Below are 57,671 nucleotides of genomic sequence, written 5' to 3' on the forward strand. Positions count from 1 at the left end.
TACATAAGCTAGTGGATGAGTCTTTCCTGCCAGTGGTTGGTAAGGATGGCCTTTTCCAAGGAATTATCACGCGGAAGTCAATCCTCAAGGCTGTCAATGCCCTCCTGCATGACTTTAGTAAGGAATATGAGATTCGAAGCAAATGAGAGAATGGATTTCAGTATTTTTAGAAGAAAAACAACATCTAACGAGTAATTCTAAACAGTCTTATAAGTATGACTTGGAGCAGTTTTTAGATCTTATTGGAGCACGAATTTCTGAGACAAGTTTAAAAATCTACCAAGCTCAACTATCAAATTTTAAAATTAGTGCCCAAAAGCGTAAAGTTTCTGCATGCAATCAATTTCTTTACTTTTTATACCAGAAAGGAAAGATTGGCACCTTTTATCGTTTGGAATTGCCGAAACAGGCTGAGAAAAAACAAGTCAAGTCAGAGCTTTTAGATTTGAGTTCTTTCTGGCAAGAAAGTTCTTTTCCAGAAGGGCGCTTGATAGCCTTGCTGATAGTAGAGTTGGGCCTTTTGCCTAGTGAAATTCTAGCTTTAAAAACAAGTGATGTGAACCTGGATTTCCAAGTATTGAGAATCAATAAAGCTTCTCAACAAAGAATCTTGAGTCTTCCTACAAAATTACTTGCGGAGTTAGAACCCTTGATGGGACAGACCTACCTCTTTGAAAAAACTGGTAAGCCATATTCTCGTCAATGGGCCTTTCGTCAGTTAGAAGCCTTTCTAAAGGAAAAAGGCTTTGCAGATTTATCGGCTCAAGGATTAAGGGAACAGTTTATACTAAGACAAATCGAAGAAAAGGTTGACTTGTACGAAATTGCTAAAAAATTAGGATTAAAAACAGTCATGACCTTAGAAAAATATAGATAATGGATATTAAATTAAAAGATTTTGAAGGGCCTTTAGACTTGCTCTTGCACTTGGTTTCCAAGTACCAGGTGGATATCTATGATGTGCCTATTACAGAGGTTATTGAGCAGTATCTAGCCTATGTATCAACCTTACAAGCTATGCGTTTAGAAGTGGCAGGGGAATATATGGTGATGGCTAGCCAACTGATGCTTATCAAAAGTCGTAAGCTCTTGCCCAAGGTTGCAGAAGTGACGGATTTGGAGGATGATCTGGAACAGGATCTCCTTTCTCAAATCGAAGAATACCGCAAGTTTAAACTCTTGGGGGAGCAGTTGGAAGTTAAGCACCAAGAACGAGCTCAGTATTATTCTAAAGCACCTACTGAGTTGATTTATGAGGATGCTGAACTTGTGCACGATAAGACAACCATCGATCTTTTCTTAGCCTTTTCAACCTTACTGACCAAGAAAAAGGAAGAATTCTCAAAAAATCATACAACTATTTTACGAGATGAGTATAAGATTGAGGATATGATGGTCATCGTCCGAGAAGCCTTGGTTGAAGGTCAACAATTGTGCTTGCAGGATTTGTTTAAAGAAACAAAAGATTTACAAGAGGTCATTACACTCTTTTTAGCAACCTTGGAGTTGATTAAAACCCAAGAAATTCTCTTGATTCAAAAAGAGAGTTTTGGAGATATCTATCTCATAAAAAAGAATGAGGAAAATCAAGTAGAGCAAAGTCAGGCTTGATAGAGAGGAAGTATGAGTACTTTAGCAAAAATAGAAGCACTCCTGTTTGTGTCGGGTGAAGATGGGATTAGGGCTCGTCAGTTGGCAGAACTCTTAGCGCTACCACCAACAGGGGTTCAGCAGAGTCTTGAAAAATTAGCCAAAAAGTATGAAAAAGACCAGGATTCTAGTCTGGCTCTGATTGAGACAGGAGGTGCCTACAGATTGGTGACCAAGCCTCAATTTGCGGATATTTTGAAAGAATATTCTAAGGCGCCAATCAACCAGAGTTTATCTCGGGCTGCACTTGAAACCTTGTCCATCATTGCCTACAAGCAGCCTATCACAAGAATTGAGATTGATGCTATTCGTGGGGTTAATTCAAGCGGTGCTCTAGCTAAGTTACAGGCTTTCGATTTGATAAGAGAAGATGGAAAGAAAGAAGTTCTTGGACGACCTAATCTCTATGTAACTACGGATTATTTTCTAGATTACATGGGTATTAACCATTTGGAAGAATTGCCTGTGATTGATGAGCTTGAAATTCAAGCACAAGAAAGCCAATTATTTGGTGAAAGGATAGAAGAAGATGAGAATCAATAAATATATTGCCCACGCAGGAGTGGCCAGTAGGAGAAAAGCAGAGGAGTTGATCAAGCAAGGCTTGGTGACTGTCAACGGTCAGGTGGTGCGTGAACTAGCGACAACCATTAAGTCTGGCGATAAGGTAGAGGTTGAAGGTCAACCTATCTATAACGAAGAAAAGGTCTACTATCTTCTCAATAAACCCCGCGGAGTGATTTCCAGTGTAACAGATGATAAGGGACGTAAGACGGTTGTTGATCTTTTGCCTAATGTGAAAGAGCGTATCTACCCTGTGGGACGTTTGGACTGGGACACATCAGGTGTCTTGATTTTGACCAATGATGGGGATTTTACAGACGAGATGATTCACCCACGTAATGAAATCGATAAGGTTTATGTGGCGCGTGTAAAAGGGATTGCTAACAAAGAAAATCTCCGTCCCTTGACTCGAGGGGTTGAGATTGATGGCAAGAAGACTAAGCCAGCAGTTTATGAGATTCTGAAAGTAGATCCAGTCAAAAACCGATCTGTAGTACAGCTGACCATTCATGAAGGACGTAACCACCAGGTTAAAAAGATGTTTGAAGCGGTTGGGCTACCAGTGGATAAGTTGTCTCGGACACGTTTTGGACACCTAGATTTGACAGGACTTCGTCCAGGAGAATCACGTCGTCTCAATAAAAAGGAAATTAGCCAACTACATACCATGGCTGTAACCAAGAAATCATGAAAAGAATTTTAATTGCGCCTGTGCGCTTTTACCAACGGTTTATATCCCCGGCTTTTCCGCCTTCTTGTAGATTTGAACCCAGCTGTTCAAACTACATGATTCAGGCTATCGAAAAGCATGGATTTAAGGGGGTTCTGATGGGATTGGCAAGGATTTTACGATGTCATCCTTGGTCTGAAATAGGTAAGGACCCCGTACCAGATCACTTTTCTTTAAAGAGAAATTCAAAATAAAAAGAGGCTGGGACAAAAGTCCTGGCCTCTCAATTGTCTTTGGATTGTCGAGCAAGACGCAGTGGTTGAGTGGGCTCTACTAGGCTGATTTCATCAGCTTTTACAGCCCTACTCAACTGTGCGGAGGTGGGACGACGAAATCGAATTCTAACGAATGACCGATTTCTGTCCCACTCTCTTTTTTGTTTCAAGGAGTAATTTGCTTGGTGAAATATCGATTTCTACTACCTTTCTCCTATAAAAAGTGGTAAAATGGTGGAAAGAAAGAAGGAACTGAAATGACAACATTATTTTCTAAAATCAAAGAAGTAACAGAACTTTCTGCTATCTCAGGTCATGAAGCACCTGTACGCGCTTATCTTCGTGAGAAGATAACTCCTCACGTGGATGAAGTAGTGACTGATGGCCTAGGAGGTATTTTTGGTATCAAACACTCAGAAGCAGTCAACGCACCTCGTGTTTTGGTAGCATCTCACATGGATGAAGTTGGTTTTATGGTAAGTGAAATCAAACCAGATGGAACCTTCCGAGTAGTTGAAATCGGTGGCTGGAACCCGATGGTTGTCAGTAGCCAACGTTTTAAACTCTTTACGCGCCAAGGACGTGAAATTCCAGTCATCTCAGGTTCAGTACCTCCACATTTGACTCGTGGAACAGGTGGGCCAACCATGCCAGCTGTTTCAGATATCGTCTTTGATGGTGGTTTTGCGGATAAGGCTGAGGCTGAAAGTTTTGGTATCCGCCCAGGAGATACCATCGTTCCAGATAGTAGCGCAATCCTAACAGCTAACGAAAAAAATATCATCTCAAAAGCATGGGACAACCGTTACGGAGTTCTCATGGTTAGCGAGTTGGCTGAAAACTTGTCAGGCCAAAAACTAGGAAATGAACTTTACCTTGGGGCTAACGTTCAAGAAGAAGTCGGACTTCGTGGTGCTCATACATCAACAACCAAATTTGACCCAGAAGTATTCCTGGCAGTTGACTGTTCACCAGCAGGTGATGTTTATGGTGGTCAAGGTAAGATTGGGGATGGAACCTTGATTCGTTTCTACGATCCAGGTCACTTGCTTCTCCCAGGGATGAAGGATTTCCTTTTGACAACTGCTGAAGAATCTGGAGTCAAGTACCAATACTACTGTGGAAAAGGTGGAACTGATGCCGGGGCAGCTCATCTGAAAAATGGTGGTGTACCATCAACAACAATCGGTGTTTGTGCGCGTTATATCCACTCTCACCAAACACTTTATGCAATGGACGATTTCCTTGAAGCACAAGCTTTCTTACAAGCCTTGGTTAAAAAATTGGATCGCTCTACTGTAGATTTGATTAAAAACTATTAAACAGAAAAGGTGGAGGCAATAGGGATGGAAGAAGCCAACCTAGAAACCTTGATTCGGGATCTTTACAATAATGCCCGTCAGAACCTTAGTGAAGATTTAGTACTTGCACTTGTAGAGACTGCTAAGCAATTACCCAGCACCAATGAACGCTTGCTAGCGGTGCGTTTGTCAGGTCTGGTTACTCTTGAACTACTCAAGAATCCCAAAACACCAGCACCAGAGTTAGTCAATTTGGCCCGCTTTATCAAAAGAGAGGAAGCCAAGTACAGGGGTTCTGCTGCCTCTGCCTTTATGATTGGGGAACTATTTAAAATGCTTTGATTCCATTGTGAATCAAAGCATTTTTTCTATCCATTAGAAAAGAGACTCTCAAGTAAGAAACGAAAAAACCACCTAAGTTAAGGTGGCTTCTTACTTATTAAATTTGTTCTGCTAAAACCTTTTCGGCAAGGTTCATAGCGTGGTCTGATACACGAGTATAGTGTGAAATAATATCGATAAAGTTAACACCTGCTTGAGTAGAACATTCACCATTATTAAGACGTTTAATATGAGTCTTACGGAGGACACGTTCCATCTTGTTGATGTCTTCGTGTCGTTCGATAAGAGCTTGAGCTTTCTCAAGGTCGTTGTTTTCTACACTTTCAAGAGCATCTTTGACAAATTCACTCGTTTTAAGATAAATTTCAGCTAGCTCCTCTAATGCAGCCTCAGAGAATTGAACATTCTTGTGTTGCAAGTAATCGTTAAGATTGATCAAAGCTTCAGCGTGGTCTCCGATACGTTCCAAATCACGTGAAGAGTCAAGGATGTTGGTTAAGACTTCACTCTCTTTTTGGCTTAAGGCTTCACCAGAGAGGCTGATAAGGTAGCGCGTCAATTGCTCATCAATGGTATTGATGGCTTCTTCAGTCTTATGTCCCTTTTCCGCAACTTTTTCATTAGAGTTGATGATATAGTCGTAAGAGAGGTCAAAAGCTTTCGCAGCATAATTACCCAAGTGTAGCAGTTCTTTTTTAGCATTTCCAAGAGCGATAGATGGAGCTTGTTTGATCAGTTGCTCATCAAGGTAAAGTGGCTCGTATTTGACAACTTCATCTTCACCAGGGATGAGTTTAGTTACGATGAAGGCAAGAGCTCCGATGAATGGGAACTGGATAATCGTGTTGGTAATGTTGAAGGTTCCGTGGGCAAAGGCAATGGTCATTTCCGGAGCTAGATTTAAGAAGCTCTCAAACCATTGGATTAAGCCTGTAAATGGAACGAGGAAGATAATACAGATAACAGTCCCGATAACGTTAAAGGCCACATGGGCTGCTGCCACACGTTTGGCTGCAATATTAGCACCCAAAGAAGCGATAATAGCAGTGATGGTTGTTCCAATGTTATCTCCAAAGAGCACTGGTAGGGCACCCTGAAGGTCAATCAGATTGCTAGCGTAGAGATTTTGTAGGATCCCGATGGTCGCTGAGGAGGCTTGAATCAGAAGGGTCAAACCTGTTCCGACAAGAACACCCAAGATTGGGTTCTTACTAAGTTCTACCATGTAGTCTTTAAAGACTTGTAAATCCTTAAGGGGCTCCATAGCACCACTCATAAGATTGAGGGCGAAGAAGATACCGCCAACACCAAAGACAATTCGCCCGATGTTATTGATGGTTCTATTTTTGGTGAAGAAGAGGCAGACAGCTCCGATAAAGAGCATAGGCAAAGCGTAGTCTCCCAATTTAAAACCGATGATAAAGGATGTGACAGTTGTCCCAATATTGGCTCCCATGACAATCCCAATAGCCTGACGTAGGGTCAAGAGTCCGGCACTAACCAGACCAACTGTAATAACCGTAACACCTGAACTCGATTGAATCAGTGCAGTCATCCCAATCCCTACCAGAATACCAAAGAAAGGATTGCTAGTATATTTGTCAATGTAATATCGAAGACGATCTCCAGCTGCTTGTTGCAAACCGTCCCCCATGGTCTTGATACTATATAAGAATAGTCCCAGACCACCTAAAAAGTGAAATGCAATTTCCTGCCAATTAATGGACATTTTATTTTTCCTCCGAAAACTAATCGCGGAATTTCTCCCATTCTATTTTAAAGGATTCTAAACAATCTCACAAGTAGTAAACGCATTTTTTTTAGAAAAACATCATTAAGATTTAGAAAAAAGGCAGATGATTGTCTAATTTATATTATTTATTCACCCATTTATAGATATTTTAGGATGAGTGTTGACTCTACTTATAAATATCGTAAAATAAACATGAACAGTTCTGCTATTTTAGTGGCAGATACTTTTTTAAAACAAAAATAAAGCGCTTACTTTTTGGGAGTAAAAGGAGAAAAAGATGAAGAATCCATTTTTTGAGAAACGTTGTCGCTATAGTATTCGAAAATTATCAGTGGGTGCCTGCTCTTTGATGATTGGCTCGGTTTTATTTGCCAACCAAGCTCTAGCAGAAGAAGTTGCTGTTCCAGCGAATGAAACAACGACTACTGCCGTTGCTACAGAACAAGCATCGCCTGCCACCACAGAAGAACCAACGACAACTTCACCTGAGGTATTAAAACAGTTGGAGGAGACTGAAAACAAGGTGAGTGAACAACCTGTTTCAGAAGAACGACCAAGCTTGGATCAATTGACTGCAACTGATGATAAGGAAGTAGCTGGTCCGGCTGCTGAAACTCCTAAGGCAGCAGAAGCGCCTGCAACTACTGAAACTCCTAAGATAGCAGAAGTGCCTGCAACTGCCGAAAATAAACCAGAAGAGAAAGCTACGGTTTCTGATATTCCTAAGAAGGAAGAGAAAAGTCTTCGACCAAAAGAAATTAAGTTTGACACCTGGGAAGACCTGTTGAAATGGGAACCAGGTGCCCGTGAAGATGACGCTATTAACCGCTCTTCAGTAGAATTGGCTAAGCGTTACCGCGGTCATGTCATCAACGAAAAAGCAAATAAGGATGCCAAAGTCGAAGCCCTTGCTAATACTAACTCTAAGGCTAAAGATCACGCTTCTGTAGGTGGTGAAGAGTTTAAAGCTTACGCTTTTGACTACTGGCAGTACTTGAATTCCATGGTCTTCTGGGAAGGACTCGTTCCAACTCCAGACGTGATTGATGCTGGTCACCGTAATGGTGTTCCTGTGTTGGGTACCCTATTCTTCAACTGGTCAAATAGCATTGCAGACCAAGAAAAATTTGCTGCTGCTCTTCAACAAGATGAAGACGGTACTTTTCCGATCGCTCGTAAGCTAGTTGATTTGGCTAAATATTATGGATTTGATGGTTACTTTATTAACCAAGAAACAACAGGAGATATCGTAACGCCACTTGGTAAGAAAATGCGGGACTTCATGCTCTATACCAAGGAATATGCAGCTCAAGTGAACCATCCAGTCAAATATTCTTGGTACGATGCCATGACCTATGAATATGGTCGTTATCACGAAGACGGACTCGGTGAGTACAATTATCAGTTTATGCAAAAAGAAGGAGATAAGGTTCCTGCGGATCACTTCTTTGCCAACTTTAACTGGACCAAAGAGAAAAATGATTACTCTGTAGCTATGGCAAAATGGCTAGAGCGTAGCCAGTATGATGTTTTTGCAGGTTTGGAATTGCAACAAGGTGGTTCTTATAAGACTAAAGTGAAATGGGATGCCCTTCTAGATGAAAATGGAAAGCTCCGCTTGTCACTTGGACTCTTTGCACCTGATACTATCACTAGTCTTGGTAAGACAGGAGAAGACTATCACAAGAATGAAAATATCTTCTTTACAGGTTACCAAGGAGATCCAACAGGTCAAAAACCAGATGACAAGGACTGGTACGGGATTGCCAACCTTGTAGCTGATCGCACACCAGCAGTGGGACGTACCTTTACAACATCCTTTAACACTGGACATGGGAAGAAATGGTTTGTAGACGGTAAAGTCTCTAAGGATTCTGAATGGAACTATCGTTCTGTATCTGGTATCTTGCCTACATGGCGCTGGTGGCAGACATCATCAGCTGCTAAACTTCAAGTTGACTATGACTTTGAAGATGCCTACAATGGAGGAAACTCCCTTAAATTTGCTGGAGATCTAGCTGAAAATACAAATCAAGATGTTCGTCTCTACTCTACAAAACTGGAAGTAACCGATAAAACGAAACTTCGTGTTGCTCATAAAGGTGGTAAGGGAAGCAAGGTCTATGTAGAGTTTGCAACTCAGAAAAACTATACCTATGGTGGCGAGAATGCTCGTAAAGAGCTGACTCTATCTGACGATTGGACAAAAGATGAATTTGATTTGAGTGCCTTGGCTGGTCAGACTATTTACGGGATCAAACTCACATTTGAAAATACTGCTGCCGTTAAAGGCTATCAATTTAACTTGGGTGAGTTGACTGTGACAGATAATCAAGAGGCTCCTCAAGCGCCAACAGCTCTAACCGTAGCCAAGAAATCTCTGAAAAATGCCCAAGAAGCTGAAGCTATTGTTCAATTTACTGGCAATAAAGACGCTGATTTCTATGAAGTTTATGAGAAGGATGGCGATGCTTGGCGCCTATTGACAGGCTCATCTGCAACTACGATCTACCTACCAAAAGTTAGCCGTTCAGCTAGTGCAACCGGTACGAGTCAAAAGTTGAAGGTTGTCGCAGTTGGTAAGAACGGTCTTCGCTCTGAAGCAGCAACTACAAACTTTGAGTGGGGAATGACTGTCCAAGACACAAGTCTTCCAAGACCTCTAGCAGAAAACATTGTTCCAGGAGCTACTGTTATCGGAAGTACCTTCCCAGATACAGAAGGCGGAGAAGGTATCGAAGGGATGTTGAATGGTACCATCACTAGTCTATCTGATAAATGGTCTTCTGCTCAATTAAGTGGTAGCGTTGATATTCGTTTGACCCAACCACGCCGTGTTGTAAGATGGGTCATGGATCATGCCGGTGCTGGTGGAGAATCTGTCAACGATGGTTTGATGAACACTAAAGATTTCGACCTTTACTACAAGGATGAAGCTGGAGAGTGGAAATTAGCCAAGGCTGTTCGTGGCAATAGAGCACATGTTTCAGATATTACCCTTGATAGTCCAATCACAGCTCAAGACTGGCGCTTGAACGTTATCACATCGGACAATGGTACACCATGGAAAGCCATTCGCATCTACAACTGGAAGATGTATGAAACTCTAGATACGGAGAGCCAAAACATTCCAATGGCTAAAGTGGCAGCGCGTGTTCTGACAGACAATAAGATTCAACTTGGATTCTCAGAAGTTCCTGCGGGTGCAACTATCACAGTCTATGACAAGGCAGATTCAAAAACTCCAATCGCTACCTTAAATACGGTAGTTGGGGGAGATCTGGCAACAGATGCATTAAGTTTTGAAAAACGTCCGAGCCTTCTTTATTACCGTACACAATTGCCAGGAAAAGAAATCAGTAATACTCTTGCTGTAACAATTCCTCAGGATGATAGAAAGATTAAGTCTGTCAGTCTAGAAGCAGCACCTAAAAAGACAACTTACCAAGATGGTGAGGAGTTGAATCTTAAAGGTGGTCTTCTCCGTGTCAAATATGAGGGTGAAGAAGCAGATGAAGTCATCAACTTCAGCCATGCAGGTGTTGTAGTCAACGGCTACGATGCTCACCACCATGGCGAACAAGAGTTAACAGTAACCTATCTTGGTCTTCCAGTTGCAGGAATCTTCAAGGTTCAAGTGACTGGTGAAGAAGCTGGTCCAAAAGAAGTCGCAGGCTTGTATATTAGTAAACAACCTAAAATTGATTACTTTGTAGGCGACAGTCTTGACTTATCAGAAGGACGCTTCAAGGTCTTGTATGATGATGAGACTGAGACAGAACATAGCTTTACAGACCAAGGAGTCGAAATTACAGGTTATGATTCTCAAAAAACAGGCCGTCAAAAACTTGAGTTACATTATCAAGGTCAAACTGTCGAATTTGATGTTCTAGTATCACCTAAGGCAGCGATTAACGACGAATATCTGAAACAAGAAATCACATCTGCTCAAGGACGCAAAGAAACACTAGCTTATACATTTGCTGACGCAGAAAAACAAGCAGCTTTGGTTGAGAAGCTTGCTGCAGCAAAAGCTATCTTGGAAAACCATGATGCTAGTCAAGAAGCAGTCAACCAAGCCTTGAACGATTTGAAACAAGCTGGTGCAGACTTGGATGGAAATCAACGTTATCAAACTGCTAGAGAAGAATTGGAAAGCTTGCTCGAATCCGTTCTTGAAAAAGATCCTCAATCTGAGTTGATTGCGCAAGCTGAAGCTTTGTTATCTTCACAAACGCCAACTCCAGAAGCTTTTGCGGACATGAAAGAAAAGCTGAATCAGAAACTAGCTCCTGCAGAAGAAAGTCACCACGTTGGTAGCTTAGAAGAAGGCGAAACTGCTCCAACAGTTGAAGTTCTACCTGAGTTAGTGGTTGAGGAAGAAGGGGTAGCTTTCACTCGTCAAGAACGTCCATCAGGAGACCTCTTGTTAGGTGAACGCCGTGTGGTTCAAGCTGGTGAGGATGGGCAAACCCGTCGCTTGATTGAAGTGGATGCTAAAGGAAACCGCACCCTTCTTCAAACAGAGGTAGTCAAGGAAGCAGTTCCAGAGATTACTGAAGTTGGTACCAAAGTAGAAAGTCGAGTTCAACCGCTAGACGGCATCAAAGATTTGACCATTAGCAATCCAGCATTGGTTGTCGAGGAAGAAAAGGTTGCATATGGACATGAAGAACGAGTAAATCCTAGCCTTCAGGCAGGAGAACGTCGAATTGTTCAGGACGGTGTAGAAGGTCAGACTCGTCGCTTGATTGAAGTGGATGCAGAAGGCAACCGAACTCTTCTTCAGACAGAAGTAGTCAAGGAAGCAGTTCCAGAGATTACAGAAGTTGGTACCAAGGTAGAAAGCCGTGTAGAGCCACTAGAAGGATCAAAAGTCTTGGAAGTTAAGAAACCAAGCCTGGTAGTTGAAGAAGAAGTTCTTGCATTTGGACATGAAGAAAGAGAAAACTCAAACCTCCTAGTAGGTGAACGTCGTTTAGTTCAAGCTGGAGTGGAAGGGCTTCGTAGAAATCTTGTAGAGGTTGATGTGGAAGGAAACCGCAGTCTCAAGGGAACAGAACTTGTCAAAGAGACGGTAACTGAGATTGTTGAAGTTGGTACTAAGGTAGAAAGTCGCGTACAACCATTAGATGGATCTGGCGACGTCATTCTAGAAAAACCAGAACTAGTGGTTGAGGAAGAAGCCGTAGCCTTCGAACGACAAGAACGTCCATCAGGAGACCTCTTGTTAGGTGAACGTCGCTTGGTTCAAGCTGGTGAGGATGGGCAAGTCCGTCGCTTGATTGAAGTGGATGCAGAAGGCAACCGAACTCTTCTTCAGACAGAAGTAGTCAAGGAAGCAGTTCCAGAGATTACTGAAGTTGGTAGCAAAGTAGAAAGTCGAGTTCAACCGCTAGACGGCGTCAAAGATTTGACTATTAGCAATCCAGCATTGCTTGTCGAGGAAGAAAAGATTGCATATGGACATGAAGAACGAGTAAATCCTAGTCTTCAGGCAGGAGAACGTCGCTTGGTTCAAGCTGGAGTTGAAGGACTTCGTAGAAATCTGGTAGAGGTTGACACTGAAGGCAACAGCAGTCTTAAGGGAACAGAGCTTGTCAAAGAAGCTGTAACTGAGATTGTTGAGATTGGTCCAAAAGTTGATGCCCAAGATGACAAACCTCTGGCCCCTGCTCCAGTAGCACAAGTAGCTAAGCAGGCACCAGTGAAAGCAGAAGCGCAAGCGCAAGCACAAGCTGAAAAACCTGAAGGAAAACAACTTCCAAGTACTGGTGAAGGAGTAGATGCAAATCTTCTTGCCCTTGGATTGGTCGGAGTTCTAGGTGGTTTTGGACTACTCGCTCAAAAGAAAAAAGAAGAGTAATTTAGATACTGTATCTATAATCAATACCATACAATAAAAAGATTTGACTTTTACTGGTAAAATCTTTTTTAGACTGGATAAGGAGAAAAATAGAACTCCCATCCCATGCTTTAAGAGTTATCCTTATTTATTAAAGACCTCTTTCAGGATAAAAGTGTAAGGTTTTGCTATCTCTTTTATTGATTTTGTGATATAATTAACACGTAAAAAAAAGAAGGAGTCATATCTAATGGCAAAATTGACTGTTAAAGACGTTGACTTGAAAGGGAAAAAAGTTCTCGTTCGTGTTGACTTCAACGTTCCTGTAAAAGATGGCGTGATTACTAACGATAACCGTATCACTGCAGCTCTTCCAACTATCAAGTACATCCTTGAACAAGGTGGACGTGCAATCCTCTTCTCTCACCTTGGACGTGTGAAAGAAGAAGCTGATAAAGAAGGTAAATCACTTGCTCCTGTAGCTGCTGACTTGGCTACAAAATTAGGTCAAGAGGTTAAGTTTATCCCAGGTGTTACTCGTGGTGCTGAATTAGAAGCAGCGATCAACGCTCTTGAAGATGGACAAGTTCTTTTGGTTGAAAACACTCGTTTTGAAGATGTTGACGGCAAGAAAGAATCTAAAAACGATCCTGAACTTGGTAAATACTGGGCATCACTTGGAGATGGTATCTTCGTAAACGATGCATTCGGTACAGCTCACCGTGCGCACGCTTCAAACGTTGGTATCTCAGCAAACGTTGAAAAAGCTGTTGCTGGATTCCTTCTTGAAAACGAAATCGCCTACATCCAAGAAGCAGTTGAAGCTCCAGAACGTCCATTCGTGGCTATCCTTGGTGGTTCAAAAGTTTCAGACAAGATCGGTGTTATCGAAAACTTGCTTGAAAAAGCTGATAAAGTCCTTATCGGTGGTGGAATGACTTACACATTCTACAAAGCTCAAGGTATCGAAATCGGTAACTCACTTGTAGAAGAAGACAAATTGGATGTTGCAAAAGCTCTTCTTGAAAAAGCAAACGGCAAATTGATCTTGCCAGTTGACTCAAAAGAAGCGAACGCATTTGCTGACTACACTGAAGTGAAAGACACTGAAGGTGAAGCAGTAGACCCAGGTTTCCTTGGTCTTGATATCGGTCCAAAATCTATCGCTAAATTTGACGAAGCTTTGACTGGTGCGAAAACAGTTGTATGGAACGGACCTATGGGTGTATTTGAAAATCCTGACTTCCAAGCTGGTACAATCGGTGTGATGGACGCTATCGTGAAACAACCAGGCGTGAAATCAATTATCGGTGGTGGTGACTCAGCTGCCGCTGCTATCAACCTTGGCCGTGCAGACAAGTTCTCATGGATTAGTACGGGCGGAGGTGCTTCAATGGAGCTCCTTGAAGGTAAAGTATTGCCAGGTTTGGCTGCACTTACAGAAAAATAATTTCAGCCCGTTAGTCTCTACAAAATCAGGATTTTGTAGAAAAAGGAACAAAACTGAAACGTTAACAAAAAGGTGGCTTTGTCACCTTTTTGTGTTAGTGTAGGTATTTGTGACGCGGTGGTGGAGCTTCAATGGAGCTTCTCGAAGGTAAAGTTCTTCCAGGACTTGCAGCTTTGACTGAAAAATAAGAATATAAAAAAGAGGCTGGGACAAAAGTCCTAGCCTCTTAATTGTTTTTGGATTGTCGAGCAAGACGCAGTGGTTGAGTGGGCTCCACTACGCTGATTTCATCAGCTTTTACAGTCCTACTCAACTGTGCGGAGGTGGGACGACGAAATCGAATTCTAACGAATGACCGATTTCTGTCCCACTCTCTTTTTTTGCGCTCTTTTAAAGTTTGAGAGTACGGAGGGATAATTGGACAGAATCCAAAAAAAACAGTAAAATAGAGGAATACCAATCTAAATGAAATTTGAGTGATGAATGTGGAAAAAAGAGACAATCATACAAAAACAGCTATTTGTGGTATTATCAATGTTACCCCTGATTCTTTTTCTGATGGGGGTCAATTTTTTGCTGTTGAGGAAGCCTTGAAGCAGGCTCGAAAATTGATAGCTGAAGGAGCCACTATCTTAGATATCGGTGGAGAATCCACTCGCCCTGGAAGTAGCTATGTTGAGATCGAAGAGGAAATCCAACGTGTGGTTCCAGTTATTAAGGCTATCCGTCAAGAAAGTGATGTTCTGATTTCAGTCGACACATGGAAAAGTCAGGTGGCAGAAGCAGCTCTAAAGGCTGGTGCCAATCTAGTCAATGACATTACAGGTCTCATGGGTGATGAGAAGATGGCGGAGGTGGTTGCGAAAGCAGAAGCTCAAGTAGTCATCATGTTTAATCCGGTCATGGCACGCCCTCAGCACCCTAGTTCGCTTATATTTCCTCATTTTGGATTTGGAGAGCCTTTTACCAAGGAAGAATTGGCTGACTTTGAACAACTACCAGTAGAAGAATTGATGGCAGTTTTCTTCGACCGTGCTCTAAGGAGAGCTGAGAAAGCAGGGATTTCGAAAGACAAGATCATGCTAGATCCAGGAATTGGCTTTGGCTTGACCAAGAAGGAAAACTTGCTCCTCCTACGTGATATCGATAAGCTGCACGAAATGAGCTATCCTATCTTTTTAGGAGTCTCTCGCAAGCGCTTTGTCATTAACATCCTTGAAGAGAATGGCTTTGAAGTCAATCCGGAAACTGAAGAAGGTTTCCGCAATCGTGATACGGCTTCAGCTCATGTGACTAGTATCGCTGCTAGACAAGGTGTGGAAGTGGTGCGTGTACACGATGTAGCCAGCCACAAGATGGCAGTCGAAATCGCATCAGCCATTCGTCTGGCAGATGATGCGGAAAATTTAAACTTGAAACAGTATAAATAAGATGAATAAAAACGAAACGAATCCGTGGATAGCTAACTATCGGACAGACCAACCGCATTTTGGTTTGGAGAGGATGGTGAAGCTATTAGCCCTACGTGGCAATCCCCATCTGAAACTCAAGGTTATCCATATCGGAGGAACCAATGGTAAGGGGTCTACTATAGCCTTTTTGAAGAATATGTTGGAAAAGATGGGGCTAAGAGTTGGAGTCTTTAGCTCACCCTATCTGATTCATTACACGGACCAGATTGCTATTAACGGGAAATCCATCCCAGAAGCGAGATTAGAGGCCTTGATGGCAGACTATCGCTCACTACTTGAAGGGGAGCATGCTTCTGCCTTACAAGGAACGACAGAATTCGAGATTATTACTGCTATAGCCTATGATTATTTTGCTTCTGAGCAAGTTGATGTTGCTATTATGGAAGTAGGGATGGGTGGTCTTTTGGATAGCACCAATGTTTGTCAGCCTATTTTAACAGGCATCACGACCATTGGGCTGGACCATGTAGCTTTGCTGGGTAATACCCTGGAAGCCATCGCAGAGCAGAAGGCTGGAATTATCAAACAAGGAGTATCTCTTGTGACTGGGAACATTGTCCCAGAAGCCTTGGTGGTTATCGATCAGATTGCGAAAGCGAAACAAGCTCCTAGGCTTGCCTATGGGGATGATTATCAGGTCAGCCGTCAAGAGAGTGTGGTGACTGGAGAGGTCTTTGACTATTCAAGCTCAGCTAGACAGGGCCGCTTTCAGACAGGTCTACTTGGCATTCATCAGATAGAGAATGCTGGGACGGCTATAACCCTGTTGGATACCTATTGCCAAGAGACTGGACGAGAATTGGTAGCGAATGACTTGGTTGCTCAAGCATTAGAAGAAACAAGCTGGCCTGGACGCTTGGAAATTGTTTCTAAAGCCCCTTTAATGATTTTGGACGGGGCCCACAATCCCCATGCTATCAAGGCTTTGGTAGCAACCTTGCAAGAACGCTTTGCCGACTACCAGAAGGAAATCCTCTTTACTTGTATCAAAACCAAGGCTTTAGAGGATATGTTAGACTTATTAAGTGCCTTGCCGAATACTGAACTGACACTCACTCACTTTGACGATAGTCGAGCAACTGACGAAGAGGTGTTAAAAGAAGTAGCCCGTTCTAGAAAACTTAACTATCAAAGTTGGCAGGAATTTCTAGATCAAAAAATAACAGAAAATGAAGAGAAAAAAACAGTTAGGATTGTTACGGGCTCCTTGTACTTCTTGAGCCAAGTGAGAGCCTATCTGATGGAGAGGAAAAACTAGAGAATGGATACACAAAAGATTGAGACAGCTGTTAAAATGATTATCGAAGCTGTTGGTGAGGATATAAACCGCGAAGGCTTGCAGGAAACTCCTGCACGTGTAGCCCGCATGTATCAGGAGATTTTTTCGGGACTTGGTCAAACTGCGGAGGAGCATCTATCAAAATCCTTTGAAATCATTGATGACAATATGGTAGTGGAAAAGGATATCTTTTTCCATACTATGTGTGAACATCACTTCTTGCCCTTTTATGGGAAGGCTCATATCGCCTACATTCCAGATGGTCGTGTTGCAGGTTTGTCTAAGCTTGCTCGTACTGTGGAAGTTTATGCCAAAAAGCCACAGATTCAAGAACGATTGAATATCGAAGTAGCAGATGCTTTGATGGAATATCTAGGGGCTAAGGGAGCCTTCGTTGTGATTGAAGCAGAGCATATGTGTATGAGTATGCGCGGTGTTCGAAAACCAGGAACTGCAACCTTGACAACAGTAGCTCGTGGAGTATTTGAGACAGACAAAGATCTTCGAGATCAAGCATACCGTCTCATGGGGTTATAAAAATCGATTCAAACGATTTTTTCTAGAAAGGACTAGTTATGGATCAATTGCGCATTAAGGATTTGGAAATTTTTGCCTATCATGGTCTTTTCCCGAGTGAGAAGGAACTGGGTCAAAAATTTATCATTGATGCAAGCTTATCCTATGATATGACCAAGGCTGCTACGGACCTAGATTTATTAGCTTCTGTCCATTATGGCGAGCTCTGTCAACAATGGACGACTTGGTTTCAGGAAACCACTGAAGACTTGATTGAAACAGTTGCCTACAAACTAGTAGACCGCACTTTTGAAACCTATCCAATAGTTCAAGAAATTAAACTGGAACTCAAAAAACCATGGGCGCCTATTCATCTACCACTAGACACCTGTTCAGTAACCATCCATCGCCGTAAGCAGCGAGCCTTTATTGCCTTGGGAAGTAATATGGGGGATAAAAGGGGCAATCTCAAACAAGCTATCGCTAACATAAGCGCTCGCGGGATTCGTATTCTCAAAGAGTCCAGTTTGATTACAACTGAGCCATGGGGCGGTGTAGAACAAGATAGTTTTGCCAATCAGGTCATTGAAGTAGAAACATGGTTGCCGGCTCCAATCTTGTTAGAAACCTTGTTGGACATTGAGGCAGAAATGGGTCGGGTTAGAGAAGTGCATTGGGGACCTCGATTGATTGATTTGGATTTGCTTTTTGTCGAGGACCAAGTCATCTACACAGATGAGCTTATCTTGCCGCATCCTTATATCGCTGAGCGTTTATTTGTCCTAGAGTCACTTCAAGAAATAGCCCCCCATTTTATCCATCCAGTCTTGGGACAACCAATTCGTCACTTGCTTAACCAGATGGAGCAAGGAAATGCCTAAATTTTCTGAGACTTATAGCAAGTGGAAGAGTATTGGGGAGGGACTGCTTGCTATTACTTTAGGAATTCTCTTGATTCGTTTTGGACAAGTTGTTCCACGGATGGGGTACCAGTTGCTGATCGGCTACTTTTCTTTGTCAGCGGTTTGGCACTTATTGACTCGCTGGTTTCAGGATAAAAAACGTAGGGAAAACATCCTTGTAACCTTGGCTAAGCTGATGGTTGCGGCTCTCGTGTTTGACTCCATCATCTTGCAAGACCTCACCCTTTATCTCCTAGTTTTTGTCATTGCGAGCTATCAGTTGTTTACGGGTGGCATTAGTCTTGTTACCTGGTTTCTCTATCGAAAAAATGCCATTCACCCTCGACTCCAACATTTCTTCGATGCTGTATGGATGATAGGATTTGGTCTTTATAGCATTTCTCCTTTTCACGATGCGGCGAATTTTGAATTGCTCTTGCTTGGATGTTACTTGCTCATGCTAGGAGCAAGCAGTCTTCGGGATGGTTTCTTTTTTGAGAGGATAGAAAGCAATCCCAAGCTGAAGCGTCGAATGCGAATGACTTTGCCAATCTTTGTGACAGCTCTAATCCCTATTAGCACCTTGCGTAAACTGAATGAGTGGCTGCCAAATCATGAAAGCCAAGAAGGAGAAGTTCATTCAGAAAGAAAAAACGACCAGACGGTTGATCTGGAAATTTTTGTCCATACATCAGAAACCTCATTCTTCCTCGCTATGGGACATGTGGATATTTGTTATCAAGGGAAGGTTATTTCCTATGGCTCGTATGATCCTCGCTCGGAGCGTTTATTCGGCATGGTCGGCGATGGTGTTTTGTTTAAGGCCAATCGGGAAAAATACATTGAACTTTGTAAGAGGGAAAGTCAGAAGACCTTGTTTGCTTATGGTCTGAGTTTGACAGACCAACAGAAAGCTGCTATCCAAGATCGTTTAGCAGAAATAGAAGATTTGTTAATACCTTGGGAGCCGAGCTCCCAGTTGATGAAAAGAAGAGAGGGCGAGGTCAAGCATACCTACTCCTACCAACTGAAGCAGGAAGCAGATGCGACACTTTATAAATTCAGCTCATCTGAGTTCAAGACCTACTTTGTTCTCAGTACCAATTGTGTTTTACTGGCAGACTCTATCGTGGGAAAAGCTGGGACTGATATATTGAGTCCTCAAGGTTTCATTGTGCCAGGGACTTACCAGGATTACCTTGACTTAGAGTATACAAAACCCAATGGTTTGGTTGTTAGTCGCTCCATTTATTAGAAAAAGAAAACTCTAGTCAGGAGACTAGAGTTTTTAAAATAGGTCATTTTCTTCAGGGAGGAGGATTGTTTCCTTGCCATCCATATCCATGACTAGTACCTTGGGTGGATATAATGGGTCAAAGGGGTGATTAAAATCGAAGTCAATTGATGTAGGGAGATGTTGACTTGAAAAACGGAAGGTGATGGAGCCGTCATTATTTAAGAGCTGAAATTCCAATTCATCTTCTAATTCAAAAACATGCTTTAAAAAATGATCAATAATGTACCAGATTGAGTCAATCACATCGTCTGGAAGATTTGTTACCACACCAAAGCTGGCACAACGTCTATGTGAATCCGTAAAAGCCATCTGTGCCTCCTACTTAATTTTTTATTATCATACTCCAAACTGCCCTAAAAATCAAGAAAAGTAAACTATTTTGCAAAAATATGATTAGTGATGCATTTTTTTTAAAGAAAGTTCAGTTATCCCTTGAAAATGCTTACAATTAGTGGTAAACTAGTAGTAGCGTAAACATGAAAACAAAATTTTCAAGATTAGAAAGGAAACGGTATGAACACAGATGATACAGTAACCATTTATGACGTTGCCCGAGAAGCAGGAGTTTCAATGGCAACTGTCAGTCGTGTAGTCAATGGCAACAAGAATGTCAAGGAAAACACTCGTAAGAAAGTTCTAGAGGTGATTGATCGCCTAGACTATCGTCCAAATGCAGTAGCTCGTGGCTTGGCAAGCAAACGAACAACAACTGTTGGGGTTGTCATCCCAGATATCACGAACACTTATTTTGCTGCTCTAGCAAAAGGAATTGATGATATTGCAGAGATGTACAAGTACAACATCGTCCTTGCAAATAGTGATGAGGATGATGAAAAAGAAGTGGCAGTAGTGAATACACTCTTTTCAAAACAAGTTGATGGTATTATCTTTATGGGCTATCACTTAACAGAGAAAATTCGCTCCGAGTTTTCACGTTCACGTACTCCTGTAGTTCTTGCAGGAACAGTGGATGTAGAACACCAGCTTCCAAGTGTTAATATTGATTATAAGAATGCTACTGCGGATGCTGTTCGCCATTTGTTGAAGCATAACAAAAAGATTGCCTTTGTGAGTGGACCTTTGGTAGATGATATTAACGGTAAAATTCGCTTGGTTGGCTACAAAGATGCTTTGAAAGAAGTAGGAGTTAACTACAGTGAAGGACTTGTATTTGAGTCTAAATATCGCTATGATGATGGATATGCTTTGGCGGAACGCTTAGTTTCTTCAAAAGCGACTGCAGCGATTGTGACTGGTGATGAATTGGCAGCAGGACTCTTGAATGGTTTGGCTGATCACGGAATTTCTGTACCAGAGGACTTTGAGATTATTACTAGTGATGATTCTCAAATCGCACGCTATACTCGTCCAAACCTTACAACTATCGCACAACCCTTGTATGATTTAGGTGCGATTAGTATGCGTATGTTGACGAAGATTATGCATAAAGAGGAGTTAGAAGAACGTGAAGTCCTCCTACCTCATGGTTTGACAGAGCGCAAATCAACTCGTAAAAACTAATAAAAAGCCTAGGAAGTCAGATGATTTCCTAGGTCTTTTCTTATCCCTCCATATATGATCGGAGTTGTTGGCCCTTAAGTCCAGCATTGATTGCGATAAGAAGCTTCAGTCGGGCTTTTTGAGCGTTTAGTTCTTTTACAAAATAAACACCGTCATTCTGAAGACAAACACCACCGCCTTCGTAGGCGTAAACAGGTTCTGCAATCCCATTGAAACAACGAGAGACCAGTGCAATCGGAAGCCCTGCTTGACTGAGAGATTTTAATTTTTCAGCTGTTTCTTTTGGTACATTTCCAGCACCAAAAGCCTGAATAATCAATCCATCTAGCTGGTCAACAGGAAGTAAATCGAGCAGTTCGTCGGTCATGCCAGCATAAACTGGGATGATAGGAACCAATCCTTGAATGCTCTCAAGATCAAAACGAACACGAGGTTCCGCAGTCTTGAAGTAGAGTATTTCCTGCTTCATGATAAGCCCCAGTGGACCATGTGTTGGTGTCTGAAAAGTGCTAACATTTGTAGTGTGGGTTTTTGTGACATATTTGGCAGCGTGAATTTCATCGTTCATCACTACGAGTACGCCCTTATCAGCCGCTTTGTCATCGCTGGCAACACGTAGGGCGCTAAGATAGTTATAGACACCATCACTTCCTAACTCGTTGGAACTTCTCATGGCACCTGTCAGAACGATAGGTATATGAGGTACCTCCATGGTGTCGAGGAAATAAGCCGTTTCTTCTAAGGTATCTGTACCGTGTGTAATGACGACCCCATCATAGACCGATGACTCTTGTTTTATTTTTTTGTATAGAGCCAACATATGTTTAGGTTTAATGTGTGGACTTGGTAAATTTAAAAAATCCAAGGAATGGACTTCGATGCCTTCTAGTGGATTAGAAATGTAGTTCATAGGGTTATCAACACTAGTTCTGACAGCTCCAGATTCGTCTGCCTGCATAGAAATAGTGCCACCAGTATGTAAAACAAGGATTTTCTTAGTCATGATTCACTCACTTTTTCTGAAATGTGGTATAATCATTGTATCATAAAAGAAAGGAATGAGATAGGATGGAAGTCAAAGCTGTTTTTTTTGATATTGATGGAACGCTTGTAAATGACAGTAAGAGTGTTTTGAAGTCCACTAAAGAAGCTATCAAGATTGTGAAAGAGCAAGGGGTCCTTGTTGGAGTAGCAACGGGGCGAGGACCTTTTTTTGTTAAGGATTTGATGGATGATCTGGACCTAGATTTTGCAGTGACATACAATGGCCAATATATCTTTAACAAAGACCGTGTTCTTTTTGCTAGCCCTATTGATAAGAAAAGCCTCAGACAAATCATCTCTTATGCCAAGGAAAATCGAAAAGAGATTGCCATGGGAACGAGACAAGACGTTGTCGGTTCTAGGATTATGTCCTTTGGACTCAGTCCTCTTTCACAAGTAGTCAGTCGTTTTGTACCTAAATTTTTGACTCGTACTGTTAGTCATTCCTTTAATCGCATGGTCAGTAAGGCTCTTCCTCAGAAGGAAGATGATTTGTTGGACTTAATCAATCAACCGATCTATCAGGTGCTCATGTTGATGACGCCTGAGGAGACAAACCATGCTGCTGAAGAATTAAACCATCTGAAGTTTACCAGAAGTAATCCTTTCGCGGCCGATATTATCAATCAAGGAAATTCCAAGTTAGAGGGTATCCGTCGTGTCGGGAAAGAGTATGGCTTTGATCTCAATCAAGTCATGGCCTTTGGGGATTCAGATAATGACTTGGAGATGTTGGCTGGTGTTGGTATGTCTGTTGCCATGGGAAATGGTAGTAGCAGTGTAAAAGAAGTTGCTAAGCATATTACTGCCAGCAACCAAGATGATGGGATTCACAAGGCTTTGGAATATTTTGGAGTTTTGGCTTCTGAAAAAGTCTTTGTCAGTCGTGACTATCATTTTAACAAGGTTAAAACCTTCCATCATATGATGGACGAGCGAACTCAAGAAGAACCAATAGCTTGGGATTTGCAAGGGGCCACCCACCGTGCTGGCTTTAAAATTGAAGAGTTAGTTGAATTTGTCCGTGCTGCAAGCAATTCTGAAGAGGAATTTCAACAAGCTGTGCAAGATTTGCACCAGGCACTTGATATATCAGCAGATAAAGTTTCTCAAAAAATTCCGGCTGAAAGTACTTTGGTTGGACAAGTCGATGCCTTGATTGATACTCTCTATTTTACGTATGGTAGTTTTGTACTGATGGGAGTAGACCCAGAGAGAATCTTTGAGATTGTTCATCAAGCTAACATGGGGAAAATATTCCCAGATGGCAAGGCTCATTTTGATCCTGTGACTCACAAGATACTTAAACCAGAAGGCTGGGAAGAGAAATATGCTCCAGAACCAGCTATTAAGAAGGAACTTGAGCGACAGATTAGGGCTTACGAACGCCATAAAGAAAAAGTAAAAGACTAAAACCTTTCTTGGATGCAGACCCAAGGAAGGTTTTTATCGTAACTTGCTAGGAATTCAAGCATCAAAATAGGATAGGGGGACCATTAGTTGTGAAGATTCGGAAGGTAACAATTGAATTTTGAGATCTTTGAGAGGTAAAGGGGAATTAATCCTTTATATGAAAAATGAATCATGGTTTTTAGTAAAATTTGGCATAAATACAAGTCAGTAAAATTTACTAAGAAGGCACGAAATATAGTTTAAGTCAAATTATTTGATATTTAAAATTTAGTGTGCTAGAATCAAACTGAAAGCAAGTAAATATAAATCCATGGATGCTGTATTAACCTCTTCTCTTCTCTTTTAAGGAGTCTAAAGTTAACTTGTTTAATTAGGCCTTTGCAAGTTAATTTTAGACTAGATGAGGCTTACAAGGCTGAATTTGAATTCTATATTGTGCGCGCTATTGCTTTCTAATACAATATGATCTTTACGTTGAAGTCAAAGATTAAAGAGGTTTAAAATGAGTAAAAAGTATACCTGTATCGCAGGTTCTATTTTAACAGCTGTAGCTATGCTTCCAGCATTAGCGACCAGTACAGCTCATGCTGATTACAATAGCTACAATAACTACGGTTACTATCCAACATATACCAATAGTAGCACTGTCCGTACTAGAAGTTATCGTTCACCATACAATAGCTACTATAACGGTTATTACCCAAGTTATAACTACGGTTACAACTATCTAGGTAATTACTATGGTTATAACTACTGGGACAATTACTATGATTATGGAAATGGTTATTACGGTTATAACTATTGGAATAACTATAACAACCTTGCTAATGATAAAAATTATATCTACTGGAATGGTAACCACTACTATCGTATGAATGATGGTAGCTACCGTATCTATCGTGATGGTCAATGGAAACCTTTGACAAACAATAGCAACAATGGTTCATCTACTAATAACTTGGAGAATGACCCACATTACAGTTATGAAAATGGCTATCATTACTATCTATTAGAGAATGGTGATTACTATTATTACCAAAACGGTAAGTGGGTATTTGTGAAGGTTTCTTCGGATTCAACAACACCTGAACAGCCAGAAGTTCCTGCTCCAACTCCATCAGAACCTGAGCAGCCAACACCAACTCCTGAAGAGAGACCAGATGAGACTCCAACTCCAGAGGAGCCAAAACCGGAAGAACCATCTACACCAGGTATTGAATTACCTGAAAATCCTCCAATTAATGGCGCAGAAGGAGAATTCAATCCATTTACTCCAACACCAGAAACACCAGTTGAGCCAACACCAGAAGAACCAACACCTTCTGTACCAGAGACTCCAGGTTTGACAACAACAGAAGAATCAAGTGAAAACCAAATTCCTCCATATGTTGAAAAACCAGCTGAGCATTTGGAACATTTAGCTTGGGCTCCAAATGGACGCACTCCTAAGATTGTTTACCCACCAGGTAAACCTGGAGAGCGTGTACTTCAGAATGATCCAAACTATTACTATGACCGTGAAGGAGACACTCACTATTACTATGTTCCTTCTGACACTGAAAACACAGGATATTCAGCATACTGGAAATGGCTTGGCGAAAAATGGAAACTTCAAGGAATGACAGATCCAAATGATCCAGGTATTAATCCAAAACTTCATGAGAATACTGCTGATGATGAGTATATGTATAGCGATCAAAACTCTAGCGTAAAACTCTACTCAACAAATCTGGTTACAACTGCTAAAGCAGGTCAACCATTGCCATTCAAGAACGTTGAAGAATTCAAAAACTATGTTATTGAAAAAATGAATCCTAAATTCCTTGATAACGCAGGTTGGGATGCTAAAGTTGAGTGGGAAATTGAAGATGCAGATATCTTTGAGAAGACCAAAGAAAATCCGTACGCTAAGGACTATGTCTTGATTGCTAACCTTACAAGTGGTGTTGAAGACAAGAAATATAGTGATGTAGAATTTGGTTATGTTAAGTTTGTTTACCGTGTAGAAGCGACAAACGATACAAACTACGACTATGTTTCAAAAGCAAAAGAAGCATTCGCAAAAATCAATGAAACTCGTAAGGCCAATGGTTTGAAAGAGTTGACTTGGTCAGAAGATATTTATCAAAACCAAGCACTTCCTAAGGTAAACGAAATTTCACGTCAATACGATAGTTCAGGTTTTGTTGGCCGTCGTGACGAAGATCCAGCAACTGTCGTTAATAAATGGGCTACCAGCGGAATCAGAGACTTACTTCTTGATCCAAATGTCACTGAAGGTGCTGTAGCAACAGTTGTTGACGGAAACGGTGTTTACTACTGGGCTTATAGCTATAAATAATTCGATTTTTTCGAATCTATTATCTTAAGATAAAAAGAAGGGCTCTAACTATATTTTTAGAGCCCTTTTTGTAATCTGAATCAAGAAAAAAGGAGCGAACTCGCTCCTTTTATAGATATCTTATTTATAAAGTTTTATCCTTATCTCTAACTACGAGTAAGTCTACACTGGTATGGCGGAGAATATACTCAGAAGATGAGCCAACAAGTAGCCGTTCAAAGGCATTTAGGCCTGTTGCCCCAACTAAAATCAAATCAACGTGTTCTTGGTCAGGGATTGTTTTAGCTAAAAGAGTTTTAGGATTTCCCATTTCGATGACAACTTGAATATCATTCAGACCAGCGTCTCTTGCACGCTTTTCATATTCTGCCATCAACTCTTGGGCCTCAACTTGTAACTCTTCGTAGACTTCCGCATCGAATGTTGAAATGCTTTGAAGAGCACGAGTATCGATTACATGGGCAATGGTTAATCTAGCCTGGTTACGTAATGCTGACTGAACTCCTTTGATAAAAGCCAAATCAGCTTCTTTAGAACCGTCGACTGCTACCATGATGTTTTCGTAACGTTGTGTCATAGCAAAAACCTCCTCATTTCTTATCACCTTCATTGTAATCCTTTTCACTAAAAAAGTAAAGTAAAACATGATAGCAAAAATGTTTTTTGACTTTGATGTTGGGAGTGTTATAATTAAAGGAGAGAAGGCAAGAGGGAATCATATGACAAAAATTGCGGTACTTTCAGATATCCATGGAAATACAAGAGCACTGGAAGCTGTTCTAGCAGATGCGGAGAAGGTAGGAGCTGAGGAATATTGGCTCTTGGGAGATATTCTCATGCCTGGGACAGGACGAAAAAATATTCTCAGACAATTAGAAGATTTGCCAATAACGATTCGAGTTCTGGGGAATTGGGAAGAGAGTTTATGGCGGGCTGCTCATCGAAAATTAGATACCAGTAGGCCTAGCCATCGCTACCTCTTGCGCCAATGCCAGTATATTATGGAAGAAATTAGTCTAGATGATATCGAAGCTCTCCAGGCATTTCCCATGTACACTCACCGCCAGTTTGGAAATCTGAAGGTAGGGATAAGCCATCATTTACCGGATAAAAATTGGGGAAGAGAACTGATCCATCTTGGCAAGCAGGAGGATTTTGACCGTTTGGTAACCAATCCTGACTGTGATATTGCCATTTATGGACATATTCACCAGCAATTTCTTCGCTATGGGAGTGGTGGTCAGCTTATCCTGAATCCAGGCTCAATTGGGCAGCCCTTCTTTTTATCAGACAAGCTCCGAAAGGATTTGCGAGCTCAATATATGATTTTGGACTTTGATGAAAAGGGATTGAAAGATATAGATTTTCGTCGGGTTGATTATGATGTTATGTCAGAATTACAATTGGCTAGGGATTTGAAATTGCCCTACTATGAGGTATACTATGAAAGCTTAGTCAATGGAATCCACCATACCCACAATCAAGACTTGTTGCACGAAATCGCTCAGAGTCAAGGACATGATATTGAATTGGATGACTGGCTTAGTCGTAACTCTTGACATTACAACTCTAGAAGGTATAATAAATATGAGAGAAGAATGAGCTTTGTTGATAATAAAGGAGGACTGCATGCAAATTTCAAGCCGATTTACCATTGCGACACATATGTTAGTAATCATTGCCCTAAAAGGGAAGGAAAACAAAGTAACAAGTGACTTCTTAGCAAGTAGTGTGGGAGTCAATCCTGTTATTATCCGTAAAACCTTGTCCCAACTGAAAAAAGCAGACTTGATTTCCGTTGCGCGTGGAACTGGAGGGGCAGAAATCATCAAAAATCTTGAGGATATCAGTCTTTTGGATATTTATCAAGCGGTAGAATGCCTTGGAAAGACAGGTCAACTCTTTAGTTTCCATGACAATCCTAATCCTGACTGTCCAGTAGGAGTTAATATCCATGGGGTTTTGGATCAAAAACTAGATAAGATTCAGATGGCAATGGAGCAGGAATTGAGTCAAACAACTCTAGCTCAACTAGTGGCAGATGCAGAAGCAAAGATAAATTTATGAGGAATTTCGTTCCTCTTTTTCTTTTTAGTGAATGATGATGAATTGTAATTACATAAAGGAGAAGAAAATCTATCTTATTACAGGAATGATTGTATGAGTATGTTTATTTTCCTTTAGGAAGGATAATAGAAGTTTCTAGAATCCATCTCTATTTTTATGACCTTGTCTTATAAGGGTGTTTACTGGTAATCAAAAAAGCAAGAACATTTGTAAGTTCTTGCTTTTTGTTTGTTTTAATCCTAAGAGAATAATCTACTAAAGATAGTCTATTCTTCTTTTTTAGATTTTATCAGACTTCCTAGTCCAAGTAGTGAAAGGATACTGATCCCTGCAAGTGCAAGAGGTGATTTGTTTTCAGTTCCTGTGTTTGGAAGGACTTTCTGAGAAAGAGATTCCGCAGCAGTTTCTTGAGAGTCAGGATTTGCTGCTAGATTTTGGGCTTGGCCCTGTTCTTGTTCAACTTCCAAGTTAGAAAGATCAAATTCTGGCTTTTCTTCAACAGCTGGGGCAACAATGGCACCACCTTGAGACAAGCGGAGTACAACAGCGGTTAGGGCATTCAATTGCAACCCTTTTTCAGTCCATTCAAGACCTTTCGGATTAGCGATTCCTACTGGTCCTGCTTGGTTTTCGTCTGCCAAAACTTCAGCATTTCTCAAGTGAGCAAAGTCTGTTCCTAGAGTAAATTCACGAGCCTTTTCATCTGCATTTACAAAGACAGCGTAGATATCTCCATTTGGAGCAGTGATTTGGTAGCCGATGACCACATCTTCATTTTTAACTCCATTTTGTCCTGGGACAGTAATGAGGCGGACACGCTCCTTGATATCTTGCAGACTCTTGAGTCGGAAGGCATCTGTAGATTGACGAAGAGCAATCAGTCCTTTCATGTAGTCGCGACTCTTGACATTTTCAGGATAGGCTTTTTTATCTGTTGCCTTGGTCCAGTCAAACTTGTTGACAGCATCGCTAGAGTCATAAGAGTCGTGGATAAAGTAAGGATAGACAAACGGCTTGCCGTCCTTATCACGCAACAAGTGAGATTTGTTTGGAACCTTATCCTCTGAAACAGGAGTTTTGTAGGCTGGGTCCAGGAATTGTTTGGTACGTCCATACTCCTGACCAGAATGGATAAATGGTGTTCCTTGAGCTGTCAAGACCATGAGGTTTCCAAGTCGTAAGCGACGATGGATTTCCGCATAGTTTTCAGCCTTGCTTGGGTCTTTTTTGATAGACTGGGCAATGATGTCAAAGAGGGTCAAGTTGTCGTGGGCTGCGATATACTGGATCACATCTCCTGGGTTGTCCGCTTCAAAGTTGGTTGGTTGAGCAATGAGATTTTTAAAGATGGTATTGATATCACGTTTACCACCTGTGATAAAGGCAGGTTGGCCTTCATTTGGATAACCTGACTTGAGGTTGTTACGGATATCATCTGAAAATACAGCAACTGTATCTGTGTGTTTCATCCAATCCTGGTCAGCAGGTTTAGTAGGAGTATTTTCATCGCCAGTATAAGTTCTCCAACCTTCACCTAACATGATTAGATTTGGATTGAGGGCTCGTGCAGCCTTGTAAGCTTCTTCGATTGAAGCCGCATCGTGGTCTCCCATCATATCGAAACGGAAGCCATCCACTTTGTAAGTTTCAACCAGATACTTGATAGAGTCAACTAGGACTCGTTTAGACATGTAGTGGGTTGTTCCTAAACGACCGCCTCCAAAGCTAGTACGTGGAGTTCCGTCTGCGTCCATAAAGTGGTAGTAGTTTGGCTCAAGGTCTTCAAAGATATCGACGTTGGCAGTATGGTTGTAGACCACGTCCAAGATAGCTCCCATGCCACGTTTATGGATTTCGTTGATGAGATTTTTGAATTCCGCGATACGTTTTTCTGGATCCTTAGGATCACTTGAGTACATACCAGTCAAGGAGAAGTAGTTTTGAGGGTCATATCCCCAGTTGTAGTTGCTGTTGCTTGAAGCATAGGCAGATAATCGCTCTTTGTTTTTCAATTCATTGACATAGTAGTAAGACAAGACTGGGAGAAGTTGGATGTGGGTCACGCCCAAATCTTTGAGATAATCGAGCTTCTCGATAAAGGCTTCAAAGGTACCAAATGGTTTAGTTAAATCTTTTGCGATGGCAGGATCTGAAGTAAAGTCGCGGATATGTGCCTCGTAGATGACAGCATCTTCGCGCGATTTGAAGTTGCGAATCTTACCGTAGGTCAAATCTTGTGGCCCTAGTTTTGCTGGGTCCACAAAGGCAGCTTTAGCAACTTTATGAGCAGGGTCTGTTTTTGCTAGATCACTGTTCCAAGCCGCTAATGATTTGGCATAAGGGTCAAGAACGAGAACGGTTTTACCTTGGCGCTCGATCTGGTAATGGTAGTAGTAGCCAGTATAGTTGCTGATACCGAGTCCAGAATTTGCATCCAGGGTTTGTTTCCAGGTTCCTTTTTCTCCCTTTTTAAGAGCGACTGTTCCGACAACTTTTTCAGGATCTTTCTTGTCGTAGACGACAACTGAAACCTTATCAGCACTTGGAGACCAGAGGGTAAGGTCGACACGCTTGCCATCTTCTTTTAGGGTTGCGCCGAGTGGACCGTCATAACTGTAGGTCTCATCCTTGAGGCGCCAACTTGAACGTGTGGTAAAACGGTCTGAATCGTAGGCAACTGTGTAAGGGTTTTGAGTATCAGAGAAATTACCAATGTAGGTTACTTTTTTACCAGCTTCATCGAGTTCAACATCAGAGATGGTCACCTTGTTTCCTTTATGGTCTGTAATGTTTGAACGTTTGAGGATATCTTCTTTCTTAGCACCGACAAGTGTAGAGAAGCTACTTTCGATTCGAGATGTGGCCACATGTTGGGCACCTGTCATACGGATGTCGTGAACGTAGTAAGGGTTAGTGTAGATTGTTTCGTCATCATCCTTAAGGAAAATTTGACTATGGTTTTTCAGATCAGTGAATTTATAGTCTTCTTTTCTGATTTTCACATCATCTCCTTTCTTGCTTTCGTCTAGTAATAAAAATCCAAATTCTCTTGCGGCTTCATTGAGCGGAATATCGATGTAGCGTCCATATTTTCCAGTTGTGGTAAAGTCTGTTCCGTCAGGCCATTCTCCACTGCTTGGATTCTTGACATCGCCCCAATACCAGAGAGACTTCTTGTCATAATTTCCATCGGTGCGGAAATAGTTGACGCGGATTGTTCCAGCTGGCTGAGGTTGGTAGTTATGGACCTTGAAATCCTCATCTAGCCAAGCTTCATTCATTTTTGGAGAGAGACGCTCTACAGAACGATCTCCAGTAAGATTATCGCCTTTTGTATTGTTGATGAGGAAGCTGACTTTCTTGGCTTGTTCATTTTTGAGTTTGACATCTAGGTAATAGCCATAGTCATCTTGTTTGGCATCTTTAAATGACTGGGCTCCATTTGGCCAATTTTCAGATGGTTTTTCAACATCGTCCCAGGTCCAGAGTCCTTGAGAATCCTTAGTTTCTTCTGGTAGTTTTTTTACATGGATGCGGAAGTAGTTATCTGCGATTGGTGTTTCAGAATTAGTTTCTACTTTTGTTTTTTCATCTGAAACTGGACTTGCAGCTACTTCAGTTTTTTTATCCTCTGAAGGTGTGGCTGGCTCGTCTTTCTTTTCTACTTGATCGCTAGAAGGATTGGTTGTAGCACCCTCAGCTTTAGCACTTTCAGTAGTTAAAGCTACTTCAGATTCTTTAGCCTTTTCTTCAGTTTTAAGGGAATCGTTTTCATTGTTTTGACCAGAAACAGGACTTGGAGTTGGCATAGAATCTGTATCTACAGGGTCAACAGTAACAGCGCTTACATTTTCTCTAGTGCTTGATAAATTCTCATCTGCAGCAACATGAGGTGCTGCAAGGGCAAGTAGAATAAAACTAGCCCCAATAAGTACTGAACCGGTTCCGTTTTTCAAGGAACGGATACTATAAACCATTTTTTTCTCGCGTTGAGGGAATATGTTCTTCATCAACAGTCTCCTATAAATTTATTTTAAAATTAGTATAACACGGGGTAAAAAATTATGCAAGCGTTTTCCTAGATGTTTGTTTTATGGCAACAAGAAACTCTCCTTATTTTTTAAGGAGAGTTTTTATGATAGAAATAGTTGGAAAGAGGTAGACTGAAAAGCTTGATGACTCAAGAAAAAATGAAGTAGAATTGTTTCAGTGCTTGTGTTAAGAAGTGATTATTTTATCGCAGATGTAAGAAATAGTTGAGAAGGTTTATCAAGAAAAAGATGCTCGGAACTATAAAGTATTTGTGTCTGAATATCTGAGAAGCCATGATTCTTTAGAATCTCCTCAAGTTCAGAAATCACAAAACCATGTGTTTCTCCATCTGGTACAGTATAATCAGCGATAAATAGTTGTCCTCCGGGAGACAAATGTTCCTTAAACATCGCTAGACTGGAATCAAGATTAGGCATGTGATGAAGAACACGACTGACGATAATGAGATCGAAAGTTTGCTCTAATGGCTGAAGCAATAAGTCTTGTTGAATCAAGTGTAGATTTTCAAGTTTTTGATTTTTAACCTTGATACGAGCTTGCTCCAGCATTTTTTCTGCGATGTCAACCAAGGTCACTGACTTGGCTTGTTTGGCTAGAGGAAGAGCGATAAGTCCAGTTCCTCCTCCAAAATCTAGGATTGATTTGGTAGATAGATTAGACACTTGTTGATTGATCTCCGCATTTACAAGATCTGCTAGAAATTGATTTTTGGGAGAATCGAATGATTCTGCTCGATGATTAAAATGATGTTCCATGTCAATAGTGTAGCATAAAGAAGAGATGTTTTAAAATTTTGGCTATGTCTTGTTGAAAAGAAATAGAGTTATCGACGAGTGTTAGCTTTTTTTAATGTTGATGAGGACAGGATTTTTTTTGGATTTTGATTGAAAGAGTGAAGAAAATAAAGAGGAGAAAAACTTGAAATCATGTTATAATAAAGGGATAGAATCGTAAGAAAGAGTGGATAAATTTTTGATTATTCCGACTTTTAATTGGAAATTTGCACCTCAAGTTGAGGATGCCGATTTTACAAAGATAGCCAAGAAAGCTGGGCTAGGGCCTGAAGCTGCTCGTTTATTATTTAGCCGTGGTATTAAGGATGAGGATAGTCTGACTCGTTTTTTGGCACCATCTCTAGATGATTTGCATGATCCCTATCTTCTCCACGATATGGATAAGGCAGTGAATCGCATTCGTCGTGCTATAGAGCAGGGTGAATTTATTCTCGTTTATGGAGACTACGATGCAGATGGGATGACATCAGCTTCAATCCTTAAAGAAACATTAGAACAATTAGGAGCCGAGTGTTTAGTCTATCTTCCTAATCGTTTTACAGATGGTTATGGTCCGAATGCCAGTGTCTACAAGTACTTCATTGAGCAACAAGGGATATCCTTGATTGTAACCGTAGATAATGGAGTTGTAGGCCATGAGGCTATTGACTTAGCTCAATCTATGGGTGTGGATGTCGTTGTAACAGACCACCACTCCATGCCAGAGGTTTTACCAGATGCCTATGCAATTGTCCATCCTGAACACCCAGAAGCAGATTATCCTTTTAAACATTTAGCGGGTTGTGGAGTGGCTTTTAAACTAGCTTGTGCCCTCTTGGAGGAAGTACAGGTTGAGTTGCTTGATTTGGTTGCTATTGGGACGATTGCTGATATGGTCAGTCTGACAGATGAAAATCGGATCATGGTTCAGTATGGTCTAGAAGTTTTGCGCAATACCCAACGAATTGGGCTCCAAGAGTTATTTGAAATAGCAGGGATTTCTAGCGGTGATATTACAGAAGAAACGGTTGGTTTTCAGTTAGCGCCTCGATTAAATGCCCTAGGACGCTTGGATGATCCCAATCCAGCCATTGAATTACTGACGGGCTTTGATGATGAAGAGGTGCATGAGATTGCCCTCATGATTCAAGATAAAAATGAAGAACGTAAGGAAATTGTTCAGGCTATCTATGAAGAAGCTAAAAGCTTGGTAGACCCTAACAAAAGTGTCCAAATTTTGGCCAAGGAAGGCTGGAATCCAGGAGTGCTTGGGATTGTAGCTGGTCGCTTGTTGGAAGAATTAGGGCAGACAGTTATTGTTCTGAATATTGAAGATAGTCGCGCCAAGGGAAGTGCTCGAAGTATTGAAGCAGTCGATATCTTTGAAGCCTTGGATCCGCATCGAGAACTTTTTATCGCTTTTGGTGGGCATGCAGGCGCTGCAGGGATGACACTTGAAGCTGAACAGCTAGACGCCTTGTCGGACATTTTAGAGGCCTATGTGAGAGACAAAGGGATAGATGCCAAGGGTAAAAGTACATTATATCTAGATGAAGAATTAGATTTGGAAAGCCTCAGTTTAGAGACGGTTAAAAGTTTTGAACGCTTAGCTCCTTTTGGAATGGATAACCAAAAACCTGTTTTTTATATTCGAGATTTTCAAGTTGAAAATGCTCGTTCCATGGGAGCAGGAGATAGTCATCTGAAATTGAAGATATCCAAAGGAACTGCGAGCTTTGAGGTAGTAGCTTTTGGACTAGGGGCAAAGGCTACAGAATTTTCTCAGACCAAGCAATTGGAATTGGCAGTTACTCTTTCTGTTAACCAATGGAATGGCCAAACAACCCTACAATTAATGATGGTAGATGCTCGTGTGGACGGTGTTCAACTCTTTAATATTCGTGGGAAGAGTGCAGCTCTACCAGAGGGAGTACCTGTACTGGATTTTACAGGAGGATTGCCTGATCTTTCTTCAAGTTCAGCGGTTGTGGTCAAGAATCTTCCAGAGGATATCACTATTCTTAAAGACATTTTCCAGCAGTATGATTTCTCAGCTATTTACTTTAAAAATGATATCGATAAGCCCTACTATTTGACGGGCTATGGCACAAGAGAGCAATTCGCCAAACTCTATAAAACAATCTATCAGTTCCCAGAATTCGATATTCGTTATAAACTAAAGGATTTATCAGCCTATTTGAAGATTGAGCAAATCTTGCTAGTTAAGATGATTCAGATTTTTGAAGAGCTTGGTTTTGTTACAATTGAGAATGGTGTCATGAAAGTAAATAAAGATGCTGCAAAGCGGGACATCGCTGAAAGTCAGATTTATCAAAATCTCAAACAAACTGTTAAAGATCAAGAAATGCTGGCACTAGGTACGGTGCAGGAAATCTATGACTTTTTAATGGAAAAATAGAAGAAAAGAAGCTGAGATGAACAATCTCAGCTTTTTAACCTCCCTTATCTACCTTAATAGTTTATCTTTTCTAAATTTTGTGTATTAAAAATATAACTATTTGTAACATGACTTAAATATAACTCTAAAACAAATGACATCTAAATCAGGTATGATTCTCTTTGTAAACAACAAATAGGAAATTATTAACAAAATAAAGGGAGAAATTCATTATGAAAAAAACAGTTGCTAAGCTGACTCTTGGTTTAACTTCCACGGCTATTTTAGCTTCAGTAGGTGCTCAAACTGTTAGCGCATCCTCTTACGTCGTCCAAGACGGAGATTCATTTTTTGCTATTGCTACTGCAAATGGTATGGATCCTTATGAGTTGGCAGCAAATAATGGGAAAAGCATTTTTGATGTTATCCACCCAGGAGATTTACTAGAAGTAAGCGGTCCAGCTCAGGCTAGCTATTCATACGGTGCTCCAGCTTATGAAGCAACTAGTACTGTTAATGAGGTGGCAGATGAGGATGTCGTTGTGAATACTCCTACAAACTATGGAAACTCTTATCCTGTTGGTCAGTGTACATGGGGCGTGAAAGAATTGGCTCCTTGGGCTAGCAACTGGTGGGGAAATGCCAATACTTGGGCGATTTACGCTAGTGCTCAAGGTTATCGTGTAGGAGATGTTCCAGTAGTAGGCGCAATCGCCGTTTGGGACGGTGGTGAATACGGACACGTTGCTTATGTGACGGATGTACAAAGTGAGAATTCTATCCAGGTATTAGAAGCAAACTACAGACGTCAAAAACAAATTGCTAATTATCGTGGCTTCTTTAACCCACATGAATTTTTAGGTAGAGTTACTTATATCTATCCAAACTAAAGATGATTAAAAGAGAGTGGGACAGCAATCGGTAATTCGTTAGAATTCGATTTCGTCGTCCCACCTCCGCACAGTTGAGTAGGGCTGTAAAAGCTGATGAAATCAGCGTAGTAGAGCCCACTCAACCACTGCGTCTTGCTCTACAATCCAAAGACAATTGAGAGGCTAGGACTTTTGTCCCAGCCTCTTTTTTTCTTTATGAGCAAGTCCCTTATTACTATCTTTAGCCGAATCGCTGTTTGTGAAGTAAGGCCCTAAGTCCTCCGGTAGACAGAGATTTCGCAAAGCGAAAATAAAGTAGCGATTCGGTTATTCGTGGTGAATGTTCTCCGGTTGAAATCCTATCTTCATTTTGAAAATTAGTAAAAAAATGGTATAATGAGAGGAAAAGATTCGGGTAAAAGTATATTGGACTTTTACAAAAAGAGACTTGTGAAGACTCTACAAACACGTTATAGTAATACTTCGGAGGGAAAATGACCAATATTAAATTAACAACTTTGGGCGGTGTTCGTGAAAACGGGAAAAACATGTACATCGCAGAAATTAACGACTCTATCTTTGTTTTAGACGCAGGTTTAAAATATCCGGAAAATGAACAGTTGGGTGTCGATGTCGTTATTCCAAATATGGAATATCTGTTTGAAAATAGCGACCGTATTGCGGGTGTCTTTTTAACGCACGGGCATGCAGATGCAATTGGAGCTCTTCCTTATCTCCTATCCGAAGCTAAGGTCCCTGTTTTTGGTTCAGAGTTGACAATTGAGCTTGCTAAGCTTTTTGTTAAGGGAAATGATAGCGTCAAGAAATTTGATGATTTCCATGTTATTGATGAAAATACAGAAATCGACTTTGGTGGTATTGAAGTTTCCTTCTTCCGCACAACTCACTCTATCCCAGAAAGTCTGGGTGTCGTTTTGAAAACATCTAAAGGAAGTATCGTTTATACAGGGGACTTCAAATTTGACCAAACGGCTAGCGAATCATATGCGACTGACTTTGGTCGTTTAGCAGAAATCGGTCGTGAAGGAGTTTTAGCTCTACTAAGTGATTCAGCAAACGCAGACAGTAATATTCAAGTAGCCAGCGAAAGTGAAGTTGGTGATGAAATTACGCAAACCATTTCTGACTGGGATGGCCGTATCATTGTAGCTGCTGTTGCAAGTAACCTTTCTCGTATCCAGCAGGTCTTTGACGCCGCTGCAGATACAGGTCGCCGCGTTGTTTTGACTGGCTTCGATATTGAAAATATCGTTCGTACAGCCATTCGCTTGAAGAAATTGTCTCTAGCAAATGAAAGTCTTTTGATTAAACCAAAAGACATGTCTCGTTTTGAAGATCACGAGTTGATTATCCTTGAGACTGGTCGTATGGGAGAACCGATTAATGGACTCCGTAAAATGTCAATCGGTCGTCACCGCTATGTTGAAATCAAAGATGGCGACTTGGTTTATATCGTTACAACACCATCAATCGCTAAAGAAGCTGTCATGGCACGTGTAGAAAATATGGTCTACCAAGCAGGTGGTATCGTTAAACCGATTACTCAAAACTTGCGTGTATCAGGACATGGAAATGCGCGTGATTTGCAATTGATGATTAACCTCTTGCAACCCAAGTATCTTTTCCCTATCCAAGGAGAATACCGTGAATTGGATGCTCATGCCAAGGCTGCTATGGCTGTCGGTATGTTACCAGAACGTATTTTTATCCCTAAAAAAGGGACAACCATGTCCTATGAGCATGGAGACTTCGTTCCATCTGGCGCCGTTACTGCAGGTGATGTCTTAATCGACGGAAATGCCATCGGAGATGTTGGGAACGTTGTTCTTCGCGACCGTAAGGTCTTGTCAGAAGATGGTATTTTCATTGTGGCTATCACTGTTAACCGTCGCGAGAAGAAAATCATTGCCAAAGCTCGAGTGCATACACGTGGATTTGTCTACCTCAAAAAGAGTCGAGATATTCTGCGCGAAAGTACAGAGTTGGTGAACCAAACAGTTGAAGACTATCTTCAAGGTGAGGACTTTGACTGGGCTGATCTGAAAGGTAAAGTACGTGATCATTTGGCCAAGTTCCTCTTTGATCAAACCAAACGTCGTCCAGCTATTTTACCAGTAGTTATGGAAGCAAAATAAGGATTCAATAGCAAGAGAGAAAGTCGAGTTTCGGCTTTTTCTTATCTCAAACGAATAAGGAGTACGTTATGGCAGTAATGAAGATTGAGTATTACTCAGAAGTTTTAGATATGGAGTGGGGAGTAAATGTCCTCTACCCCGATGCATCTCGGGTTGAGGAACCGGATTGCACAGATATTCCTGTCCTCTATCTCCTTCATGGGATGTCAGGAAACCACAACAGCTGGCTCAAACGGACCAATGTGGAGCGCTTGTTGCGAGGGACCAATCTGATTGTTGTCATGCCGAATACAAGTAACGGCTGGTATACAGATACTCAGTATGGCTATAACTACTACACAGCTCTAGCAGAAGAATTGCCTCAGGTGCTCAAACGCTTCTTCCCCAATATGACCAACAAACGAGAAAAGACTTTTATTGCTGGTTTATCAATGGGAGGTTACGGTTCCTTTAAGTTAGCACTGTCAACTGACCGTTTCTCACATGCCGCTAGCTTTTCTGGGGCACTTAGCTTTGAGGACTTTTCTCCTGAGAGTCAAGATTTAGGAACGCGTGCCTACTGGCGAGGTGTTTTTGGCAAAGTTAATGATTGGGTGAATAGCCCTTACTCGCTTGAGACCCTTGCCAAAAAGTCAGACAAGAAGACTAAACTCTGGGTTTGGTGTGGCGAACAAGATTATCTCTACTCTGCCAATAATCTAGCAGTTAAAAATCTTAAGAAACTTGGTTTCGATGTGACCTATAGCCATAGTGCAGGAACCCATGAGTGGTATTATTGGGAAAAACAATTGGAACGTTTTTTGACTACTCTGCCAATCGATTTTGTTTTAGAAGAACGCTTGTCTTAATTTTAGCTTTCTTTCAGTTTGTTTTAGTAAAATAGTGAGCCTATCTTTAGAATGGAAATCCATGACTTAAAGATGGGTTCTTATTTTTTAGAGAAAGGTGGGCAATCATGGGCTGGATTATTCGTGTGTTATATCGTTTTATATTTGGAATTTTGCGGATGTTTTGGCGTCTTGTATGGACACTAATACTCTTTATTCTCATCGCTTTTGGAATTCTCTGGTACGTGACAGGAGATTTATCTGGGGCTTTCAATCAAATCAGTAAAATGGCTCAAGTCGGGCAAGCAGGCTGGGATCAATGGCAAGAAACTGGGAAGTTGCAAGGTTTGTCTCAGACAGATCATCATCAAGCTTCAGGAGCAAAATGGGCGAAAGCTCAAGCAAGGATCTATATAGATCCTCAAATGGATGCGACTTTCCAAAGGGCCTACACTGAAGCTATTGCTAACTGGAATCAGACAGGAACATTTGACTTTGAGCTTGTAACAGAACCGGATCAGGCCACTATTTTCGCTACCGAAATGAATGATGGTTCGACAGCTGTAGCAGGTGAGGCGGAGAGTCAAACCAATCTCCTAACCAAACAATTCACTTCTGTGACTGTTCGCTTAAATCATTATTATCTATCCAATCCAAATTATGGCTATACCTATGAACGTATCTTGCATACGGCAGAACATGAGTTAGGGCATGCTATTGGTTTGCAACATACCAATGAAGTTTCAGTCATGCAACCGGCAGGGTCTTATTACGGTATCCAAGCTCAAGATGTAAAAGAAGTTCAAGAACTCTATGAGTCAGGAGATTAGGGAAATTGAGCTTCTTGATGTGAGCAATGAGAGGTGCTTTTTGCTATAATGGAACTATGAATAACTTGATTAAATCAAAACTGGAGCTCTTGCCGAATAGCCCTGGTTGTTACATTCACAAAGATAAAAACGGCACGATCATCTATGTAGGGAAGGCCAAAAATCTGCGCAATCGGGTGCGGTCGTATTTTCGTGGAAGTCACGATACCAAGACAGAAGCCTTAGTATCTGAAATTGTGGATTTTGAGTTTATTGTGACAGAGTCTAATATTGAGGCTCTCCTTTTGGAGATTAATCTCATCAAGGAAAACAAGCCTAAGTACAATATTATGCTCAAGGATGATAAGTCCTATCCTTTCATCAAAATCACCAATGAGCGCTATCCTCGCTTGATTATCACCCGTCAGGTCAAAAAAGACGGAGGTCTCTATTTTGGTCCCTATCCGGATGTGGGGGCAGCCAATGAAATCAAGCGGCTATTAGATCGGATTTTTCCTTTTCGCAAGTGTACCAATCCTCCTTCAAAAGTTTGTTTTTATTACCATATCGGCCAGTGTATGGCTCATACGGTTTGTCATAAAGATGAAGCTTATTTTAAAGCTATGTCTCAAGAAGTTTCTGATTTTCTCAAGGGGCAGGATGACAAAATCATCGATGAACTCAAGAGTAAGATGGCTTTGGCAGCTCAGAATATGGAGTTTGAACGTGCAGCCGAATACCGTGATCTGATCCAGGCTATTGGGACCCTTCGTACCAAGCAAAGAGTTATGGCCAAGGATCTCCAAAACCGTGATGTCTTTGGTTACTATGTGGATAAGGGCTGGATGTGTGTTCAGGTCTTCTTTGTCCGTCAGGGCAAATTGATTGAGCGTGATGTCAACCTCTTTCCTTATTATAATGATCCAGATGAGGATTTTTTGACCTATGTGGGACAGTTTTATCAAGAAAAATCTCACCTGATTCCCAATGAAATTTTGATTCCTCAGGACATTGACGAAGAAGCTATCCAGGCCTTGGTAGATACCAAGATTCTCAAGCCACAAAGAGGTGAGAAAAAACAACTGGTCAATCTCGCTATCAAAAATGCGCGTGTTAGTCTAGAGCAGAAGTTTAATCTGCTGGAAAAATCAGTTGAGAAAACCCAGGGTGCTATTGAAAATCTTGGGCGACTTTTACAAATTCCGACCCCAGTTCGTATCGAGTCCTTTGATAACTCTAATATCATGGGGACTAGTCCTGTCTCTGCTATGGTTGTTTTTGTCAACGGAAAACCTAGCAAGAAAGATTACCGTAAGTATAAGATTAAGACAGTGGTCGGACCAGATGACTATGCTAGTATGCGAGAGGTTATTCGCAGACGTTATGGCCGAGTCCAACGAGATGGTCTGACACCGCCTGACTTAATCGTTATTGATGGGGGACAAGGCCAGGTAAATATTGCTAAGCAAGTTATCCAAGAGGAACTAGGTTTGGATATCCCTATCGCAGGTCTTCAAAAGAATGACAAGCACCAAACTCATGAGTTGCTCTTTGGAGATCCGCTTGAGGTGGTAGAGTTGTCTCGCAATTCTCAGGAATTTTTCCTCTTGCAACGCATTCAGGATGAGGTACACCGCTTTGCCATTACATTCCACCGTCAACTCCGTTCGAAAAATTCCTTCTCTTCTCAATTGGATGGAATTGAAGGCTTAGGTCCCAAACGCAAGCAGAATTTGATGAAATATTTCAAATCTCTGACAAAAATCAAGGAAGCTAGCGTGGACGAGATTGTTGCAGTTGGTATACCAAGAGCAGTGGCAGAGGCAGTTCATCAACACTTGAATCCCCAAGAGCGTGTAGAACTAGCTCAGGTTGCAGAAGAAAGAGTAAATTACCAAACAGAAGGAAAATCATGAACCATAAAATCGCAATTTTATCAGTAATTATGGCAATGTGATATCCTTAGAAGCAGAATTGCAGAATCCTTAGCAAAAACCAATGATTAACATGTCAATCAAGATTTTGCGAACAGTCTATTGTGATAGAATGGAAAATCAGTTATGATACCTATAGAAAAATCAAATCCGTTTGAAGTTGAAAAAATTTGCTTAGAATTATATAAAAAAATGAATTTTCGAAATTATCCTGAATTTAAAAATGATTTAAATAGTTGGGTAGCCAGCAATGTACAAGAACTAGCAAGTGAAGAAGATGCTTTTCTAAAGATAATGACTGGTGAGTATTCATTTTTAGAGAATATTAAAGAATTCTTGGATAATTTCGTAGATGAAAAACCTAGATTAGCAGAGTATCTAAAAAAATCCTACGACAAGATTGATTCTGAACTGAGAAAGAAAATAATTGATTTAAAAAACGTTTCGGTATGCCCGTATTGTAATCGTAATTATATAAGTTCAACATATAAATTTCTTCAATGTAATAACTGTAATCAAGAGTTATTGGTAATTGATGGGACTGAAAAAGAATGTCCGGGTTGCAAACAAGAAATTAACGGTCAGACTAAAGTAGTAAATACTGCTCAACTAGACCATTTTTTTCCAAAAGACAGCTATCCGCTGTTTGCTGTTTCATTTTATAATTTAATCCCTAGTTGCTATAGTTGCAATCATGTGAAATTAAATAAGGATTTAAAACATAGTCCTTATGATAGCAGTTTTCCATTCGATGATGTAAAGTTTACATACATTCCAAAGTCTACTGATAAGATTGAAATAAAAATTGATTCTCGTAATCCAGACTTTAAAAATGGGATTCGTATTTTGGGTATAGAGGAGCTATATCAAAGCCACATTGATGTAGTCAATGAATTGATTTGGAAAAAAGAAGTATATACAGATAGTTATAGAAAAGGTTTGGCAGAAATCTTAAATCAAACAAATCTTGAATTGAGCAAGACTGAAGTGAATCGCTTTATAACAGGTCACTACACAGACAAAGAAAATTATGGGAAAAGACCACTTTCAAAAATGGTTACAGATATCAGCAAAGAAATTGGACTAGTAGGGGAAGAAGAATGAAATTAATTGCTTTGGTGATTAAACAGTACGATAAGCTTTTTAAGAATCAGATTTTTAATTTTTCAGACGAATATAAAGTAAATTTTGATTTTGAAACGAATGAATTAAAAATTGATAAAAATCCAGACTATATTGAAAACTTTTATGGAGAGTCTATTTATAATATTTCACCAATAGTTGGGATAAATGGGACTGGAAAGACAACGATTTTAAACATAATTAGTAGCCACTCACCATATAAATACGAACAAGACCCTGATAATCAATATTTATCCCTTTTTGAACTAGGGAAACAGGAAGATCGAGTTAGATTTAATATTTCTTCCAATAATCTATTTGTTGATACTGATGGTAATCAGAATAGGAGTTTTAATTATCTTCTAGAATATAATTATGAGCCTCAAAAGATCCTATACGTTAATTTGCTAAATAAGGGAGGAGGAACTATTGGATATCATACAACATTGAATCAAGAAGGATTGGCAATGTTTATAAAATCATATCTGTGGTTAAAGGATCGTAAAATTATTAGTTCAGTTTTGTCTTGTTCATTAGAGATTGAACTTTATGGTTTAAAAGATTATACTAACTCAATTCCGAGAGGGATAAATGCCGTAGGTTTTTTTATATATAAGTCCATACATAATATTTTTTATGAAGAAGATGAATTTATAAAGAAACTATTATCTGAATCTATAGTGTCTAAGTGTGCAAAATATTTAACGGAAGATGTTTCTGATTATGAGAATTTTGGAATTAATCTACTTTTAGAGATGGTAGAAGAATTAGACAAAAATGAAGTAAAGGATAAAACAAGGAAAATTAGAAAAGAGTATGTTGAATCAATAATTACTATTGTTAACATTTTTATAGAAATCCGAGAAAATGGTTCTTTAGTTGATAGTAGTTCTTCTTCAATTTTGTTAAAATACGTCAATAATAATAGATCTTTATTTGAGAAACTTAATGACAAACTATTCCAGTATACAAAATCAAAAGGACTAATGTGTGATTTATGTTATAGTTTAAATGAAAACTTTAATAATTATAATTTGATAAAAGAGACTCCTAATTATCATATGTCAACTGGGGAAGGGAACTTAATTGAAATATTTTCACAACTTTATACGTATCTATCTATGGATGAAGAAAATTCTGGGGATATTATACTGCTAGTTGATGAATTAGAAACAGGAATGCATCTAGAATGGTCTAGGAGATTAATTAAAATTTTGATTAATAGTCTTTCTGAAATTTTGGAATCCGAGGGAAAGGGAAGAAAGATTCAACTCTCCTTTACAACCCACTCTCCCTATATGTTATCTGATATTAAACCAGGAAATGTGATTATGATTGAAAAAAATCAAGAAATGGGATATTCAGAAGGAAAAGTTTTACAAAATACTTTTGCAAAGAATATCCAAGAAATCATGAAGGAAAATTTGATTGATAATATTTATGGTGATTTTGCCTTAGCGAAGATTAATTCTATGATTGAAAGACTTAATGGAGAAGAGGAGCTGGAAGGAACTGAAGAAGAACTATTAAAAGAAATTCATTTAATTAGCGAGCCTATTCTTCGTACTAAACTATTAGAGATGTATGATAAGAAATACAATACCTCAGAATTTAGTATTGAAAAACAACTACTAAAATTGGGTCTCACTGATGAACAACGCCAGACAGTCAGAGAAATGGTCAGAACAAATAATAGGACAGTTAATACTGAAATTTAATTAGGATTTTTAAAGTGTTGGAGTGATTAAAGTAGATAATTTTAAAATTAGTAATGGAGTATTATAGTCTAAGATATATTCTCTCTCCATATTAACTCAGCTTTTTCATCTGAATAGAGAAATATCTATTTGTGTGGTTTCTCTTAAGAAATGAAATGAGTATATCTTAGGTTCTGAGATAGCTACAACACTTAAACTTCCCCTAAGTTGCTGAGTCGTCTGCTGAATATAAAGAATAAAGACGCAGTGGAATGTTTTTGCTTTAGTGGGTGCAAGCTAGTCGGATTTGTGGTAAAATAGATAAGATATGACAAAAGAATTTCATCATGTAACAGTCATGCTCCATGAGACCATTGATATGCTAGATGTAAAACCTGATGGTATTTACGTTGATGCAACCTTAGGTGGAGCAGGACACAGCGAGTATTTATTAAGTAAGTTAAGCGAGAAAGGGCATTTGTATGCCTTTGACCAAGATCAAAACGCCATTGACAACGCGCAAAAACGTTTAGCGCCCTATATCGAAAAGGGAATGGTCACTTTTGTCAAGGATAATTTCCGTCATTTGAAGGAACGCTTAAATGACTTAGGCGTGACAGAGATTGATGGAATTTGTTATGACTTAGGGGTCTCTAGTCCGCAGTTAGATCAACGTGAGCGTGGTTTTTCTTATAAAAAAGATGCGCCACTAGATATGCGAATGAATCAAGAAGCTAGTTTGACTGCTTATGAAGTAGTTAATCACTACGACTACCATGATTTGGTACGAATCTTTTTCAAATATGGAGAAGACAAGTTTTCTAAACAGATTGCGCGAAAAATTGAACAAGCACGTCAAGTGAAGCCAATCGAGACAACAACCGAATTAGCAGAGATTATCAAATCAGCCAAGCCTGCTAAGGAACTTAAGAAAAAAGGTCATCCGGCCAAGCAGATTTTCCAGGCCATTCGTATTGAAGTTAACGATGAGTTGGGAGCAGCTGATGAGTCTATTCAGCAAGCTATGGAGATGCTGGCTCTAGATGGTAGAATCTCAGTGATTACCTTCCATTCGCTGGAAGATCGTTTGACCAAGCAACTATTTAAGGAAGCTTCCACAGTTGAAGTTCCTAAAGGTTTGCCTTTCATCCCAGACGATCTCAAGCCCAAAATGGAATTGGTATCTCGGAAACCGATTTTACCAAGCAAGGAAGAATTGGAAGCCAATAATCGTTCCCACTCAGCCAAGCTTCGAGTGGCAAAAAAAATTCACAAGTAAGAGGAAATAATGGCAGAAATCAGAGGAACAACGAGCCAATTGCTACAAGCTCGTATTAAAAAATTTTCACGTGTTGAAAAGGCCTTTTACCTTTCAATTGCTATCACAGCCCTTGTCTTGGCAGTCAGTGTTGTTTATATGCAGACTAAGCTTTTGCAGATTCAAAGGGATTTGACGACTCTCAATACACAGATTGAGGAGAAAAAGACAGAGCTGGATGATGCGAAACAAGAAGTTAATGAATTGATCCGATCAGAACGTTTGACCGGAATTGCAGACTCACAAGACCTGCAATTGAATAATGAAAATATCCGATCGGCGGAGTAGTAAATGAAAAACTGGAAAGAAAGAATTATACGCTTTGCCATTAAAAATCGTAAAACTCCAATGGAAAACCGCAGACTAGTGGGAAAGAATCTGAGCCTTTTGGCCATCTTTCTCTTTGCTGTTTTTTTGGTTAACTTTGCGGTAATTATTGGTACAGGCTCAAAATTTGGTGTTGACCTCGTTAAAGAAGCAAAGAGGGTCCACCAAACAACTCGAACAGTTCCTGCTAAAAGAGGGACGATTTATGACCGTAATGGAACACCGATAGCAGAAGATGCGACATCATACAATGTCTATGCGATTATCGATAAGGAATACAAATCTGCAAATGGGAAAATTCTTTATGTAGAGGAATCCCAGTATAATAAAGTTGCGGAAGTCTTCCATAAGTATCTAGATATGGAGGAATCCTACGTCAAGGAACAACTTTCTCAACCTAATCTGAAGCAAGTTTCCTTCGGTGTCAAGGGAAATGGTATTACTTATGCCAATATGATGTCTATCAAAAAAGACTTGGAGACAGCTAAGGTTGCGGGAGTCGATTTTACAACTAGCCCAAATCGAAGCTATCCAAATGGGAAATTCGCATCGCCTTTCATTGGCTTAGCTCAGCTGCATGAAAACGAGGATGGCTCAAAAAGTCTTGTTGGGACATCTGGTGTTGAGAGTTCCTTGAATAGCTTATTAGCAGGAACAGATGGAATTATCACCTATGAAAAAGACCGTCTAGGGAATATTGTTCCAGGGACTGAGCAAGTTACTCAACAGATCGTAAACGGGAAAGACGTCTATACAACCCTATCTAGTCCTTTACAATCTTTCATGGAAAGTCAAATGGATGCCTTCCAAGAAAAAGTAAAAGGGAAATATATGACTGCGACTTTGGTCAGCGCCAAGACAGGAGAAATTCTGGCTACAACTCAAAGACCAACCTTTGATGCTGATACCAAAGAAGGGATTACAGAGAACTTTGTTTGGCGTGATTTTCTGTATCAAAGTAACTATGAACCAGGATCAACCATGAAGGTAATGACTCTGGCGGCCGCTATTGACAATAATACCTTCCCTGGAGGAGAATATTTCAACAGTAGCGAATTAAAAATTGCTGATGTTACCATCAAGGACTGGGATGTAAATGCTGGGTTAACGAGTGGTGGAATAATGACATACTTGCAAGGTTTTGCCCACTCTAGTAATGTCGGAATGACCTTGTTGGAGCAAAAGATGGGAGATGCAACTTGGTTGGATTACCTCAATCGTTTCAAATTCGGAATTCCAACAAGATTTGGGATGAGTAATGAGTATGGTGGACAATTGCCTGATGACAATATTGTCAATATTGCCATGAGTTCCTTCGGTCAGGGTATTTCTGTAACTCATGTGCAAATGCTCAGAGCTTTTACAGCTATTGCTAATGATGGAGTTATGCTAGAGCCTAAATTTATCAGTGCTTTATATGATCCAAATGATCAAACTGCTCGGAAATCTCAAAAAGAAATTGTGGGAAATCCTGTTTCTAAAGATGCAGCTAGTCTAACTCGGACTAATATGATTTTGGTAGGGACGGATCCGGTTTATGGAACCATGTATAACCACAGCACAGGCAAGCCAACTGTAACTGTTCCGGGGCAAAATGTTGCCCTGAAATCAGGAACAGCTCAGATTGCTGATGAGCAAAATGGAGGATACTTAGTTGGGGAAACCAATCATATCTTTTCTGTAGTAACCATGCATCCTTCTGAAAATCCCGATTTCATCCTCTATGTAACAGTTCAACAACCTCAGCATTATTCTGGGATTCAGTTGGGTGAGTTCGCCAACCCTATCTTGGAGCGTGCTTCTGCGATGAAAGAATCTCTCAATCTTCAATCAACTGCTAAAAGTCTGGATCAGGTTACCACTACGACTAACTATGCTATGCCTTCGACAAAAGACTATAGCCCTGGAGATTTGGCAGAAGAACTACGACGTAACCTTGTTCAACCAATCGTTATCGGTTCAGGAACGAAAATCAAAGAAAGTTCAGCGGCAGAAGGAAGCAATCTAGACGCAAATGAGCAGATCTTACTCCTTTCTGATAAGGTAGAAGAAATGCCTGATTTGTACGGATGGTCTAAGAAGAATGTCGAAACTTTTGCAAAATGGCTGGATATCGAAGTTGAATTTGAAGGTACAGGAGAAACTGTAAAAAAACAAAGTGTTCGTACCAATACAGCTTTAAAAAATATACAGAAAATAAAAATAACTTTAGGAGATTAGAATGCTAGTTTCTATCTTTCCTGGAATCCTTACTTTTGTTCTTACAGTGGTAGGAATTCCAGCTTTTATCCGTTTTTACCGTAAAGCACAAATCACTGGTCAGCAGATGCACGAGGATGTGAAACAGCATCAAGCAAAAGCTGGAACACCAACAATGGGTGGAATTGTTTTCCTTATAGTAGGTGTTTTAGTCAGCTTTATCTTTGCACTTTTAACCAATCAATTGACCAACAATGTAGGGATGATTCTCTTCATCTTGCTACTATATGGATTGGTAGGTTTTTTAGATGACTTTCTCAAGGTTTTTCGTAAAATCAATGAAGGGCTCAATCCTAAACAAAAGCTCTTGCTTCAATTAGTAGGAGGAGTTATCTTCTATCTCTTTTATGAAAGAGGAGGGGATGTCTTAAATGTATTTGGTTATCCATTGCACTTAGGCGTTCTTTACATTTTCTTTGCTCTCTTCTGGTTAGTTGGTTTTTCAAATGCTGTTAACTTGACTGACGGAATTGATGGCTTGGCAAGTATCTCAGTAGTGATTAGCCTATCTGCCTATGGAGTCATTGCTTATGTTCAAAACCAATTGGATATTCTCCTAGTAATTCTTGCCATGATTGGTGGTCTTCTTGGTTTCTTTGTCTATAACCATAAGCCTGCTAAAGTATTTATGGGAGATGTGGGAAGTCTTGCTCTTGGAGGGATGTTGGCTGCTATTTCTATGGCACTGCACCAAGAATGGACGCTACTCCTGATTGGTATAGTGTATGTTTTTGAAACAACATCTGTTATGATGCAAGTTACCTACTTTAAGTTGACTGGCGGAAAACGTATCTTCCGGATGACACCAGTTCATCACCATTTTGAACTAGGTGGTTTTACAGGAAAAGGTCAAGCTTGGAGTGAGTGGAAAGTCGATTTCTTCTTCTGGGGAGTTGGTTTACTTGCAAGTCTCCTAACTTTAGCTTTTATGTACTTGTTCTAAAAGAAAATATTGAAATAAAGAGAGAAAGACTTAGCTCCTTCTCTTTTTATTTCCTATTATCTTTAATTGATGAATCCTTTTCTCAAAAAAGTAAAATTATGGTAAAATGGAGAAAAGAAAGATGAGATTATGAGTTATTTTAAAAAATATACATTTGATAAATCTAAGTTTAAATTAGGCATGCGAACCTTCAAAACAGGAATCGCTGTTTTTTTAGTCCTTTTGATTTTTGGTTTTTTTGGATGGAAAGGGCTTCAAATCGGAGCTCTTACAGCCGTTTTTAGTTTAAGAGAAGACTTTGATAAGAGTGTTCACTTTGGGACATCACGTATTCTAGGAAATAGTATCGGTGGTTTTTATGCCTTGATTTTCTTTCTCTTAAATAATCTTTTTCACGGCGCCTTCTGGGTAACCCTCCTTGTTGTCCCGATTTGCACCATGTTAACCATTATGACAAATGTTGCTATGAACAACAAGTCAGGGGTCATTGGGGGAGTTGCAGCTATGTTGATTATTACCCTATCAATTTCAACTGGTGAGACCGTTTTGTACGTGTTTGCTCGTGTATTTGAAACATTTATGGGTGTTTTCGTGGCAATTCTAGTCAATTACGATATCAATCGTTTACGGAGCCTTTTACAGAAAAAATAAAATTATGTCACAAGATATGACATAAACAATTGACGATTGATTTTTTTTAGACTATAATAGACAGAAAGAAGAGGAAGTGCACATGAAGGAAAAAGAATTTCGTCGCAATATGGCAGTTTTCCCCATTGGTAGTGTTATGAAGTTGACCGATCTTTCAGCGCGTCAAATTCGTTATTATGAAGATCAAGAGTTGATAAAACCTGATCGAAACGAAGGTAATCGCCGGATGTATTCTTTAAATGATATGGATCGATTGCTTGAGATTAAGGACTATATCTCTGAAGGTCTGAACATTGCTGCCATCAAGAAAAAGTATGCCGAACGTGAGGCGAAAGCTAAGAAACCAGTCAGTCAAACTGAGGTTCGCCGAGCTCTTCGAAATGAAGTTCTTCAACAAAGTCGCTTTGCTTCTCAACAATCACCTTTTGGTCGCGGTTAGGCACCGCTAGTCGTCATATATAAGGAGAAAAAACATGCCAATCACAGCTGCAGATATTCGTCGTGAAGTTAAGGAAAAAAATGTAACCTTTATCCGCCTCATGTTTTCAGATATTTTGGGAACAATGAAAAACGTCGAAATTCCTGCTACAGATGAACAACTAGACAAGGTCTTGTCAAACAAGGCTATGTTTGATGGATCTTCTATTGAAGGGTTTGTTCGTATCAATGAATCAGATATGTACTTGTACCCTGACCTGGACACATGGACTGTCTTCCCTTGGGGAGATGAGAACGGTAGTGTCGCAGGATTGATCTGTGATGTCTATACAACGGAAGGAGAGCCATTTGCTGGAGATCCTCGAAGCAACCTTAAACGAGCTCTTCATCACATGGAGAAAGTTGGATTCAAATCTTTCAACCTTGGTCCAGAACCAGAATTCTTCCTATTTAAATTGGATGAAAACGGAGATCCAACTCTTGAGGTAAATGACAAGGGTGGTTACTTTGACTTAGCGCCTACAGACCTTGCGGACAATACACGTCGTGAGATTGTGAACGTCTTGACCAAGATGGGATTTGAAGTAGAAGCCAGTCACCACGAAGTTGCCGTAGGTCAACATGAGATTGACTTTAAATACGATGAAGTTCTTCGTGCTTGTGATAAGATTCAAATCTTTAAACTCGTTGTAAAAACCATTGCTCGTAAACATGGTTTGTATGCAACCTTTATGGCTAAACCAAAATTTGGTATCGCTGGTTCAGGGATGCACTGCAATATGTCCTTGTTTGATGCGGAAGGAAACAATGCCTTCTTTGATCCAAATGATCCAAAAGGAATGCAGTTGTCAGAAACAGCCTACCACTTCCTCGGTGGTTTGATTAAGCATGCCTACAACTACACAGCGATCATGAACCCAACCGTTAACTCATACAAACGTTTGGTTCCAGGTTATGAAGCACCTGTTTATATTGCTTGGGCAGGTCGTAACCGTTCTCCGTTAGTACGCGTTCCTGCTACTCGTGGAATGGGAACTCGTTTGGAACTACGTTCCGTAGATCCAATGGCTAACCCATACATCGCTATGGCTGTTCTCTTGGAAGTTGGTTTGCACGGTATTGAGAACAAAACCGAAGCTCCAGCACCAATTGAAGAAAATATCTACATCATGACTGCTGAAGAACGTAAAGAAGCTGGAATTACAGACCTTCCATCAACGCTTCACAACGCTTTGAAAGCTTTGACAGAAGACGAAGTGGTTAAAGCGGCACTGGGTGAGCACATCTACACTAGCTTCCTTGAAGCTAAACGAATCGAATGGGCAAGTTACGCAACCTTTGTATCGCAATGGGAAATTGATAATTACCTCGATTTATACTAAACTATTATAGGGATTGTCCGTTAGGACAATCTTTTTTGTTGCTGCTATAAACAATATTTTGGCTTAAAATTTAATATAAATAACATATAGATTTCGACCAAGGATTAATCAGTTTATATAGATGAAAATTTAGAAAATTCCTGCAATCTAACAAAGAGATAGTTAGATAGAAAAAAACTTATTTTATGGGGGATAGAGACATGTTAAGAACGTCTTATGTCGCTTATTAAAACAGGTTATTTGATACTCAAATTTCTTTTATAATAAATTTTAAAATTTATGGGATAATTTTACTTGAAATAACTCAAAATTCATGGTAGAATTACAAATGATGAGGAGGAGTCCGGGTTTTAGTGCAAACCGTTTCATATAATATATATGCAAAATCCAACTCACAATCCTACAATAATAGAAAGGAGATACAATGCAAAAAGACAAGTGGTGGCTTCCGTTTTTAACGGTGGGAGTCATCATCAGTTTAACGGCGGGTCTAATTTATTACACGAGACCCGTTAAGGATGGAGATGTAGGCGAGTCATCGGTTCAGCAATCAACTTCGAGTGATGAGAACAATACTGCTTTGAGTCTAAGAGGTCAACAACTTCCAGAATTTAAAATGACCACTCAAGACGGTAATTTGATTGCAAGTTCGGAATTCTATGATAAACCTATGTTAGTTGTCGAGTGGGCTAGTTGGTGTCCGGATTGCCAGAAACAACTACCCATAGTCCAGCAGATGTATGAGAAGTATGGGGAACAAATTCATTTTGTTCTGCTCAATATGAGTGAACCAGGTAGAGAAACAAAGGAGAAGGCTGATCAGTATATCAAGAGTCAAAAGTATACATTCCCGTATTATTATGACGTAGGTCAGTCTGCCGCAGATCTACTACAGGTTAAAACCATACCTAGTATGTACCTTGTGACAAAACAGCAGCAGGTCAAGAATGTATTGGTAAAACACACCACTGCTGACGATTTCGCAAGAGAGTTACAGGCACTACTAGACTAGCTTATATCTACTAAATAAAATAGGAGGATTAGAAATCTGTTGAGATTTCAACGAGAAATTATGAAAGATTTCATCAAAAAGGTCTCCATTTTGTTCATGATTTTGTTCATATCTATTCCGTTAGGATTTGCAAGTATGTTATTCGGAAGAACGGCTTCAGCAGATGGTATTGAAACAACACAAGTCGGGAAAAGAACAAAAATCACACAAAGTGGATGTAGCCGTAAAATAGAGACGACAGAAGAAATTAACTGGAGTCTACCAAGAAAACCAATCGACTTGGTTATCTTACAGGATGCAAGTGGATCTTTTTCTAACACTATTCCAAGTGTTAAAAAAGCCCTCAAACAGCTGACAACTTTTGTCACAGAAGAACAGTACGACGAGAACAACCCTCGTTTGGTTAAGACTGACAACCCAGATACATCTGACCGTGTTATGGTGGCTAGCTTCCAAGGGGTGGATGGATATAACTATTATAACACCCAAGACTTTACAGGTAAGCCAACTGTATATCCTGGTTGGGGTAAGAAGTATGACTATCAGTACAAGTCTTCTAACTTGACATCAGATGAAAGCACCATCCATAGCTTCATTGACAACATCAGCGTAGCAGGAGGGACTCCAACAGTTCCAGCCATCGAAGACGCTATCGCACAGTATAACGCTAATAAAGGTAGCATGGCTAATGAGCGCAAGACCGTCTTCCTCTTGATTACCGATGGTGTTGCCAATGGTAAACGTGATGCTGATGGTAAGGTTCGAATTGACTATAGTGGCCCTCGTAATGAGATTCTTAAACGAAAATGGAACTATAACCAACTTTCTGAGGCTTCCCAAGATATCATCAGCCGTGTTAACGAAGTGAAAGATGCTGGGAACACTCTTAAAGGAGTGGTTGGGCCAAACGGAACTGTAGTTGTAGGTTTCTGGGAAGACTTACCACTGTTTAACAATGATAAGAACCAGTACTATGATGTCTACACAAATGGTTTCGGCAATTACTTCGACATCGGAGACAATCGTCCACTTCAAACAATCTTCCACGAAGCATTGGAAGGCATGGCTTCTCCAAACAAAACCATCAATGGTAAGGACGTTTCCTTCTATGTTAATGAGCAGAACGACATCGAAAAATTCTCATCTCGTGTATTGGAATCTGTAGGTGCCGCTCTCGTTAAGGAAGACATCAAGGGACAATTTGCTGTTACTCCTGGTTACAAGGTCGATGCTGTTCGTATCAACGGTAAGACAATTGTGTCTGAAGTGAAAGATCCTGCCAAGGAAATCCGGGGTAAGATTGAACAGGATGGTGACAATGTTACGATCTCTGTACCAGAAAGTGTCTTCAACCCTGGTAAGAACGACTTTGACTATGACTTGAGTAAAGAAGCTCACGCTGAACAATTAGACGAAGACGATGAACAAGATCCTCCAGCTGACTATAAACCAGCTAAGGAAAAAGTTCCAGTTCCTGAATTGACAGGTACGTTTAAAGTCGGTGACTTTGAAACTCAAAAAATCGGTGGTCACAATGAAGAAGTAGAAGTTCAAAAACTTGAATACTGTTACCCAAGTGCTACCAAGAAAATTGTCGATGCAGATGCAAGTAATGACACTGGTACTATTGAAGATCCACTTCAATTGAGCAAAAAACCATCATATGCTGCAAACTTGTCTGCGAAAGACGAGACATTTACTTATACAGTAGATTACAACTTCAACAACGTTCCTTATGAATTTAAGAAAAACGTTATGTTGACTGACCCTATTGACCACCGTTTGGAAGTCGTAGGTCACTCTGCTACTGGTCCTGAGGGTCCAATCGTGACTCGTCTCGTAAAACAAACAGACGATGAAGGAAATGAACGTGACGTCGTTGTCGCTGACGTGCCAAGCATTGCTGGTAGCTATAACTACTTGGTTCTTAAGAAAGCTCAAATGACGATTACGGTTAAATTGAAAGAACAATACCGTAATAATCAAGCAAGCAAGGACTACATTGACATCCTTCAACTAAATAGTGGCTATGGTTTATTAAACCAAGGTAATATCATGTGGAATGGTGAAGATGACACACCTGAGCCAAGCAAGCATGAGAAAACACCTGACAAACCAAGCACCATCCGTCGTTCAAACTCTGTCTATGTTAAACCACCGGTTGATACAGAGATTGAGAAGAAAGTAAACGACAAGGAACACGAAGATCTTGATACAGAAGACCAAGTCTTCAAGTACAAGGTATCTGTTCCATGGCCAGGTATTGCTGACAGCTTTAGCATTACCGATACAGTAGTACCTGAATTGGAAATCCAAGAAGGTACTGTAAACGTAACTGTAGGTGGAAAAGAAAACAGTGATTTGACAGATGGAATCAAAGTTGAAGGTCAGACTGTTTCACTTACATTAGACAAAGATGCTCTTAATAAAATTTCTCGTCGCGTAACTCGTGGTAAGAAGAAAGACATCCAATATGTTGAATTGACTTTCGACGCTAAAATCCGTCCGGGTGCTGACCTTTCTCAATATAAAGATGAAAGTGGTCAAATTAAAGTACCTAACACGGCTGATGTTGCCTTGAACGATATCAAGAAAACATCTAACAAAGTAACGGTTACTCCACCAAAACCAAAAGAGCCTTCTGTAACTAAGAAGATCAATGAAAGCTTGGAAGAATTCCAAACATTTGATGGACAACCTTACACTTACAACATCACTACAAACATCCCTGCAGACGTTGCTTCTTATAAGAAGTTTGTAATCAGCGATACCCTTGATAATGACTTGGAATTCGATGGTGAAGCTTCTATTAAAGGTGATGCTGCTGACCTCTTCACGGTAGAAAAGAACGGTCAAACTGTTACTGCAACTGTGAAAGATGGAAAATTTGCAGACCTTGCTAAATACACTACAGTTGAATTGGTAATTCCTGCAAAAGTTAAAAATGGTGTTACAGGTAAAGTTATCGATAACAAAGCAAGTATTTCATTTACAAATGAAAACAATGTGGATAAAGATATCGAATCTAAACCTGTTACTGTGACTCCTCCACCTGTAACTAAGAAGATCAACGAAACACTTGATCACTTGGATATTCCAACAGGGGAAGAATACAAATACAACATCAAGACAAAACTTCCAACAGATATCACATCTTACAAGAAATTTGTAATCACTGATACTTTGGAAAATGAATTGTCTGTAATCAATGAAGGTGGTAAAGCACCTATCATGAAGGGTGCAGCTGCTGACTTCTTCGATATTAAAGTTGAAGGACAAACAGTAACTGCTACTATGAAAGATTTCGCGAATGCATCTGCTCTTGCAGGTCAAGAAGTTGAACTTGAAATTCCTGCTAAGATCAATGACGGTGTAACTCGCGTTAACATTCCAAATACTGCGACAATCAGCTACACTGATAAGAACGACAACAGCGGTGAGAAAGAGACTAAACCGGTAACGGTAACTCCTCCTTCAGATCCAACTGTTAAGAAGAAGATCAATGAAACGCTTGATACAGCAGTTATCGGAGCAGAAACAGAATTCACTTACAACGTTAAGGCTAAATTGCCAAACGACATCACTTCATTCAAATCATACGAAATCACTGATACCTTGGATGACAACCTTCAAGTTCTTGAAGCAAGCATCAAGGGAGACGCAAGTAAATTCTACACTGTAGCTGTAAATGGTCAAACAGTAACTGCTACTATGAAGGACTTTGCGGATGCTGGTGATTACGCTGATAAAGAAGTTGAACTTGTAATCAAGGCTAAAGTGAAGAAAGATTCAACTGCAGAAGCAATTGATAACACAGCCAAAATTACATACACTAACAAGAGCGATCAGAAAGGTGAGAAGGAAACTAAACCAGTAACGGTAACTCCTCCACCAATCACTAAGAAAGTTAACGATCAAGAACACGCTGACTTGAATAAACTAAGCGAAAGCTTTACTTATACAGTCGACACTAAAGTTCCTGAAGTTGCTGATAAGTTTGAAGTTTCTGACGAACTTGTGAAAGAATTAACCTTCGATGGTAACGCGACTGTAGAAGTTGACGGCCAAGAAGTAACCGACCTAACTGTGAAAACTGAAGGTCAAAAATTATCTGTAACCTTTGACAAAGACCAAGTAGCTAAATATGCTGGTAAAGCAGTTCATATCAGCTTCAAAGCTAAAGTCAAAGAAGGCGTTTCTTATGACGAACTCCTTGCAGCATACCCTAATCCAGCTGGAGACAAACCTCTAGTACCAAATACTGCAAGCTTCATTATTAATGACAACCCAGATTCTAAGAAAGAATCTAAACCTGTTACAGTAACACCACCACCATCATCAACTCCAGATCTTAAGAAAGATGTAAATGGAGCTGAACGTTACGATCTTGCTAAACGTGATGAAGAATTCACTTATAATTTGAAGACAACTATGCCTGAGAACGCTAGTGTATTCGAAATCACAGATGAGTTGAAAGACGTTTTAGAATTTGTTGGTGCAAATGCTTCTGCCACAGTGAAAATTGATGGCGAAGATGCTGGAGCTAAAGCAACAGTAACTATCACTGGTCAAGTGATCAAGGTTGCCTTCACTGAAGCTTCAGTAAAAGCAGACGCTGGTAAAGCTATTGAAGTAAGCTTCAAAGCTAAGATTAAAGACGGCGCAAACCTTTCAGCTTACATCAAAGATGGTAAGACTGAAATCCCTAACACGGCTTCTTATGATATTGACAACAATCCGAAATACCATAAGGACTCAAACGTAGTTCCAGTAACTCCTCCAAGTCCAGAAGAGCCAGGAATCAAGAAAGATGTTAACGGTAAAGAGGCAGAAACTCTTGCTAACCGTGACGAAGTCTTCACATACAACGTGAAGACAAGTGTACCAAACGATGCGACTGCCTTTGCAGTAACAGATACCTTGGTAGACGTTCTTGAATTCGCAGGCACATCAAGTGCTAAATTGAACGGTGTAGCGCTTGACGCTAGCCAAATCAAG

43 protein-coding genes (2 of these 43 cut by a window edge) are annotated in these 57,671 nt (G+C 40.3%); 37 read left to right on the top strand and 6 right to left on the bottom strand.

The genetic code is table 11. The annotated features are described in order from the left end of the window. The 8 genes from cbpB to ACVC7R_RS07100 all read left to right on the top strand — a co-directional run. On the top strand, window positions 1–146 hold the final stretch of the coding sequence (gene cbpB / locus ACVC7R_RS07065) for a cyclic-di-AMP-binding protein CbpB (protein ID WP_447264098.1). The gene continues 316 nt to the left of window position 1, outside the view; 146 of the gene's 462 nt are visible here — the last part of the coding sequence; the start codon falls outside the window, past its left edge; its stop codon occupies window positions 144–146. Beyond that, entirely contained in the window at window positions 143–877 is a 735-nt protein-coding gene (gene xerD, locus ACVC7R_RS07070) for a site-specific tyrosine recombinase XerD (RefSeq protein ID WP_447264099.1), read from the top strand. Before cbpB ends, xerD begins: the two co-directional genes overlap by 4 nt. Beyond that, window positions 877–1,611 carry a segregation/condensation protein A gene (locus ACVC7R_RS07075; RefSeq protein WP_447264100.1) on the top strand — a complete coding sequence of 245 codons (735 nt, stop codon included), beginning with the start codon at window positions 877–879 and terminating at the stop codon, window positions 1,609–1,611. Before xerD ends, ACVC7R_RS07075 begins: the two co-directional genes overlap by 1 nt. A 12-nt stretch (window positions 1,612–1,623) precedes the next feature. Beyond that, complete coding sequence (scpB, locus tag ACVC7R_RS07080) at window positions 1,624–2,193, top strand: SMC-Scp complex subunit ScpB (RefSeq protein ID WP_447264101.1); 570 nt, start codon at window positions 1,624–1,626, stop codon at window positions 2,191–2,193. Then, window positions 2,180–2,905 (top strand): pseudouridine synthase, encoded by a 726-nt coding sequence (locus ACVC7R_RS07085; RefSeq protein WP_447264102.1) that lies wholly within the window; start codon window positions 2,180–2,182, stop codon window positions 2,903–2,905. Before scpB ends, ACVC7R_RS07085 begins: the two co-directional genes overlap by 14 nt. Further along, the gene (yidD, locus tag ACVC7R_RS07090) at window positions 2,902–3,138 is read left to right on the top strand and encodes a membrane protein insertion efficiency factor YidD (RefSeq protein ID WP_075566246.1); all 237 of its coding nucleotides are present in this window, start codon (window positions 2,902–2,904) and stop codon (window positions 3,136–3,138) included. The genes ACVC7R_RS07085 and yidD overlap by 4 nt, the downstream gene beginning before the upstream one ends. A gap of 278 nt (window positions 3,139–3,416) precedes the next feature. After that, window positions 3,417–4,481 carry a glutamyl aminopeptidase gene (gene pepA / locus ACVC7R_RS07095; RefSeq protein WP_447264103.1) on the top strand — a complete coding sequence of 355 codons (1,065 nt, stop codon included), beginning with the start codon at window positions 3,417–3,419 and terminating at the stop codon, window positions 4,479–4,481. Between the two features lie 24 nt (window positions 4,482–4,505). Continuing rightward, window positions 4,506–4,802 carry a bacteriocin immunity protein gene (locus ACVC7R_RS07100; protein WP_447264104.1) on the top strand — a complete coding sequence of 99 codons (297 nt, stop codon included), beginning with the start codon at window positions 4,506–4,508 and terminating at the stop codon, window positions 4,800–4,802. A 97-nt stretch (window positions 4,803–4,899) separates the two neighbouring features. On the opposite strand, the gene ACVC7R_RS07105 is transcribed toward ACVC7R_RS07100, so the two are convergent. Continuing rightward, window positions 4,900–6,531 carry a Na/Pi cotransporter family protein gene (locus ACVC7R_RS07105; RefSeq protein ID WP_447264105.1) on the bottom strand — a complete coding sequence of 544 codons (1,632 nt, stop codon included), beginning with the start codon at window positions 6,529–6,531 and terminating at the stop codon, window positions 4,900–4,902. 301 nt (window positions 6,532–6,832) lie between these two features. Between ACVC7R_RS07105 and ACVC7R_RS07110 the strand changes: the two genes are divergently transcribed. The 7 genes from ACVC7R_RS07110 to ACVC7R_RS07140 all read left to right on the top strand — a co-directional run bounded on the left by ACVC7R_RS07110 (window position 6,833) and on the right by ACVC7R_RS07140 (window position 19,274). Further along, window positions 6,833–12,421: an endo-beta-N-acetylglucosaminidase gene (locus ACVC7R_RS07110; RefSeq protein WP_447264106.1), complete on the top strand. Its 5,589-nt coding sequence runs from the start codon at window positions 6,833–6,835 to the stop codon at window positions 12,419–12,421. Between the two features lie 229 nt (window positions 12,422–12,650). Then, a complete protein-coding gene (locus ACVC7R_RS07115; protein ID WP_447264107.1) occupies window positions 12,651–13,850 on the top strand; it encodes a phosphoglycerate kinase in 1,200 nt (399 codons plus the stop codon). A 479-nt stretch (window positions 13,851–14,329) separates the two neighbouring features. Beyond that, the gene (gene folP, locus ACVC7R_RS07120; RefSeq protein WP_447264108.1) at window positions 14,330–15,280 is read left to right on the top strand and encodes a dihydropteroate synthase; all 951 of its coding nucleotides are present in this window, start codon (window positions 14,330–14,332) and stop codon (window positions 15,278–15,280) included. 1 nt (window position 15,281) lies between these two features. Beyond that, on the top strand, window positions 15,282–16,580 hold the full coding sequence (locus ACVC7R_RS07125) for a bifunctional folylpolyglutamate synthase/dihydrofolate synthase (protein ID WP_447264109.1): 1,299 nt from the start codon (window positions 15,282–15,284) through the stop codon (window positions 16,578–16,580). A gap of 3 nt (window positions 16,581–16,583) precedes the next feature. After that, window positions 16,584–17,138 (top strand): GTP cyclohydrolase I FolE, encoded by a 555-nt coding sequence (gene folE / locus ACVC7R_RS07130; RefSeq protein ID WP_070677029.1) that lies wholly within the window; start codon window positions 16,584–16,586, stop codon window positions 17,136–17,138. Window positions 17,139–17,176: 38 nt separating this feature from the next. Further along, window positions 17,177–17,998 carry a dihydroneopterin aldolase gene (gene folB / locus ACVC7R_RS07135; protein ID WP_447264110.1) on the top strand — a complete coding sequence of 274 codons (822 nt, stop codon included), beginning with the start codon at window positions 17,177–17,179 and terminating at the stop codon, window positions 17,996–17,998. Further along, complete coding sequence (locus ACVC7R_RS07140; RefSeq protein ID WP_447264111.1) at window positions 17,991–19,274, top strand: DUF308 domain-containing protein; 1,284 nt, start codon at window positions 17,991–17,993, stop codon at window positions 19,272–19,274. The genes folB and ACVC7R_RS07140 overlap by 8 nt, the downstream gene beginning before the upstream one ends. Window positions 19,275–19,307: 33 nt before the next feature. On the opposite strand, the gene ACVC7R_RS07145 is transcribed toward ACVC7R_RS07140, so the two are convergent. After that, entirely contained in the window at window positions 19,308–19,625 is a 318-nt protein-coding gene (locus ACVC7R_RS07145) for a DUF960 domain-containing protein (RefSeq protein ID WP_447264112.1), read from the bottom strand. 204 nt (window positions 19,626–19,829) lie between these two features. On the opposite strand from ACVC7R_RS07145, the gene ccpA reads away from it, so the two are divergent. Next, window positions 19,830–20,837, top strand: coding sequence for a catabolite control protein A (gene ccpA / locus ACVC7R_RS07150; protein WP_447264113.1), 1,008 nt, complete (start codon window positions 19,830–19,832; stop codon window positions 20,835–20,837). Between the two features lie 40 nt (window positions 20,838–20,877). Here the strand turns inward: ccpA and ACVC7R_RS07155 are convergent, their stop codons facing one another. Then, window positions 20,878–21,840 carry an asparaginase gene (locus tag ACVC7R_RS07155; RefSeq protein ID WP_447264114.1) on the bottom strand — a complete coding sequence of 321 codons (963 nt, stop codon included), beginning with the start codon at window positions 21,838–21,840 and terminating at the stop codon, window positions 20,878–20,880. Window positions 21,841–21,905: 65 nt separating this feature from the next. Between ACVC7R_RS07155 and ACVC7R_RS07160 the strand changes: the two genes are divergently transcribed. Together ACVC7R_RS07160 and ACVC7R_RS07165 are read left to right on the top strand one after the other, a co-directional pair. Then, window positions 21,906–23,294, top strand: a complete 1,389-nt coding sequence (locus ACVC7R_RS07160; RefSeq protein ID WP_447264115.1) for a Cof-type HAD-IIB family hydrolase — start codon at window positions 21,906–21,908, stop codon at window positions 23,292–23,294. 502 nt (window positions 23,295–23,796) lie between these two features. After that, on the top strand, window positions 23,797–25,635 hold the full coding sequence (locus ACVC7R_RS07165; protein WP_447264116.1) for a CAP domain-containing protein: 1,839 nt from the start codon (window positions 23,797–23,799) through the stop codon (window positions 25,633–25,635). Between the two features lie 124 nt (window positions 25,636–25,759). On the opposite strand, the gene ACVC7R_RS07170 is transcribed toward ACVC7R_RS07165, so the two are convergent. After that, the gene (locus ACVC7R_RS07170) at window positions 25,760–26,212 is read right to left on the bottom strand and encodes a universal stress protein (RefSeq protein ID WP_447264117.1); all 453 of its coding nucleotides are present in this window, start codon (window positions 26,210–26,212) and stop codon (window positions 25,760–25,762) included. Between the two features lie 142 nt (window positions 26,213–26,354). On the opposite strand from ACVC7R_RS07170, the gene ACVC7R_RS07175 reads away from it, so the two are divergent. Continuing rightward, entirely contained in the window at window positions 26,355–27,194 is an 840-nt protein-coding gene (locus ACVC7R_RS07175; RefSeq protein ID WP_447264118.1) for a metallophosphoesterase family protein, read from the top strand. Between the two features lie 70 nt (window positions 27,195–27,264). Next, window positions 27,265–27,702 carry an Rrf2 family transcriptional regulator gene (locus ACVC7R_RS07180; protein WP_447264119.1) on the top strand — a complete coding sequence of 146 codons (438 nt, stop codon included), beginning with the start codon at window positions 27,265–27,267 and terminating at the stop codon, window positions 27,700–27,702. A 266-nt stretch (window positions 27,703–27,968) separates the two neighbouring features. Here the strand turns inward: ACVC7R_RS07180 and ACVC7R_RS07185 are convergent, their stop codons facing one another. Both ACVC7R_RS07185 and ACVC7R_RS07190 read right to left on the bottom strand, forming a co-directional pair. Beyond that, entirely contained in the window at window positions 27,969–31,712 is a 3,744-nt protein-coding gene (locus ACVC7R_RS07185) for a pullulanase (RefSeq protein WP_447264120.1), read from the bottom strand. Window positions 31,713–31,931: 219 nt separating this feature from the next. Further along, window positions 31,932–32,510 (bottom strand): class I SAM-dependent methyltransferase, encoded by a 579-nt coding sequence (locus ACVC7R_RS07190; protein ID WP_447264121.1) that lies wholly within the window; start codon window positions 32,508–32,510, stop codon window positions 31,932–31,934. 217 nt (window positions 32,511–32,727) lie between these two features. Between ACVC7R_RS07190 and recJ the strand changes: the two genes are divergently transcribed. From recJ to ACVC7R_RS07275, 17 genes are all read left to right on the top strand, one after another. Then, the gene (recJ, locus tag ACVC7R_RS07195) at window positions 32,728–34,947 is read left to right on the top strand and encodes a single-stranded-DNA-specific exonuclease RecJ (RefSeq protein WP_447264138.1); all 2,220 of its coding nucleotides are present in this window, start codon (window positions 32,728–32,730) and stop codon (window positions 34,945–34,947) included. A 212-nt stretch (window positions 34,948–35,159) separates the two neighbouring features. Further along, entirely contained in the window at window positions 35,160–35,816 is a 657-nt protein-coding gene (locus ACVC7R_RS07200; protein ID WP_447264122.1) for a COG3942 and LysM peptidoglycan-binding domain-containing protein, read from the top strand. Between the two features lie 476 nt (window positions 35,817–36,292). Continuing rightward, window positions 36,293–37,954 carry a ribonuclease J gene (locus ACVC7R_RS07205; protein ID WP_447264123.1) on the top strand — a complete coding sequence of 554 codons (1,662 nt, stop codon included), beginning with the start codon at window positions 36,293–36,295 and terminating at the stop codon, window positions 37,952–37,954. Window positions 37,955–38,022: 68 nt separating this feature from the next. After that, on the top strand, window positions 38,023–38,802 hold the full coding sequence (locus tag ACVC7R_RS07210) for an alpha/beta hydrolase (RefSeq protein WP_447264124.1): 780 nt from the start codon (window positions 38,023–38,025) through the stop codon (window positions 38,800–38,802). Between the two features lie 107 nt (window positions 38,803–38,909). After that, the gene (locus ACVC7R_RS07215) at window positions 38,910–39,611 is read left to right on the top strand and encodes a M57 family metalloprotease (protein ID WP_447264125.1); all 702 of its coding nucleotides are present in this window, start codon (window positions 38,910–38,912) and stop codon (window positions 39,609–39,611) included. 56 nt (window positions 39,612–39,667) lie between these two features. Beyond that, a complete protein-coding gene (gene uvrC, locus ACVC7R_RS07220) occupies window positions 39,668–41,506 on the top strand; it encodes an excinuclease ABC subunit UvrC (RefSeq protein ID WP_447264126.1) in 1,839 nt (612 codons plus the stop codon). 144 nt (window positions 41,507–41,650) lie between these two features. Then, window positions 41,651–42,628, top strand: coding sequence for a hypothetical protein (locus ACVC7R_RS07225; protein WP_447264127.1), 978 nt, complete (start codon window positions 41,651–41,653; stop codon window positions 42,626–42,628). Then, complete coding sequence (locus tag ACVC7R_RS07230; protein ID WP_447264128.1) at window positions 42,625–44,364, top strand: AAA family ATPase; 1,740 nt, start codon at window positions 42,625–42,627, stop codon at window positions 44,362–44,364. Before ACVC7R_RS07225 ends, ACVC7R_RS07230 begins: the two co-directional genes overlap by 4 nt. A 307-nt stretch (window positions 44,365–44,671) precedes the next feature. After that, the gene (rsmH, locus tag ACVC7R_RS07235) at window positions 44,672–45,622 is read left to right on the top strand and encodes a 16S rRNA (cytosine(1402)-N(4))-methyltransferase RsmH (RefSeq protein ID WP_447264129.1); all 951 of its coding nucleotides are present in this window, start codon (window positions 44,672–44,674) and stop codon (window positions 45,620–45,622) included. Between the two features lie 9 nt (window positions 45,623–45,631). Then, entirely contained in the window at window positions 45,632–45,949 is a 318-nt protein-coding gene (ftsL, locus tag ACVC7R_RS07240; protein ID WP_447264130.1) for a cell division protein FtsL, read from the top strand. 3 nt (window positions 45,950–45,952) lie between these two features. Next, the gene (gene pbp2x, locus ACVC7R_RS07245) at window positions 45,953–48,208 is read left to right on the top strand and encodes a penicillin-binding protein PBP2X (protein ID WP_447264131.1); all 2,256 of its coding nucleotides are present in this window, start codon (window positions 45,953–45,955) and stop codon (window positions 48,206–48,208) included. A 1-nt stretch (window position 48,209) separates the two neighbouring features. Further along, window positions 48,210–49,190: a phospho-N-acetylmuramoyl-pentapeptide-transferase gene (gene mraY, locus ACVC7R_RS07250; RefSeq protein ID WP_447264132.1), complete on the top strand. Its 981-nt coding sequence runs from the start codon at window positions 48,210–48,212 to the stop codon at window positions 49,188–49,190. 129 nt (window positions 49,191–49,319) lie between these two features. Then, complete coding sequence (locus tag ACVC7R_RS07255) at window positions 49,320–49,841, top strand: FUSC family protein (RefSeq protein ID WP_447264133.1); 522 nt, start codon at window positions 49,320–49,322, stop codon at window positions 49,839–49,841. An 82-nt stretch (window positions 49,842–49,923) separates the two neighbouring features. Beyond that, window positions 49,924–50,280, top strand: coding sequence for a transcriptional repressor GlnR (gene glnR, locus ACVC7R_RS07260; RefSeq protein ID WP_000659542.1), 357 nt, complete (start codon window positions 49,924–49,926; stop codon window positions 50,278–50,280). A 34-nt stretch (window positions 50,281–50,314) separates the two neighbouring features. Next, the gene (gene glnA, locus ACVC7R_RS07265) at window positions 50,315–51,661 is read left to right on the top strand and encodes a type I glutamate--ammonia ligase (RefSeq protein ID WP_447264134.1); all 1,347 of its coding nucleotides are present in this window, start codon (window positions 50,315–50,317) and stop codon (window positions 51,659–51,661) included. A gap of 424 nt (window positions 51,662–52,085) precedes the next feature. Then, window positions 52,086–52,673 carry a TlpA family protein disulfide reductase gene (locus ACVC7R_RS07270; RefSeq protein WP_447264135.1) on the top strand — a complete coding sequence of 196 codons (588 nt, stop codon included), beginning with the start codon at window positions 52,086–52,088 and terminating at the stop codon, window positions 52,671–52,673. Between the two features lie 60 nt (window positions 52,674–52,733). Then, the coding region annotated (locus ACVC7R_RS07275) for an isopeptide-forming domain-containing fimbrial protein (protein ID WP_447264136.1) crosses the window boundary (this coding region is incomplete at its 3' end): on the top strand, window positions 52,734–57,671 show 4,938 of its 5,384 nt. Its footprint extends 446 nt past the window's final position.

It is taken from the genome of Streptococcus sp. Z554 (assembly GCF_053010305.1).

Coding starts and splice junctions, on each gene's coding strand:
- xerD (WP_447264099.1), top strand. CDS start 143: ATGAGAGAATGGATTTCAGTATTTTTAGAAGAAAAACAACATCTAACG.
- ACVC7R_RS07075 (WP_447264100.1), top strand. CDS start 877: ATGGATATTAAATTAAAAGATTTTGAAGGGCCTTTAGACTTGCTCTTG.
- scpB (WP_447264101.1), top strand. CDS start 1,624: ATGAGTACTTTAGCAAAAATAGAAGCACTCCTGTTTGTGTCGGGTGAA.
- ACVC7R_RS07085 (WP_447264102.1), top strand. CDS start 2,180: ATGAGAATCAATAAATATATTGCCCACGCAGGAGTGGCCAGTAGGAGA.
- yidD (WP_075566246.1), top strand. CDS start 2,902: ATGAAAAGAATTTTAATTGCGCCTGTGCGCTTTTACCAACGGTTTATA.
- pepA (WP_447264103.1), top strand. CDS start 3,417: ATGACAACATTATTTTCTAAAATCAAAGAAGTAACAGAACTTTCTGCT.
- ACVC7R_RS07100 (WP_447264104.1), top strand. CDS start 4,506: ATGGAAGAAGCCAACCTAGAAACCTTGATTCGGGATCTTTACAATAAT.
- ACVC7R_RS07105 (WP_447264105.1), bottom strand. CDS start 6,531: ATGTCCATTAATTGGCAGGAAATTGCATTTCACTTTTTAGGTGGTCTG.
- ACVC7R_RS07110 (WP_447264106.1), top strand. CDS start 6,833: ATGAAGAATCCATTTTTTGAGAAACGTTGTCGCTATAGTATTCGAAAA.
- ACVC7R_RS07115 (WP_447264107.1), top strand. CDS start 12,651: ATGGCAAAATTGACTGTTAAAGACGTTGACTTGAAAGGGAAAAAAGTT.
- folP (WP_447264108.1), top strand. CDS start 14,330: ATGAATGTGGAAAAAAGAGACAATCATACAAAAACAGCTATTTGTGGT.
- ACVC7R_RS07125 (WP_447264109.1), top strand. CDS start 15,282: ATGAATAAAAACGAAACGAATCCGTGGATAGCTAACTATCGGACAGAC.
- folE (WP_070677029.1), top strand. CDS start 16,584: ATGGATACACAAAAGATTGAGACAGCTGTTAAAATGATTATCGAAGCT.
- folB (WP_447264110.1), top strand. CDS start 17,177: ATGGATCAATTGCGCATTAAGGATTTGGAAATTTTTGCCTATCATGGT.
- ACVC7R_RS07140 (WP_447264111.1), top strand. CDS start 17,991: ATGCCTAAATTTTCTGAGACTTATAGCAAGTGGAAGAGTATTGGGGAG.
- ACVC7R_RS07145 (WP_447264112.1), bottom strand. CDS start 19,625: ATGGCTTTTACGGATTCACATAGACGTTGTGCCAGCTTTGGTGTGGTA.
- ccpA (WP_447264113.1), top strand. CDS start 19,830: ATGAACACAGATGATACAGTAACCATTTATGACGTTGCCCGAGAAGCA.
- ACVC7R_RS07155 (WP_447264114.1), bottom strand. CDS start 21,840: ATGACTAAGAAAATCCTTGTTTTACATACTGGTGGCACTATTTCTATG.
- ACVC7R_RS07160 (WP_447264115.1), top strand. CDS start 21,906: ATGGAAGTCAAAGCTGTTTTTTTTGATATTGATGGAACGCTTGTAAAT.
- ACVC7R_RS07165 (WP_447264116.1), top strand. CDS start 23,797: ATGAGTAAAAAGTATACCTGTATCGCAGGTTCTATTTTAACAGCTGTA.
- ACVC7R_RS07170 (WP_447264117.1), bottom strand. CDS start 26,212: ATGACACAACGTTACGAAAACATCATGGTAGCAGTCGACGGTTCTAAA.
- ACVC7R_RS07175 (WP_447264118.1), top strand. CDS start 26,355: ATGACAAAAATTGCGGTACTTTCAGATATCCATGGAAATACAAGAGCA.
- ACVC7R_RS07180 (WP_447264119.1), top strand. CDS start 27,265: ATGCAAATTTCAAGCCGATTTACCATTGCGACACATATGTTAGTAATC.
- ACVC7R_RS07185 (WP_447264120.1), bottom strand. CDS start 31,712: ATGAAGAACATATTCCCTCAACGCGAGAAAAAAATGGTTTATAGTATC.
- ACVC7R_RS07190 (WP_447264121.1), bottom strand. CDS start 32,510: ATGGAACATCATTTTAATCATCGAGCAGAATCATTCGATTCTCCCAAA.
- ACVC7R_RS07200 (WP_447264122.1), top strand. CDS start 35,160: ATGAAAAAAACAGTTGCTAAGCTGACTCTTGGTTTAACTTCCACGGCT.
- ACVC7R_RS07205 (WP_447264123.1), top strand. CDS start 36,293: ATGACCAATATTAAATTAACAACTTTGGGCGGTGTTCGTGAAAACGGG.
- ACVC7R_RS07210 (WP_447264124.1), top strand. CDS start 38,023: ATGGCAGTAATGAAGATTGAGTATTACTCAGAAGTTTTAGATATGGAG.
- ACVC7R_RS07215 (WP_447264125.1), top strand. CDS start 38,910: ATGGGCTGGATTATTCGTGTGTTATATCGTTTTATATTTGGAATTTTG.
- uvrC (WP_447264126.1), top strand. CDS start 39,668: ATGAATAACTTGATTAAATCAAAACTGGAGCTCTTGCCGAATAGCCCT.
- ACVC7R_RS07225 (WP_447264127.1), top strand. CDS start 41,651: ATGATACCTATAGAAAAATCAAATCCGTTTGAAGTTGAAAAAATTTGC.
- ACVC7R_RS07230 (WP_447264128.1), top strand. CDS start 42,625: ATGAAATTAATTGCTTTGGTGATTAAACAGTACGATAAGCTTTTTAAG.
- rsmH (WP_447264129.1), top strand. CDS start 44,672: ATGACAAAAGAATTTCATCATGTAACAGTCATGCTCCATGAGACCATT.
- ftsL (WP_447264130.1), top strand. CDS start 45,632: ATGGCAGAAATCAGAGGAACAACGAGCCAATTGCTACAAGCTCGTATT.
- pbp2x (WP_447264131.1), top strand. CDS start 45,953: ATGAAAAACTGGAAAGAAAGAATTATACGCTTTGCCATTAAAAATCGT.
- mraY (WP_447264132.1), top strand. CDS start 48,210: ATGCTAGTTTCTATCTTTCCTGGAATCCTTACTTTTGTTCTTACAGTG.
- ACVC7R_RS07255 (WP_447264133.1), top strand. CDS start 49,320: ATGAGTTATTTTAAAAAATATACATTTGATAAATCTAAGTTTAAATTA.
- glnR (WP_000659542.1), top strand. CDS start 49,924: ATGAAGGAAAAAGAATTTCGTCGCAATATGGCAGTTTTCCCCATTGGT.
- glnA (WP_447264134.1), top strand. CDS start 50,315: ATGCCAATCACAGCTGCAGATATTCGTCGTGAAGTTAAGGAAAAAAAT.
- ACVC7R_RS07270 (WP_447264135.1), top strand. CDS start 52,086: ATGCAAAAAGACAAGTGGTGGCTTCCGTTTTTAACGGTGGGAGTCATC.